This window comes from Methylobacterium sp. J-068 (genome assembly GCF_022829445.1).
Classification (GTDB): Bacteria; Pseudomonadota; Alphaproteobacteria; order Rhizobiales; family Beijerinckiaceae; genus Methylobacterium.
The window spans coordinates 54,506-108,089 of the sequence record NZ_JAKSXY010000109.1; the positions used below are offsets into that span (position 1 = coordinate 54,506).

A 53,584-nucleotide genomic window follows, 5' to 3' on the forward strand; every position below is an offset into this window, starting at 1 on the left:
TCGCGAGCCAGGGCCAGGGACCGGGCCACCGCGACGCGGGCTCCTTCGTCTATGCCTGCGAGGGCGTGCGCTGGGTCGTCGAGGCGGGCGGTTCGGGTCAGGTCGAGACCGGGGCGGCGCGCCACCACCTGCTCTCGGAGGCCGGGCACAACGTGGCCGTGCCCGACCAGCGGGGGGCGGCGGGCGGCCCGGCCGCGTATCTCGGGGCGACCCGTCTGATCGGCGCGAGCGTCCACCGCCTCGCCACGCAGGTGCACGGGCCGGACATCGCGCACCGACGGGTCTTCCTCGTGCTCGACGATCTCTCGGGCCTCGCCGTGCTCGACCGCTTCGCCGTGGAATCCGGGCCGGTCGGCTTCGAGGGCACGGTCCACCTCTCGCCCGAGATCCTGCTGGCGCTCGCCGGCCCGCGCCGGGCGATGGCGCAGTCGGGCCGCGCGCGCCTCTCGCTCTCGCCGGTGACGGTGAGCGGACGCAGCGCCGGGCTGACGATCCAGAACGGCTGCAACGCCCATCCGGGCGGCCTGCGGGGCTTCGTCTGCGCCCCGGCGGGCGGCCTCCAGCCGACGAACGCGCTGCGCTACGCCTTCGCGAGCACGGGCGCGGGAAGCGTCGTCTGCGGCGGCCTCGCCCTCGCGGCCGATGCGGATGCCGACCGGCGGCTGACCGCCCTGCTGGCCGAGGATGCGCTCGCGCGGCTGCTGGCCGAGGCCTGACATCCGTCGCCGCTTGATCGAAGCGGAGACGGTATCAGGTCCCCCGCCTTCAGGAGCGCACCTCGCGCTTGGCGACGAAGTTGAACTCTTCCACCAGCACGTCCTTCACTACGTCCGAGCCGAGGCGGACGTTGACCTGTTTGCGGATCTCGGCGAGGCGCTGGGTGACGTTGTAGCGGGACAGGCGTTTGAAATCGATCGCCGGGTCCGTGTAGATCTGTCGGAAGGTCTCGTCGACCACGAAGGCGTTCGGTGGCACCGAGAGCGTGTGCATCAGCCGCGCATCGGCGGTGAAGACCAGCACGGCGACGATGTAGCCCTGCACCTTTCCGTCGACGACCACCGGAACGTTGATGGGCGGCAGCTTCTGGTATTGCAGACCTTCGAGGTAGGGCTCCTCCTTCTTGGCGAACAGCCCCGCACCCCAGGTCACCGCGCCGTAGCAGGACAGGATGGTGAGGCCGCAGATCCACAGGCCGGTGATCAGGATGCGCATGGCGGCTCGTGATCCTCAGCGTCGGACATGGCCGGAATAGGTCCCGTCGGATTCCGCCTCGCGGATCGAATCCGCCACGATCCCCGAAATTTCCTCGACGGCGCGCAGGTGCAGGCCGACGACGTCCTGGTTGCGCTCCAGGACGCCGCGCAGGCGCAGGAGCTGGTCGAGCACCGGCGCCTCGAGCTGGCGCGGGTCGAGGTCGCGGGTCAGGCGGGTGAGTTCGAGCAGGCTCTGGCTCTTGCGCCGGTTCACCGCCTCCTGATCGACCGGGCGATGGGCGAGCAGCGCCTCCGTCTCCGCCGCCACGGTGGCTTCGAGCCGCTTCAGGGATGCGATCAGCATGGGGCGCCCTCAGGTTTCGGAGGTCTTGGTGGCCGGGGCGACGCTCGCCGCCGGCGGGTGCAGCGGACGCGCCGCCTCCAGCATCTTCGCGATGCCGAGCCCGCCGGCCTTGGCCACCTGGGTGCCGACCTGATCGGCCAGCATCGATTTCCAGATGCCGCCGGCATTGCCCTTGCCGAACACGGCGTTGGATTTGGAGGGCATCATCGTCTCGACGAACTGACGCAGCACGAAGGCCTCGAACTGCTTGTAGGGGTCGCCCGCCTTGCCGGCGCCCGAGACCGCGTTGTCGGATTGCATCGCCGTGAGGGTTCCGCGCGCGTCGAGCGGCATGTGCACGGACGCGCCGGCCATGCGGTAGGCGTCCCCGAACGCCGCCGGATCGGCGCCCGGCGCCGACAGCTTGGCGGCGGCCTCCTGCGCGCGCGCCGGATCGGCGGCGCGGGCCACGTCGAGGACGATGTCGGTGGGGGGCGAGATGCTCATGGCAAGCGCTTCGGACGAGTTCGAGAGGCCGAGTGTCGGGCAGGCTTAGTGTCTCTCACGAAACTCCCGCTGCGGCGCCGTGCCCTCGGTGAGGACCGACGGTGGTCGGGAGTTTTGTGAGGCACTCTTAGCGGGCGTGGCTTTCGGGAGGCTTGCGTCGTCCCCGGGCCGGTCAGTCCTGCCTCGTCCCGGCCCGCGCGACCATGAGGTCGAGCTGTTCCAGCATGTCGGCCTGCTCGCGCTCGTGGGCGCGCAGTCTCACGAGGCCCTCCGCCTGGCGCTCGGCCCGCTTCTCGGCGAGGCCGCGCGCCTGCACCGTCGCCGTCTGCCGGACGGCGGTGGCGGCGAGCTCGGTGGCCTCGCCGGCGAGAGCCCGCAGGCGGCGCGCGGCGGCATCGAGGAACAGGCCGTGCATGGTCTCGCCGGCCAAGGTCGCCAGCATGGCGGCCCGGTCGGTCTCGACCTTGGCGGCCTTGGCGCGCGTGTCGGCGAGGTCGCGCTCGGCCAGATTCCGCATCTGCTCCTGGACCTTGAGCAGGCGCTGCGCGCGCATGAGCCGGAGGCGCGTCGTCATCGGCTCAGCCCCGGCGCAGGTAGTCGAAATAGCCCATGACGAACTGCATCATGAACTCGTTGGTGATGGCGTAGAGCAGGAGCAGCCCCCCCGCCATGATGAACGGCGTGGCGATGAAGTAGACCGGGATCTGCGGCACGAGCTTGTTGATGAAGCCCGCGGCGAGGTTCACCGCCACCGCGTAGACGAGGAAGGGCGAGGTGATGCGCAGGCCCAGCACGAAGGCGGTCGTGACCTGATCGACGATGCGCACCAGGGCGGCCTGCGAGCCGATGCCCTCGCCGGGCGGGATGCGCGCGTAGGAATCGATCAGCCCGCGGAACAGCTCCCAGTGCAGGTCGGCGGCGAACAGCAGGGCGGCGGCCGCCATCATGATCATCGCCTCGACGGCGGGCACGGGGTCCATGCCCTCGGCCACCGAACCCGGCATGCCCCCGAAGCCCACCATGGTGACGGCGGCGTTCACCACCGTCTCCAGCACCACGTAGAAGATGCGGCCGAGGAAGCCGAGGACGAGGCCGGTCAGGCTCTCGGTGACGATCCAGCGCAGCATCGACCCGGGACTTTCAGCCGCGAGCTTGCCCTGGAACAGGGGCAGCAGCAGCGGGGTGAGCGCCAGCGAGACGGCGAGCGAGATCAGGAGGCGGACCTGGGCGGGCACGCGCGGGCTGGAAAAGCCCGGCACCACGAGAAGGCAGGCACCGACCCGGCAGAAGATCAGGAAGACGCCCAGGAAGCTGTCCGGGCCCAGGAGATTCGCGGCCGCCAGCACGGCTACGAGATCGTGCCGAGGGAGCGGATCTCGACGCCCCGCGCGATCTCGAGATGCGAGAGCACGGCCAGCGTCGGGTAGAGCCGCTCGATGATCATGCGCACGTAGGGGCGCGCGTCCGGCGCGGTGACGAGGGCGAAGGCGCGGGTCTCGCGCATCTGCTTGCGGATCGCCTCCGAGGCTTCCGTGCCGAACTGCTCCACGAGGCGCGGGTCGATGTCGAACTCGATGACCTCGCCCTTGCCGTCGCGCTTCAGGCTCTGGTGGAACGACAGGTCCCAGGCGCTCCCCAAACGCAACACCGCGAGCACGCCGTTTTCGGCGAGATCCCCGCAGATCTGCTGGGCGATGCGCATGCGGACATGCTCGGCGATCTGCTCGGCCCGGCGCGCATGCGGGGTGATCTCGGCCACCGCCTCCAGGATGAGGTGCAGGTTGCGGATCGAGACCCGCTCGGAGAGCAGGAGCTTCAGCACCGCCTGCAACCCCGAATAGGAGATCTGCGAGGGACAGATCTCGTCGAGCAGGCGCTTGTACTCGGGGTCGAGCCGGTCGAGCAGGTTGCGCATGTCCTTGTAGGACAGGAGGGTGGGCAGGTTGTTGCGGATCACCTCCGAGAGGTGGGTCAGCAGCACGGAGGACCCGTCGATGGGCTCGAAGCCGCCGCGCCGGACCTCGCCCGCATAGGCGTCGAGCACCCAGCGCGCCTTCATGCCGAAGGCCGGCTCGCGCACCTCGTCGCTCGGCACGTCCGGCACGGGGCCGTCGCCGACCACCACGAGGAGTTCGCCGGGGCGCAGTTCCTGGGTCGCCACCACGGTGCCGTGGATGAGGATCTGGTAGCATTTCGGCGGCACGGCGAGGCTGTCCGTGAGCTTGATGTCGGGCACCACGAATCCGTACTGGCGCGCGAACTTGCGGCGCATCTTGGCGACCCGGTGCGACAGTTCCGACTGGGCGCCCTGGAGCTGCGCCGAGACCTGACGCCCGAGGCAGAGCTCGATCTCCGGCGTCTTCAGCGACTCCTTGACGGATTCGCGCACCGCGACCTGCTTCTTCTCCTCGTCGGCGATCGCCTTGGCATCCACGATCGCCTTCTGCGCGGCGAGCTTCCTGGGAATCGCGTAGGCGGTGAAGGCCATCAGCCCGGAGAGCACCATGAAGGGCACGAAGGGCAGGCCCGGCACCAGGGCGAACATGAACATCAGGGCCGAGGCGACCCAGAGGGCGCGAGGATAGGCGCCGAGCTGCCCCATCACCGCCTGCTCGGCCGTGCCGCGCGTGCCGCCCTTCGAGACCAGGAGGCCGGCGGCGAGGGAGACGATCAGCGCCGGGATCTGCGAGACGAGGCCGTCCCCCACCGAGAGCTTGGTGAACACGTCGGCCGCTTGGCCGAGCGGCATGCCGTGGCGGGTGGTGCCGATGATGATGCCGCCGAAGACGTTGACGGCGATGGTGATGAGCGAGGCGATGGCCTCGCCGCGCACGAATTTCGAGGCGCCGTCCATGGAGCCGAAGAAGGCGCTCTCCTCCTCCAGCTCGCGGCGGCGGTGCTGGGCCTCCTTGTCGTCGATCAGACCCGCGTTGAGATCGGCGTCGATCGCCATCTGCTTGCCGGGGATCGCGTCGAGGGTGAAGCGCGCGCCCACCTCGGCGATGCGGGTGGCGCCCTTGGTGATGACGAGGAAGTTCACCGTGATCAGGATCAGGAAGACCACGATGCCGATGACGAAGTCGCCGCTCATCACGAATTGCGAGAAGCCCTGGATGACGTGCCCGGCCGCCGCCACGCCGTGCTGGCCGTTGGCCAGGATCAACCGGGTGGTGGCGATGCCGAGCGCGAGGCGCAGCAGCGTCGCGATGAGGAGCACGGTGGGAAAGGCCGAGAATTCGAGCGGCTTCTTGATCCAGAGCGCCACCATCAGGATCAGCACCGACAGGGCGATCGAGAAGGCGAGCCCGACATCGAGCAGGATCGCCGGCACGGGCAGGAACAGGATCGCCAGGATGGCGACGATGCCCGCCGCGAACCCGATGTCCCGCTGGGACCGACGCTCTAGGACGATCGTATCGCTTGCCGCCATGGCGGATGCTCAACCCCCGTGAATCAACGGGGGCTTGTCGCGCCTCAAGCTTGCGCGAGGGTCGCGTGGACGCGGCGAGGCGCACGCCGCCGGCTGACCGGCGCGACAGCGAAAAACGGGACGCATGGGCAATCGAGCGGGACAGGAGAGCAAGACCGCGCGCTTGTCCCGACTCGACCGGTTCCGTAAAAACCGCGTCGTCCACGATCCGATACGAACGAAGCGATCCTTCGTCGAGGCCCCGATGTCCGAGTTTCGCCTGCAGATCCGCTCGGCGCGGGCCATGATCTGGCGGGCGCCGGACGCGCTCGAGACCCGCCTGCTCGCCGAGGCCATACAGATCGCCGACCGTCTCGCCGGTGCCTGCCGCCGCACCGCCGCATCCAGCCGGGACGCGACCCGGAACTGGGTGGTCGAAATCTTGGACGAGTCGAACGGAGTCTTCTACCGGTTCCCCGTCTCCGGGTCCTGAACCGGCTCCATCCACGCGCCTCTTCGCGCGAGGCCTCGACTCCGTGCATCGAGAAGCGCCACCTCGGCGTTACCAGGACGTTTTCGTCGTCTCGATTCTCCCATCCTCACGATTCGAAGGTACCCGCGTTCCCATGCTCGATGCTCCCATGCCCGATCTCCGCATCGCCCTCCTCGCCCTCGGCGCGCTCCTCGTTCCGGCGGCCGCGAGCGCCGAGCCCACGCCGATCCGCGAACTCCTCAAACTGTCCTGCACCGGCGACTACCTGGAGCATTGCAGCATGCACCCCCCCGGCGGCCCGGAGGTCGAGGCCTGCTTCAAGGCCAATATCCGGAAGCTCTCGCCGCCCTGTGCCCAGGCCATCAATGCCTACCGGCGCCAGAAGAAGTCCGGACAGCACACCTCGTCGGCGCGCTGAGCCCGCCGGGCAGGGTCCCGCTCAGAATCCCGTGACGATGCGGCCGTAGGTGGCCTCGGCGAAGGTATAGATCTGCGCTCCGATGAACGAACTGGTGACGAGGAGCACCAGCAGGATCACCACGATCTTCGGCACGAAGGTGAGCGTCACCTCCTGGATCTGGGTCAGCGCCTGGAGCAGCGCCACGGCGATGCCGACCAGCATGGCGGCGCCGATGGCGGGACCGGCCGCGACGATCACGGTCCAGATCGCGGCGCGCACGAGTTCGAGGGCATCGACCTCGTTCATCCGGGAAGCAGCCTTGTCCTGAGGGTTGCGCGTCGGGGCCGTCTCACCAAAGCCGCCCGTCACTGCGACAGCGAAATGCCCTCGGTGAGCAGCACGTCCTGGCCGCTGGTGAGGCGGGCGAGCGCGCCCTCGCTGGTGATCTTCACCGACTGGACCTCGCCGGAGGTGGTGCCGTCGGCGGACGTGATGGTGCGGCCGATGATCTGGTCGGCCTGGGAGAGGAAGCTCGAGGACAGCAGGGAATCGAGCTTGGTGTTGGTCTTCGTCGCCTGCTCCACCTGCGAGAAGGTGGCGAGCTCGCTGACATAGGCGGTGGAATCCATCGGCTTCGTCGGGTCCTGGTTCTTCAGCTGCGTCATCAGCAGCGTGAGGAACGTGTCCGCGTTCATCGAGGCGGCGATGCCCGTCGCGGTCTTGGTCGCGGCGGCGGTGGTGGCGGTCTGGGACGTGGCCGTGCTGGTGACGCTGGCGACGCTCATCGGCGGGCCTCCTCGTGTGATGGCGCTGGGGCCGGTTGGATCGGGGATGTCCGGCTCTCGGAGGCGGGAATCGGCGCGGCCTCGCCCGCCGGCGCGGCGAGAAGCGCGGCCTCGGTCCGGTAGAGGCCCCGAATCAGTTTGAGGGCCTCGATCAGGCGGCCCGCCTCGACGAGCTGCCCGGCCTCCGCGACCCCGTCTCGGATCGCCGGGTCGGCGACGGCGGCGAGGATGCCGTCCCGCAGGGTGCGGAAGAGGTCGCGGGCGCGCTCCGCGTTGGCGGGCTCGATCAGGATCGTCTGGGCCGCGAAGTAGAGCTGGCGCAGGGGCGTCGTCGCGGCCTCGGCCTGCAGGACGTGGGTCTCGAGCAGGAAGCTGGCATCGTTCAGAAGCTCGAGGGAGACCTTCCGGTCGACGCGCAGGACCGCGCCATTCATGTAGACGCGCTCGCCGGCGCGCAGGGACAGGCGCAGCGGTCGGCTCACCGCAGGCCGTCCCGGATGGAGCTGTTGACCGCGATCAGGGCGGAGAGGTCCCGCTCCGGCGCCGCGATCACCGCATTGGCCTCGTGCATGCTCCAGAGGCCGATCGAGACGAGATCGGAGCGCAGGTCCGGCGGCAGGGCGTTCTCCTCGCTCTGGAGGTCGTCGATCAGCACGCCCCACAGGCTCTGGAGGAAGCCGGCCGCCGTGGCGCGGTCGGTCTGCTCGGCGTCCGGCCGGTCGGCGATGCGCAGGAGGTCGATCGCCCGGTCGAAGGCCGCGCGCTCGCGCTCGCGCCCGATGGCGGGGGCCTCCTCCAGGATTTCGGCGTAGGAGAACTGGTACATGTGGGTCCTGTCCCGTGTATCCGCGGCCCGCCGCGCCGAGGGCGCCGGTCCGGGCCGATGGGGCCGCGGGAGCCTGCCCCGGAGGGGCTCCCGCGGCCGGGTTCTTGGATGGCGGCGCCGTCAGAGATAGGAGACCAGGCTCAGCTGGCGCAGCTGGGCGGTCAGCGCGTAGGAGATCTGGACCTGGGTCGAGAGGCGGTCGACGCGGGTCTTGGCCTCGGCCGTGTCCACCCCCTCCATCTGCCCGACCTGACTGGTGAGCAGGGTCTTCTGCGCGTCCAACCGGGTGTTGGCGCTGGTGATCGCGGCCTGCGAGCGGCCGAGATCGGCCTGGAGCGTGACGAGCCCCTTGCTCGCCTCGCCCAGGAGGGTCGCGACCCGCTCGGTGACGACGGTCTGGGCCGCCGCCGAGAGGTTCGCGGTCCCGAGGTCGGAGGCCATGACGTAGGCCATGGCGAGCTTGCGCAGGGCCGGCGCGTTGGCGCTGGCGGAGGTCTGCACGGTCTCGCTCAGGGAAATCCGGCTGGTCAGCGGCGCGCTGCCCGCATCGGACCAGTTGGCGTCCCAGGCGCTGTCGTCGAACAGGCTCGCGAAGCTCCCGTCGAGGAAGCTCGACATGTCGCCGGCCGAGATCGCGCTGGCGCCGGCGCTGTCCTGCGAGACCCCGAAGGCGCCGAGGAAGGCGGCATCGGTCGCGGCCTTGGCCGCCGAGGCCGGCGTGGTCGCATAGGCCTTCATCGGCGCGTTCGCCGTGTTGGTGCCGCCGAACACGAACTGGCCCGCCGCCGAGGTGTTGAGAAGGCCGGTGAGCGAGGCGAGCTGGGCCGCCGCCATGTCCTTCAGCACGCCGGCCCGCTTGTCCTCGGGGACGCCGGTGAGGGATTTCAGGGTGGTGTCCGCCGTGTCCTGCATCTGCTTGAGGGCGGCCTGGGTCGTGCTCAGGCGCAAGGTGGCGGTGTCGTTGCTGTCGCGCAGGGCGGCGAGTTCGGCCGTCTTCTGCCGCAGGTCCACGGCGAGCCCGGTGCGGCTGCCGAGCGCCAGCCCGACATCCGCGTAGCGGCCGGTGACGAGCTCCTGGTTGGCCGTCGCGATGTCGGCCTGCATGCGGGCGACCCCCGTGCGCGGCGTGTTCCAGAAACTCAGGGTGGAAAGGGCGTTGGTCCTCATGACGTCTATCGCACCGCGTCCATCAGGGTTTTCAGGAGGTCGTTGACCACCGTCAGCAGCTTGGCCGAGGCGGTGTAGGACCGTTCGAGCTCGAGGGTCGTCGCGGTCTCGTCGTCGGTGTTGACGCCGGTGGCGTTCGAGTAGGCGTCCGACGCCCGGGCGAGGAGCGTGGACTGGTAGGTGGATTCCGTGGTCGCGGCCTGGCGCTTGGCCGAGAGCCAGCTCGTCGAGGCCGTGGCGAAGTCCTGCAGGTTCGTGCGGCTCGCCAGATCGGAGGACGGGTCGAAGGGTCGGTCCGCCGCCAGGGCCGAGGCCAGGGCGCGAAGGCGATCGGGGAATGCCGTGTTGGTGGTGGGCGACGGGTTCGCCCGGTACGCCGTGCCGGCGATCCCGCCGTCGCGCAGGAGGCTCGCGTCACCGCCCTGCTGCGGATCGACGGAGGCGTTGACCCGGATCTTGGCCGCCAGCCCGCCCTGCGCCGAGGTAGTGCCGTTCGGAACCGGGGCGCCCGTGCCGGCCGTGAACAGGCCCGCCGCCCGGATCGTGTTGCCGAGGGTGTCGGTCCCGGTCTCCGCGAAGGCGTCGATGAGGCCGTTGGCGATGCCGTCGAGCTGGGATTCGTAGCGGACCGCGACCCCGTCGCGCAGTTCCGAGAGGCCCGCGATCCGGCCCGAGCGCACCGGCATCGGCGAATCCGCGCCGGTCACCGGCACGCCGTCGACCATCACGGAGGCGCCCGTCGTTCCGGCCGTGAAGGCGCCGGTGGGCGCGAAGGTGACGCGCCGGGCGGTGCGCTCGAACAGGGGAACGCCGCTGTCGGTGTAGATCGCGACGTCGTTGCCCGAGCGGACCACGGTGGAGATCCCGATCTCCTGCGACAGGCCGGCGAGGATGCGGTCGCGGTCGTCGAGGGCGTCGGTGACGTCGGCGCCCGCGCCCGTGCCGCTGGTGACGATGCGGTTGGCGGCCTCGAATTGCGACAGGAGGTCGTTGATCCGCGAGACCGAGTCGGCGAGGCCGGCATCCGCCTGGGTGCGGACGGTCTGAACGGTGGTCGCCCCGGCATTCAGGCTGGAGGCCAGTTCGCGCGCCCGGTCCACCGCGGTGCGCGCGAGGGCCGCGTCGTCGGGCTTGTTGGCCGCCAGTTGCAGGGCCGCGTTGAGGGCGCCGAGCCGGGCGGCCGGCGAGGTGTCGTCGCTGGTGTCACCGATGGTGCCCTGCAGGGTCGTGAGGCCGTCGAGCACCGCCTCGCTCGCCGCCACCGAGGAGGTCCCGGCGAGCTTGCGGTCGAACAGGGCCGTGTCGGTGGCCCGCTGGATCGAGACCGCGCTGCCGCCGCCGGCCGCCACGAGGTTGGCGATCTTGCGGGTGTAGAACGGATCGCTCGCGCCGGCGGTGTTGCGCGCCGCGATCGCGATCTGCGTCGAGGTTGCGAGCAGGGAGGTGCGGGCTGAGTTGAGGGCGAGGCCGAGGCCCATCGGGTGTGTCCTGGAGAGCGAGCGTGCGAGGGGCGCGGCCCGCCGTCCCTCTCGGGACGACGGGAAGGAACGGGGGACCCGCGCGGAGGCGCGGCGGCCCCTAGCGCTTCAGGTTCATCAGGGTTTCGAGCAGTTCGTTGCCGGTCATGAACACCTTCGAATTGGCGGTGTAGACGGTCTGCGACTCGATCATCGTGGTCAGTTCGGAGCTGACATCGACGTTGGAGGCCTCCAGGGCGCTGGATTTCAGCGTGCCGAAGCTGCCCGAGCCGGAGAAGCCGATCTGGATGTCGCCGGACTCGATGTTGGTGCGGAAGACGTTTCCGGCCCGCGGATCGAGGTTGTCCGGGCTCTTCACGTCGGCGAGCGGCACCTTGAAGGCGGCGAGCCGGGTGCCGTCCGCATAGGTGGCGTAGACGGTCCCGTCCGCACTGAACTCGGTGCCGGTGACCGACGAGGGCGCCTTGCCGTTGGCCGAACCCTTGATGTCGTAGCTTCCGGCGAGCTGGGTCGCGCCGCTCATGTCGAGGGTGAACGCCTCGCCGCCCGGAATCGTGAAGCTCGCCCGGGCGCCCGCCGCGGCGGTGCTCGGGATCTTGCCGTTGGCGTCGAAGGCGAGGGTCAGGGCCGGGCTGGTCAGGGCGGTGCCGTCGGGCGCGTAGACGCTGGCGCTCCAGGTGTTCTCGGGGACGACCGGAGCGACCGTGGAGGCCGGAACCTTGCCGAGATAGACGTCGAGGGTGACGCTGTTGCCGAGCTTGTCGAAGGTGACGATGGAGGTCTTCTTCGAAAAGTTGGTCGGCGAGAGGGTCCCGGTCAGGTCGGCGGTGTCGGCGGACAGGTTGCCCGCGATGGTGCCCGTGGTCGAGGGCGTGGCGCGCATGCTGAGGCCGGCCATGTTGACCGGCACCATGCCGTCCGTGCCGTTCACGGTGGGGCTCGCCTCGCCGTTCAGGACGTCGAAGCCCATCAGCGTGAAGCCGCCCGAATTGACGAGGTTGCCCGTCTGACCGTCGACGACGAAGTTGCCGGCGCGGGTCAGGAGCGACGCCTTGTTCTCGTCCTGCACGATGAAGAAGCCGTTGCCCTGGATGGCAAGGTCCGTCTTGGAGGTGGTGGAGTTGATCGAGCCGCGCTCGCTGATGGCGCGGCGGATCGTGGTCTCCACGGCGCCGGAATTGTAGGCGTTGTCGGTGTTGTTATCGAGGAGCAGCGACGAGAACTCGGCCGAGTTGCGCTTGTAGCCGGTGGTGCTGGAATTCTGCACGTTCTCGGCAACGGTGGAGATGCGGTTGGACTGCGCGTTCATACCGGAGACGCCGGTGCGCAGGACGCTGATGAGACTCATGAGGTCACCTCGAGGGGATGGTTCGCGGCGCGGCGCGAGCGTTTGGCGGAGACTAAAGGAAGGCAGGCTTGCGCGGGGCTTGGGCCGGCGCGACGCGGAGCGTGGAACGAGGGAGCGGGGCGCGGTCGCATCGTCGCCGCCTCACGTCCGCAGGGATTGGGCGAGTTCCAGGAACGCGTCCTGGCTCGCCGCCATGCCGGGCTCCTGGCGCAGGGCCTCGTAGATGCGCGGCACGAGCAGGATGGCCTGGTCGAGCTCGGCATCCTCGCCGGCGCGGTAACCGCCCATCAGCCGCAGGTCGCGGGTCTCCTCGAACCGCGCCATCATGGCCTTGAGACGGCGCACGAGTTCGCGCTGCTCGGGCGTCCAGACCTCGGTGGCGAGGCGCGAGATCGAGCCGAGGAGATGGACCGCCGGGTAGCGGCCCTGCTCGGCGATGGCCCGGTCGAGGACCACGTGGCCGTCGAGGGTGCCGCGAATGGCATCCGCCACGGGGTCGTTGTGGTCGTCGCCGTCGACGAGCACCGAGAACACGCCCGTGATGCTGCCCGCGCCGTCGAGGCCGGGGCCGGCGCGCTCCAGCAGGCGCGGCAGGTCGGAGAACACGCTCGGCGGATAGCCCCGCGCCACGGCCGGTTCGCCGGCCGCGAGCGCCACGTCGCGGGCCGCATGGGCGTAGCGGGTGACGGAATCGACGATGAGCAGGACGGATTCGCCGGAATCCCGGAAGGATTCCGCGATGGCCAGCGCCAGCTTCGGCGCCTGGCGCCGCATCATCGGGCTCTCGTCGCCGGTGGAGACGACGACGACCGCGCGCGACAGGCTCGGCGCCATCGCGCCCTCAAGGAATTCGCGGACCTCGCGCCCGCGCTCGCCCACCAGCGCGACCACGACGCTGTCGAAGCCGGTGGCGCCGGCGAGCATGGCGAGCAGGGTCGACTTGCCGACGCCCGAGCCCGCGAAGATGCCGATGCGCTGGCCGAGGCAGAGGGGCGTGAACAGGTCGAGGGCGCGTACCCCGGTGCGCAGGGGCTTCGTCACCCGCGCCCGCGCCATGGCGGGCGGCGGCGCGGCGTCGAGCGGCACGGCGCGGGGGCCCGGGCGCAGGTCGCCGAGCCCGTCGATGGGGCGGCCCAGCGCATCGATCACCCGGCCCTTCCAGCTCGGGTCGGGTCGCAGGGTCGGGTCGCCGAGGCGATAGGCGCGCGTGCCGATCCCGGCCTCGATCCGGGTGTCGAACGGCTTCAGCGTCACGCCGGCGGCATCCACGCGCACGACCTCGGCGACCTGCTCGCGGCCATGGGCCCAGAACCCCATGCGGTCGCCCAGCGTCATGAAGGGCGAGACGCCGGCCACACGGGCGGCGCTGGCGGTGACCTCCTGGATCGGGCCGCCGACGCGCACCAGGGGCAGGGCCTCGCGGCCCGTCGCCAGGGCCGCGCCGAGGCGGTCGAGGGCGTCCGTCATCGGCTCAGCCCTGCGGGCTCAGGGAGCGGATCGCCCCGGAAAAGGATTGCTCGGTCTCGGCGCTCAGGCTCGCGGCGCTCTCGAAGGCGCGCTGGATGTTGATGAGCTTCGTCATCTCCAGGACCGGATTGACGTTTGCACCCTCGACGTAGCCCTGGACCACGCCGGTCCGGGTGAAATCCTGCACGGGGGTGGCCGGAAGGCTGGTGGTGACGCCGTTCGGCTCGGCCCGGGTGAGCGTGCTCTTCGGGTCGAGGGTGAAGAGACCGATGGCGCCGACCTGGTTGATTCCCTGCGCGACGCTGCCGTCGCGCCCGATGGTCGGCGGACCGGCCTGCGGGTCGAGCAGGATCGGGGCGCCGCCGGGGTCGAGCATCGGCTGGCCGGTGAGGCTGCGCAGCTGGCCCAGGGCGTCCATCTTCATGCGGCCGTCACGGGTGTAGACGGGGCCGTTGGCGCCGCGCACGGCGAACCAGGCATCGCCCTGCACCGCCACGTCGAGGGGCGCGTCGGTCTTGATCGTGGGGCCGGCGCGCTGCGAGATGTAGGTGTCGCCCGACGAGGCGAAGGCGACGGCGCCCTTCGACGCCTGCGCGATGAGCGCGGTGAATCGGGTGTCCTCCGCGCGGTAGCCGCTGGTGGAGAGGTTGGCGACGTTGTTGGCGACCGCGTTCAGGCGCTTTTCCATGGCGACCTGCGCCGAGAGCGCCACGTAGAGTGCGTTCTGCATCGCGCCTCAGCTCCCCGACCGGATGCGCTGGAGGCTGAGCAGCAGGCTGGCGTCGAGTCCCTGCGAGGTCGAATCCGTGAACAGGCTGAGCACCGGCGCCGACGTCGCGTTGTTCTGCGCGTCCCAGATCGCCGTGAAGCGCTGCACGAAGCGCTCCAGCTTGTCCGGATCCTTGAAGCTCGCGAAGTCGACGCGCGCGTCGATGGTGGCCGCCTGCCGGGCGATGCCGTCCGAGGAGGCGACGTCGGGCAGGCCCAGCACCGTCTTGACGACCTGTGACAGGGCCTCGTCGGCCAGCACGCCGTAGCCCGTGGTGACCGTGGGCGCCACGCGCGAGAAGTACAGGGCGAGGCGCACACCGGTGTCGTCGCTGCCGGCGTCGGTCTCCAGGCTCTGGCGCAGGTAGGCGCTGGGGGTGTCGTCCGTGGCGGCGGCCAGCGTCGTCGTGCTTTCGCCGTAGGTGTCGAAGTCGAAGGCCTTGGCGAAGGTGACGTAGCGCTCGTCGGCGAGGCGGTTGGCGAAGGCCGTGGAATCGGTCACGCCCTCGGTGAGGACCTTGCGCATGAAGGCCTTGGCGTAGGTCATGTCCTCCAGGCCGTAGGCCTTCATCGCGTAGGCGTAGAGACGCTGGTCGCCGAGGAAGTCGTCGATGGATTTCACGTCGCCGATCTTGGCCTTGTAGTAGGCCGTCTCGCGCGCGACGTCCGGCTGCGCGGCCTTGCGGGCGAGGGAGGCGGTGAGGTCCCGGGCGATCAGCCTGTAGCTGGTGAGGGTGCTCGTCATCGCCGGACGCGGCCGCTCGTGAGGCGCTGGAGCATGGCCGGGTCCCTTCGGCTCGGGGGGAAAGCACGCCCGCGCGGCGCGGGCCGGCGCGGATCTAGCGGGAGAGGCTTGCGGCAGGCTGGCGCCCGGTTCGTCACCGGACGGGATCGGGGCCGGGTCACAGGGGGGTCGGTCCGATGATGGTCTCGGACGTGATCACCACCCAGCCCGCGCCGGTCGCACGGATGGAGAGGATGCGGCCGGCCCCCGGCAGGACGGCGCCGGGCACCACCTGACGCAGGCCCTCGGGCCCTTCCAGGAGCGCGGCCCCGCCGCTGACGCGGCGCAGGACGTAGCCGCGCGCCTTGGGCGCCGGCTCAGCCCGCTCGGGCGCCGCGGGCCGCGCGACGGGATCGGGCAGCGAGCCCGTGGTGGTCGGATCGAGGTCGAGGGCGGCCTCCCGCACCGGGACGGCGTTCCGCTTCCAGGCGAAGCCGCCGCCAAGGGCCGGCAGGAAGGGCTGGACCGAATAGGTGTTCGAGGCGCCAGTGATGGAATAGGCGGCGAAACTTCCCGAGACCAGCGCCAGACCCAGGCACAGGCCGATGGCCACGCGCTCGAGGGCGGCGGCACGGGCGCGGCGCAGGAATTCGGCGCCGGTGGAGGGCCGGAGATAGCCGGGACGGGGCGCGGGCAGAGGCGAGGCCGGGCGTCGATGGAGGAACGTGTTCATGGCCATCGCATGAGAGAGCCGGCAGAGGCGTGGATTCCTCTCAGGTTATGGTTACCGAAGCGTTAAGGACGCCCTCGATCGACACCGCCGGGGCGCACTGGTAAGCCTTCCGGCCTCGCGGGACACGGACGGACGACCATGGCGGATTGGCAGGAGGCGGTCTCTCGCGGAGAGCGGCCGTCGCGGACGCCCTCGCCGAAGCGCCATCGCGTCATGCAGCAGGGCCGCATCGTCCTCGGACCCGAAAGCCTGCTGCCCTGCATCGTGCGCGACCTCTCCCCGCTCGGCGCGAGCCTGCGCCTGCCGCGCCCGAGGCCGCTTCCGGAGCGGTTCGACCTCATCATCGCCGGCCACGAGATCCGCACCCTCCCCGTCTCCTTGCGCTGGCAGCGTGCCGACTTCGTCGGCGTGACCTTCGTCGCCGAGGCCTGATCCGGAAGCCGGGCCGCATCGCGCCGGCCCACGCGGCGCATTCGGATACAGGGCGCGCGGCGCGCTCTTAAGCTCCTGCTAAGCCGGACCGGGCATAGTGGCTTCATCGGAACGCGACTGTCCCAGATCGGAACGGAAGCCCCTCGATGCGAACGCAGTGGATAGGTTTCGTGGACCTATAGACATGATGTCGTCCCACTGGTCCGGTGAAAATCCGGGATGTAACAAGCAGTATCTTGGTTTTACTCGATAAAGCCTTCGCGCCCTAGCGGCATGCTGCGCGGCCACACACACGAATTCCTTGCAATTCCTGTCAACCGGACATCTTCGCAATGACCAGCCTGCTGACCAACAACGCCGCGATGACGGCGCTGACGACCCTCAAGAGCATCAACACGCAGCTCGATGCGACCAGCAACCGCGTCTCGACCGGCCAGCGGGTCTCCAGCGCCTCGGACAACGCCGCCTACTGGTCGATCGCCACCACGGTCCGCACCGACAACGCCTCGCTCTCCGCCGTGAAGGATTCGCTGGGTCTCGGCTCGTCGGCCGTCGACACCACCTATAACGGCCTCACCAGCATCATCACCGACCTGCAGAACATGCGCGCCAAGCTGCAGACCGCCCTGCAGCCCGGCGTCGACCGCGCCAAGGTCCAGACCGAGATCTCGGCCATCCAGAGCAAGATGAAGGCGACGGCCGACTCGTCGGTGTCGAGCGGCCAGAACTGGCTGTCGGTGGATTCCTCGACCTCGAACACCGCCTACCAGGCCACGCAGAGCGTCATCGCCGGCTTCTCGCGCTCCACCGCCGGTGCGATCAGCTACTCGAAGATCAACGTCGACGTCGCCGGCATCAAGCTCTACGACATCAACTCCACCAGCGTGAACACCCCCGCGACGGCCGCCCAGGTCACCGGCACCACGTCGCTGACCGGCACGACCGGCTTCGGCTCGGGCACCGGCACCGCCAACTTCTCGGGCACCAACGAAGTCGCGATCAAGCTGACGCTCTCCGGCGGCAACGACACGATCGTCCTGAACTCCTCGACCCTGAAATCAGCCGCCAAGGACCTGACCAAGGTCACGACCGACGAACTGCTGACGGCCATCAACAACCAGATCGCCGCCTCTTCGACCCTGACCGGCAAGGTCAGCGCCTCCCTCGACACCACTGGCCGCCTGACCTTCGGCACCATCGGCGCCTCCGGCACCGGCTCCGCCGCGACCCTGAAGGTCGAGAACGGAACCGTCTCCACGGGCAACACGCTGATCGATGTCGGCTTCGGCACCGGCACGGCCACCACCGACGCCCGCTCCGCCGCCGGTACGAACGCCGGCACCTCCAACGCCAAGGGCATCCTGGACACGGTGGGCTCGACCACCTACTCGATCAACACGATCGACATCTCCACCCTCACCGGCACCGCCGGCGACACCACCCTGGCGAACCTGATCACGCAGGTCGACAAGGCGATCGCCAGCGTCACCAACGCCGGCACCAAGCTCGGCGCCAACAAGACCCAGATCGACGGCCAGAAGACCTTCGTCGACACCCTGATGAAGGCCAACGACCGCACCATCGGCATCCTGGTGGACGCCGACGTGGAAGAAGAGTCGACCAAGCTCAAGGCGCTCCAGACCCAGCAGCAGCTGGCCGTCCAGGCGCTCAGCATCGCCAACGGCGCCAGCGCGAACGTGCTCTCACTCTTCCGCTAAGTTCGACCGTCGCCTCCGGCCCAACACCGGAGGCGACCGACGCAAAGAAGGCCACGCCTCCGCGAGGGGGCGTGGCCTTTCTGGGTTTCGGGGCCTCTTACGGCGCGCGCGGGCTTGCGCGCGGCTCCGCTCAGCCGACGAAGGTGTAGCCGGCGAGGCGCTTGGCCTCGATCGGGTCGTAGCCGAGGCGCAGGCGCAGCTTCTTGCGCAGCTTGCTGATGTGGCCCTCGACCACGCTCTCCTCCACGTCGCTGCCGTGATCGGCATAGACCGCGTTGAAGATCTGCGCCCGGCTGAGCTGGCGCCCGCGCTGCTGGGCGAAGAATTCGAGGATGCGGCGCTCGCGGCGCGGGAGGATCAGGCTGACCCCGTCGATCTCGGGGTCACGGCCGTCGGCGAACACCTTGAGGCGGCCGCTGCGGTCCTGGGCGGCGGGCGCCTGGGCCTCGCCCCGGATGCCGCGCCGACGGATCGCCTCGGCGCGGGCCAAGATCTCACGGACATGGACCGGGCGGCGCACGACGTCGTCGATGCCGGCGGTGAAGAGGTCGAGGGTCTGCTCGAGGGAGCGGGTCTCGTTGAGGGCGATGATGGGGGCCTGGGACAGGCTGCGGATCGCGGCGGTGCGGGTCGCGCGGTCCGCGCATTCTCCGAGCACGATGCCCTTGAGGGCGTCGGCCGGCTTGGCCGCGAGCCAGGCCAGGAACTCCTCGGCCTTCAGGCTGCGCGCCGGAACGTCCTGCGCGTTGAAACCCGCCACGTATTCCGCAGCAACCGACGGCCTCTCATCGACAACGATGTACATTCCAGCGCCCCGCCGAAAACGAATTCTTTCGCAACACCGTCAGGCGATCACCTCGGAAACAGAACGACTTCGTCGTTCGCTCTTTGCTTCCTGGTTTTGCTTGATGATTATTTCGCAGCGACGTCTCTTGATGGGACTTTATAGCTGCCGTCTGCCGACTTGCGTTAGAAACATTTCTTTAAGGAAATGGTTAATTTTGGATTAAGGCGTTCGGCATCCTGTGATCCGGGGCCCGTTTCCAGCCCTGCCGCACGGCGATTCCGCTCCGGCGACGGCGGGTGTTGCAATCGCGTCACGGCCCCGGCACCCGCTCCGGCATCGTCGTCGAGACGCGCGAATCCTTAACGGACGCGCGCATCACGGACGGTTCCGCGTCTCCGCACGCCTCCCCTGTCCCGCGGACGGGACGCATCCTGGTCCGATCGATCGAGGTGGCGGATTCCGGAAGCACGGCCGGATCGCCGCGTCCGCCCCGGATCAGGACCCTACCCCGAGACGCCGCGCGTCGGGGTCGGGTTCAGCGTCTCGGACAGGAGTTCGACCTGGCCGACGAGGCGGCGCAGGCCCTCGCTGTGCGGCGCGGCCGGCATGGGCAGCGGGGTGCGAACGGGCGGCGGGGCCTCCTCGCCGCCGAGGCTGGCCAGGGTCTCGGTGATCCAGGCGCTCCAGGCCGCGAGGGCCTCCGGTTCCCCCGTCTCGGCGGCGTAGCGCAGGGCCGTGAGCCGGGCCGAGATCCGGCGCAGGGCGGCATCGGCCACCATCGCGGTCTCCACCTGCGGATGACGCCCGGCGCGCGGCTGCTGCAGGGCCCGGGCGAGCGCCGCCTCGAGGTCGTTCAGGGCGAGGCCGGCGGCACGGGCGCCCTGCGCGCGGGCGCCCGAGGCCTCGCTCTCCGGCCCCGAGCAGAGCACGGCGCGGGCGAAGGCGGCATGGGCCCGCACCGCCTTGCGCAGTTCCAGCCGCACCTGATCGGGCTCCCAGATCGGCCAGAGTACGAGGGCGCTGGCCACCGCGATGACGCCGCCCAGGAGGGTGAACAGCGCGCGCATGCCCGCGACCTCCCAGGAGCCGTGGCCGGGCTCCACCACTTCGACGAGGAGCACGACCAGGGGCGTCAGGCAGGCGATGAAGACGCCGTAGCTGACCTGACGCGCGGCGAAGCCGATCACGCTCAAGGGAAACACGAGGGCGGCGAGGACCAGCGGCGTGGTGACGAGGCCGGCGAGGCCCGCGCCGATCAGGCCGCCCAGCACCGTGCCGCCGATCCGCTCCAGCGCGCGCTGCCAGGTGGCGGCGTAGAAGGGCTGCATGGTCAGCACCACCGTGATGGTGAGCCAGTGCGCGAAGGGACCGGACCAGACCAGGGTCGCCCACAGGGCGGGCGCCGCCACCACGGTGGCCCGGACGGCGTGGCGCAGGTTGGCCGAGGCGAGGGTGAAGTTGGTGGTGAGCGGCCCCAGCAGGCGCGTGCCGAGCGGCAGGCTCGCCCGCCCGAGCAGGGCGCCGCCGGGCCGGTAGCCGTCCGGCGTCGAGAGCTTGGCGCCGATCCGCACGCGGTCGAGGATGCGCGTGGCGAGGTCGCGCAGGTTGCGGTCGTGGTCGAGGCGCCGCGCGCCACGCGCGATGGCCCGCTCCAGGCGCGCGAGATCGATCACGGAATCGTCGCGGATCGCGCGGGCGATCACACCGAGGAGCGGGCGCAGCCGCCGCAGGAACCGGCGCGCCATGCGGCGGCGGCGCGGGTCCGGCTCGCCCTCGATCAGGTCGGACAGGGCGATCAGGGCCGCGAAGATCTGCTCGGCGGCCTCCAGGCGGATCAGGGCCTGGGCCGTCCGATCGGAGATGCGCTCGCGGCTGCGGGCGAGGTCGACGATGACGGTGCGGGCCTGCTCGATCGCCTCGCGCACGCTGCGCCGATGGGCCCGGGCGTGCCGGTCGAAGGCCTGGAGATCGAAGGTCTGCCGGTCGAAGATCTGGCGGTTGCCGCCTTGCGCGGAAGCCTTCGTCTCGGGCTTCTCCGGCCAGGTGAGGGAGGCGAGATCCTCGAGGTCGTCGCAGAGGCGGGCGAGGCGGCGCCAGACCTCGGCGACCGCGCGATGGGTCGGGCGATAGGGGTGCAGGCGCCAGAGGAGCAGGGCCAGCAGCGTCGCCCACAGGCCGCCGGCCGTGAAGACGAGCCCGGCCGCCAGCGCCTGATCCGGACCGAGGGGCCGATCGAGCGCGAAGCAGAGGACGAGGACCAGCACGTTGCCGGCGGCCTGCGCCTGCACGCCCCAGACCCGCGCATAGGTGCAGGCGAAGATGGCGATGCCCGCGAGCGGCACCACGCGAAGCGACCCGAGCGGCTGCATCAGGCCGAACAGCCCCCAGAACACCCCGCCGAGGAGCGAGAAGAGCGTGAGGACGAGGAGGCGGGAGCGCATCGGCCCGCCGGCATCGGCGAAGCAGGCGAGGTTCGCGGCCAGCGCCACGGTGAGGAGCGGCGGCCAGGACACCCATTCGTGCAGCAGGATGACGAGGCCGAAGGCCAGGGCCGCGCGCACGCCGTCGACGAGGCTCAGGCCGCGCGGATCCAGGCCGATGGGCAGGCGCGTGAGGTCGAGCCCCGGCTGGGTCAGCGTGCCCCGGCCGCGCAGGAACGCGGCCGCGCGGATTCGCCGGCGCGCAACCGAAGCCGGGGCGGGCCGTCCCTCGACGGCCTCGTGCGGCGCAGGCTCGTTGGATGACGGCGTGGTGGGCAAGGGCAGGCTCCACGGAGGACGCGACGGCCTCCGCACCCGCGATCTAGTCCCGCGGGCCGCTTCCGGGAACCGCCGGGGACGTCACGGGAGCTCTGCATTCCAGGAGCGCGTCCCGCGGAAGCCGGCACGCGCCCGAGGGCGTCAGAACTTGCCGCCGAGACCGACGCTGCCGCCCTGGCCCATCGTCGGCTCGATGCCGCCCGAGCTCGACCGCCGCGTGGTGTCGCCCTCGAGATCCTCGCGGCGGATGCGACGCTCCTCGTTCGCGGCCGCGCGGGTCTGGCCGCCGGCGCTCTTGGGAAGGTCGAGGCGCCGCGTCGGCGTGGTCTGGGGCGCGGCGCCGTCGGCGTCCGCGCGGGCGACACGTCCGGGTCCCGGAGCCGTGCCGCGCATGGAGGGCGGCAGGCCGACCTCGGTCTCGGGCATCACGCCGCCACCGCCGCCGAGCGCCTGGCAACCTCCGAGCGCGGCGGCGACGAGCGCCACGGCGCAGGCTTTGGACGGAAGGGACATCGGGTTCTGGTCCTCGGAAAACAGCGGCGCCCGCGCCAGGGCGCCCTACGCATCTCTTTGCCTCTCTACGACGCGGTTTTGGCGAAAACCAGACGGGCCGCCATTCACGAAAGCATTGCGGCCACGCTTGCGCTGGTGCCAAAGTGCCGCCGAAGGAACGGGTCCGACCGGTGGTCGGTCCATTTCTTGCCCAATCCGTCCTCGGTCCGCTGGTCGCGCTGGGCTCTCGTCGTCCGGTCCCGGCCGACGAGAGCCGGGCCCCCTCGGTCCGCCCCCTCGCCCAACCCTTCTTTCACCCATCCACAACTTCGCCTTGGTCCCCGCGCAATGAGGCCGGCGCCGCCCTCGGGCGGAACCCGCCGCTCCAGCCGCCATTGTGTGGAACCGGCGAGACGCATCACTCGGGGAACGCGCGTGTTCAGAATTGTCCGGATGATCGCCACTGCGACGATCACCCTGTGGGCCGCAGCCGCGGCCGCCGAAGGCCCGGCGACGCCGGGTAAGGAGCCGGCGGCCGGCGCCGGCGACGTCACGACGGGCTCGCCCGCCAGCGGCGCCCCCCCGGCGGCGCCGGCCTCCGCGCCGCCGCCCGCCACCGCGCCCGTCCAGGGCCCGGGAACGGCGAGCCAGCCGGCGCCCGCCGGAACCACGGGAACGCCCGCCACCGTGCTCGACACGCAGGATTACGAGGGCGTGCTCGGCAAGGCCGTGCGCAGTTCCACCGGCGAGGACATGGGCCGGATCATCGACATCATCCTCGACAAGGATGGCCGGCCGCGTGCCGCGATCATCGATTTCGGGGGCTTCCTCGGGGTCGGCTCGCGCAAGATCGCGGTGGATTGGCGCGCCATGCGCTTCACCTCGGACGGCAAGCCGAGCCGGCTGGTACTTCAGCTGAGCCGCAACCAGGTCCGGGTGTCGCCCGAGTACAAGCCCGGCGACCCGATCGTGGTCCTCGGCCCGGCGAGCCCGGCAGCCCCCGGCGAGGGCGAGCAGGCCGCCGCCCCCGTGCAGGGACCGGCCGTGCCCGCGCAAGGCGCGCCCCCGCAGGCGGCGGCGCCGGCAGCGGCCGCACCCGCCGCACCGACCTCAAACCCCGCTCCGGCCCCGGCGCCGAATCCCGCCCCGGCCTCGAGCCCGGCGCCCGCTCCGAGTTCGGCACCGGTCGCGCAGCCAGAGAAGACGCCGGACAAGCCGGCCGAGAGGTCGCCGGATCGATGACGGCACCGCTTCCGAAGAATCGCCGGGCGCTCAAGCCCCGCGATGTGCCGCGTCCGGATTACCGGCCGCGTCCGCTCCCCCGTCGCGACGCCCTCACGGACGACGCCCAGGGCGCGACGGCAGCGGAGGCTCCGGGCGACATGAAGCTTATTTCACGCCGGAGCACCCGGGGCCTCGACGGCTTCGCGTTCTTCGTGGCGAACCTGCAGACCGGCTTCGGCCCGTTCCTGGCGGTGTATTTCACGCAGGCCAAGTGGACGCAGTCGGATATCGGCTTCGCGCTCACCGTGGGCAGCCTCGTCAGCCTGCTCGGCCAGGTGCCGGGCGGCGCCTTCGTGGACGCGGTGCGCTCCCGGCGCTTCGCCGCCGGCTTCTCGGTGGTGGCCATTGCGCTCAGCGCCTTCGCGCTCGCCATGTGGCCGAACTTCCTCGTGGTGCTGCTGGCCATGGCGGCGCATTCCGCCGCGAGCTGCATCCTCACGCCCGCCATCGCGGCGATCAGCATCGCCCTCGTGGGGCACGCGCGGGCGGGTGAGCGGCTGGGACGCAATGCCAGCTTCTCGGCGCTGGGCAACGCGGTCGCCGCCGCCGGAATGGGGGCCTGCGGCTACTACGTCTCCAACGACGCGGTGTTCTACCTGACCGCCGCCCTGATGGTGCCGACGCTGATCGCGCTGTCCCGGATCCGCGCCGACGAGATCGACGGCCCGCCCCGCGCCAAACCTTCGGCGGACAGGGCTCCCGACGACAAGCCGGCGCCGCGCGGCGAGAGCGGCCTGCGCGGACTGCTCACCAACCGGGCGCTCCTGTGCTTCGGCGCCTGCATGACCCTGTTCTTCCTCGCCAACGCCGCGATGCTGCCGCTGGTGGGCAGCATGCTCACTCTGCGCGCGAGCGAGACCGCGACGGCGCTGATCGCCGCCTGCATCGTCGTTCCCCAGGTCGTCCTCGCGCTCTCGGCCCCGGCCGTGGGACGCGCGGCCGAGCGCTGGGGTCGGCGCCCCCTGCTCCTCCTCGGCTTCGCCGCCCTGCCGATCCGGGGGCTGCTCTTCGCCTATGTCGACAGTCCCGAACTCCTGGTCGCGATCCAGGTCTTCGACGGGGTGTCGGCGGCGGTCTTCGGCGTCATGGTGCCCCTCGTGGTCTCGGACGCCACCCGGAAGTCGGGGCACTTCAACCTCGCCCTCGGCGCCGTCGGCACCGCGATGGGCATCGGGGCGGCCCTCTCCACCTCGCTGGCCGGAATCATGGCCGACCGGCTCGGCAGCCACACGGCGTTCCTCGGCCTCGCCATCGTGGGATTCGCCGCCTTCGCGCTCGTCGCCCTGATCATGCCGGAAACCCGGCCCGCGGAGCCCCGCCCCGAGGCGTGAGATTCGGGGCGCGGATGCCCCCGGGCGACGGCGGCGCGGCACCGAAATCGCTTGCCGCTCAACCTGCGTTCAGGTTCGGCGGCAATAATGCGCGTACCTCTGTCCGACACCGCAACGCTTGGCCCCGCTTCGCGTTGCGATCCAGGGGCAACAAGATCGCGTGCATGACACACGCGGGAAACCAGGGTCCGCGAGGACGCTTTACAGAGGTACGTTCATCCTTCGCCGGATGAACGCTCGAAGTCGGGACGGTCACCGAGATGGAAGACCTCTGCGTTTATGCCGATCGGCCCTTCGCCTTCGTGGGCCGGTACCTGCGCCGGCGCGCGCTGCCGCACGTCGTGATCCTGTGCGCGGTCCTGGGCGCCGTCGGTTTCTCCGTGAGCACCGACTACGCCCTGAAGGGGGTGGTCGACGCCCTGAGCAAGGGTCCGCAGGCCGGCCTGATCTGGGGCGCGCTCGCCGTCCTCATCGCCTTCATCGCCGCCGACAACATGCTCTGGCGCGTGGCGAGCCTCGTCGGCTCCTTCACCTTCGTGGGCGTGACCGGCGACATCCGCCGCGACCTCTTCCGCCACATGACGGGGCACTCGCCCTCGTTCTTCGCCGACCGCCAGCCCGGCACCCTGGCCTCGCGCATCACCGCGACCTCGAACGCGATCTTCACGGTCGAGAACATGTTCGTGTTCAACGTGATGCCGCCCTGCGTCGCGGCCTTCGGCTCGATCCTCTACATCGGCACCGTCAACCTCACCATGGCGCTGGTGCTGGCCGGCATCTTCGCCGCCGTGGTGGTGCTGATGTTCAAGATGGCGGCGGCCGGCAAGCCGCTCCACCACGACTTCGCCGCCAAGGCGGCCTCCGTCGACGGCGAGATGGTCGACCTCGTCGGCAACATGCCGCTGGTGCGCGCCTTCTCGGCCTTCAAGCGCGAGTACACCCGCTTCGACGGCACGATCGGGCAGGAGATGCGCTCACGCCGCTCCTCGCTGCTCTATCTCGAGAAGCTGCGCATCGTACACGCCATCCTCACCGTGCTGGCGGTGCTCGGCCTGCTCTACTGGGCCATCACCATGTGGGAGGCCGGACAGGCGACCAACGGACAGGTCGTCCTCGTCTGCACCCTCGGCATCCGCATCCTGGCCGCGACCCGCGACCTCGCGGTCGCCCTGGTGGACGCGACCCAGCACACCGCCCGCCTCTCGGAGGCTCTCCACACCCTGCTCCAGCCGCACGACCTCATCGACCATCCGGAGGCCGTGCCGCTCTCCGGCACGGGCGCCGAGATCACCTTCGACCACGTCGCCTTCTCGTATCCGGACGGGCGCGGGGTGTTCACCGACTTCGACCTCGTGCTCCGGCCCGGACAGCGCGTCGGCCTCGTGGGCAAGTCGGGCGGCGGCAAGTCGACCCTGTTTTCCCTGTTGCAGCGCTTCTACGACGCGCAAGGGGGCCGCATCCTGATCAACGGCCAGGACATCCAGCGCGTGACCCAGGAATCCCTGCGCGAGGCCATCACGGTGGTGCCACAGGACGTCTCGATGTTCCACCGGACGCTGCGCGAGAACATCCGCTACGGCCGGCCGGACGCGTCGGACGAGGATGTCTGGAAGGCCGCGGCGGCGGCCCATTGCACGGACTTCATCGAGGCGCTGCCGGAAGGGTTCGACACCATCGTGGGCGACCGGGGCGTGAAGCTGTCCGGCGGCCAGCGCCAGCGCATCGCCATCGCGCGCGCCATCCTCAAGGACTCGCCGATCCTGCTCCTCGACGAGGCGACCTCGGCCCTCGACGCCGAATCCGAGGAGGCGATCCGCCACGCGCTCGCCAACCTGATGAAGGGCCGCACCGTCATCGCCATCGCGCACCGGCTCTCGACCCTCAAGGATTTCGACCGGATCGTGGTGCTGGAAGGCGGCCGCATCATCCAGGACGGTGCGCCGGACAAGCTCACGCATCTCGACGGGTTCTACCGCGAGCTGATGAAGAAGGAATCGATGTCGATGGCGCTCGCCGCCGCCTGAGGCAGGTGCCGTACTCTTTCCCCTTGTGGGGAAGAGTCGGAGGTGGGGGTGGCGGCGCCAGCCGCCGCAGCTAGAGGACGCCCCCACGCCTGACCTCTCCCCACAGGTGGAGAGAGGTGGTCCCAGCGCCGCTCAGTTGTGCGACTGGATGAAGTTGCGCACCAGCGGGTAGGTCTGGCTCTCCCACTTCCGGCCGGAGAACACCCCGTAATGGCCGACGCCGGCCTGGAGGTGGTGGCTCTTCATGTGGTGCGGCAGGCCGGTGCAGAGGTCGTGCGCCGCCATGGTCTGGCCGACCGCGCAGATGTCATCGCGCTCGCCCTCGACCGTCATCAGCGCCGTCCTGCGGATGGCGCGCATGTCGATGGGATTGCCGCGATAGGTCAGTTCGTTCTTGGCCAGGGTATAGTCCTGGAACACGGTCTTGACCGTTTCGATGTAGAATTCCGCCGCGAGATCGAGCACGGCGAAATACTCGTCGTAGAACCCCTCGATCTGACGGGCCTTCTCGGTCTCGCCGTTGGCCAGGTGCCAGAACAGGTCGGCATGGCCCTGGATGTGCCGCTTGGCGTTCATCGAGACGAAGGCCGAGACCTGCATGAAGCCAGGATAGACCCGCCGCCCCGCGCCCTTGTGGCGGTCCGGCACGGTGGCGATCAGGTGCTTCTCGAACCACGCGATCGGCTTCGAGGTGGCGAGGTGGTTCACGGAGGTCGGGCTGATGCGGCAATCCACCGGGCCGGCCATCAGCGTCATGCTGCGCGGGTGCGCCACGTCCTTCGACTGGGCCATGACGGCGGCGGCGGCGAGGGCCTGCACGGCCGGCTGGCAGACGGCGACGAGGTGGGCCCCCTCCCCCATCGCTCCGAGGAACTGCACGAGGTGGTCGACGTAATCGTCGAAGCCGAAGGCCCCGGCGCTCAGCGGCACGTCGCGGGCATTGTGCCAATCCGTGATGTAGACGTCGTGGTCGGGCAGCAGGGTCCGGACCGTGCCGCGCAGCAGGGTCGCGAAATGGCCCGACAGGGGCGCGACGACGAGGACGCGCGGCTGCTCGGTCTCGATGTCCTTCTTGAAGCGCAGCAGGGTGCCGAAGGGGGTCGCGAAGGCGGCCTCCTCGGTGACCGGCACCTCGCGGTTGCCCACGGTCACGCTGTCGATGCCGTAGGCGGGGCGGGTGAAGGTGAGGCCGGCCCGCATCATCATGCGGGCGCCCGCGGACCACCAGCTCAAGGGTTCCTTGTAGCCGGCGTCGGTCCAGGGGGAGACGGCATCGTGCACGAGCCGGCCCCAGGCGCGGGTCTGCTCGGCCAGGTCCGACTGGGCATCGAAAGCACGATAGAGCATGCAGCCCGAACTCCTACGCGAACGGTCAAATCGAAAAACGTCCGCGATGGACGGGTGCGCCGGCCATGAGGCCGGCGACGGGGCGTCAGGCTGAGCCAGGCGGCTCTCCGACGCAACGGGCCCGAGGTGTGATATCCTGCGGCTGTTGTGCGTATACATCACCGGAGAAGGAACAGGCTCCGAAACGGGATGAAACGGGACGGTGCATTCGCCGGGGCTCGGAAGCGGGACACGTCAACCGCGTTGCGTCGAGAAAGCTCCCGTCCGGCGATGGCGGCGCGATCGCGGATCGGAATCTCTCCTGTGTGATTGCGGTCGCGGCGGCATGAGTCTTGGATCGCGGACCGGCGGCCTGGATCCTGAGTCGGCGTCGTGGATCGCCCATATCTCGCTCGGATCGCCCGTGTCTCGCTCGCTCAAACGTGAAGACCATCAGGGGGATGAACATGCCTGCGGCAACGCTGACCATCTCAAGTCGCAACTACTCGTCCTGGTCGCTGCGCGGCTGGCTGGTCTGCCGGATGGCGGGGCTCGATTTCGAGACGGAGCTGCTCTCGGGAAACGACGCCTCGACCCGCGCGGAGTTGCTGCACCTCTCTCCCTCCTTCCTCGTGCCCCGCCTCGTCCACGGCGAGATCATCGTCTGGGACACGCTGGCCATCGCGCAGTACCTCAACGAGATCCGCCCCGAGGCCGGCTTCCTGCCGCGCGACGCCGTCGCCCGCGCCCATTGCCGCTCGATCTCGGGGGAGATGCATGGCGGCTTCATCAACCTGCGCTCGGCCCTGCCGATGAACCTCAAGGCGCGCCACACGAACTTCAAGATCTTCAACGGCGCGCGCGGCGACATCGACCGGGTCATCACCATCGTGGACGAGTGCCTGTCGCGCTACGACGGCCCGTTCCTGTTCGGCGAGACGCCGAGCCTCGCCGACGCGATGTTCGCCCCCGTCTGCACGCGCTTCCGCACCTACGACGTCGCGCTCTCGCGCAGGACCGCGCTCTACCGCGACACCATCCTGGCCTGGCCGCTGATGGAGGCGTGGACGGCGGAAGCCGCGCGGGAGCCCGACGAGATCGAGGAACTCGACATGGAGTTCTAGACCCGATGACCGTGCCGCCGTCCCGTGGGCTTTAATCCGCGCGGCGGCGTGCGAGGCGACACGTCACTCCGGCAAGACGATCCCTATATCACTCTTATCGCAACAGAGACGAAGCCAACACAAGTCTTCGTCCTCGACAGGAGTGAGTTAACTTCGATGAAAACCCGTCTTGCCGCCCTCTTTGCCGCGACTGTTCTTGCCGTCGCGGCTCCGGCCACCGGAAGCTTCGCGTTCGACCGCGTGAGCCCGGCCTTCGGCGACATTCCGGCTTCCCGCTACGACGATCTGACGACGGGCTCCATCCGGTCCTACGACGTGCCCTCCACCAGCCCCTGCCGTGCCAGCTCGGCCAGCGAGGGCAATGCGAACCAGCAGAACTTCCCCGTCCAGCAATACGGCCAGACCTCGGGCGGCCCGCGCTGCTAACCCTTCCGTCCGCCTGAGAGCGCCGGTCGCTCCTCCGAGACACGAGAGCCCGGACCCCGCGAGGTTCGGGCTTCTCGCCGTCGTCAGGCCGCCCGGTCCCCGGTCATTCGGCCGCCACCCGGTGGCCGGCGTCGAGCACGGCGCTCGCCGGCGGCACCGTTGCGGCAAGGGTGCGCGGGAGCTCGATCCGCGCGGTCAGCCCGCGCGGCGCGCGATTGCGCAGGGTGAACCGGCCCTCGTGCGATTCCACGATCGCGAGCACGATGGAGAGGCCGAGGCCGAAGCCGCTCGCGGTATCGAGGTTTCGCGCCCGGTCGCCGCGCACGAAGGGTTGCAGCATCGCGTCGCGCTCGGAATCCGGGATGCCCGGCCCGTCGTCGCTCACGTCCACGGCGACGCCCTGCTCGGTCTGCGTCACCGAGAGGCGGGCCGAACCGCCGTACTTCACCGCGTTGTCGACGAGGTTCACGATCGCGCGCTGCAACTCGTCGGGGCGGGCCTGAACCAAGAGGTGGCGCGTCTCGGCGACACGGACATCGGCGCCGATATCGGCGAACTCGTCCGCAACGGTCTGAACCACCGAGGCCAGATCGACCAGGGTCTTGGCGGACCCATCCGGCGTCTGTCCGTCGCGCACGAAGGAGAGGGCCGCCTCGACGAGGCCGTTCATCTGGTCGAGGTCGCGCAGGGTCATGGTTCGGGCGTGGTCGTCCTCGATGAATTCGGCCCGCAGGCGCAGGCGGGTGATCGGGGTGCGCAGGTCGTGGCTGATCGCGGCCAGCATCTGCGTGCGGTCGTCGACGAGGCGGCGCACGCGGGCGCGCATCCGGTCGAGGGCCCGCGAGAGCGTGACCACCTCGCGCGGGCCGTTCTCGGGCAGGTCCACGAGGTTCATCCGGGTCCCGAACACGTCCGCGGCCTCCGCCAGCCGCGCCAGGGGCGCCGTCAGCGCCCGCGTCGCCCAGAGCGAGATCAGCGACACCGCCACCGCCAGGAACACGAAGGTGAAGATGATGGCGCCCTGGCGCATGGGCGGCCGGTCGTCGTCCGGCACCAGGGCCGAGAGGCGCGCGCCGCCGGGCGTCTCGATCCCGACGCGCACCCCCGAGGAGGCGTCGGCCGGGCGATGCGCCGCCCAGAGGTCGACGAGGGTCAGGTGGCGCCCGAAACCATCGCGCAGGCGCTGGACCATCGAATGGTCGCCGATTCGGTCGCGGACCGCGTCCTCCGAACTCGGGACATCCGGATTCTCGCCGTTCCAGGGCTCGATCTTCAGGGTCGGCAGCATCCGGGCGGCATTCGCCAGGAGGGCGGGACGGTCCGCCGGGCTCGCGCCGTCGAGGAGGCGCGTGACGGTGGCGAGGCGGGTCGCGGCGACGCCCGGATGGTCGTCGGGCCGCCACGGCTCGCGCAGGGTGAAGAAGGCGAGCGTCGCCATGGCGTGGGCGAGCACCACCGCGGCGACGATGAGGAGGGCGATCTGCCCGGCGACGCTGGAGGGCACCAGGGCGCGCAGGCGGTTCCGGCGGGCCTTCATGCGCGCGTCACCTCCGGCGTGAACAGATAACCGCCCGAGCGGATGGTGCGGATGATCTCGGGGTTGCGCGGATCCTGCTCGATCTTCTGACGGATGCGGCTGATCAGGACGTCGATGCTGCGCTCGAACGGACCGGCGGCCCGCCCCTGCGTCAGGTCGAGGAGCTGGTCGCGCGAGAGCACCCGGCCCGGCCGCAGGCAGAGGGCGTGCAGGAGGTCGAACTCCGCCCCCGTGATGGCGATCCGCGCCTCCTCGGGGCTGAGGAGCTGGCGCAGGGACACGTCGAGGGTCCAGCCCAGGAAGTGCAGGCGGCGCACGCCCTCGTCCGGTTCGGTCTCGGCCCCGGCACCGCGCCGCAGGATCGCGCGGATGCGGGCCAGGAGTTCGCGCGGGTTGAACGGCTTGCCGAGGTAATCGTCGGCTCCGATCTCGAGCCCGATGATCCGGTCGATCTCCTCGGCCTTGGCGGTGAGCATCAGGATCGGGATGCGGGACTGCGCGCGCAGGCGCCGGCACAGGCTGAGCCCGTCCTCGCCCGGCAGCATCAGGTCGAGCACCACGAGGTCCACCCGCGCATCCGCCAGGACCCGGTCCATCGCGACGCCGTCGCCCGCGAGGCTGACGCGGCACTCGTTGGCCCGCAGGTAGCGCGCGACCAGCGCGCTGATCTCGCGGTCATCCTCCACCAGGAGGATGTGGGGATGGATGGTCGTGGTCTGCGTCATGGTCCCGAGCATCGCGGCTCCCTCCGCGGCCGGGTTTGGGCCCGGGCCTGGCGCGGATCTGTCAAGCCGCGATTATGCGCCCCGGCGCGGAGCCGATACACTAGGAATTTGTAAACGCCTGTTTCGCCCCGCTCGGGGCGGAAACCGCCGGAAACCGTCCTCGGCGGCGCATCGGACCGCGCGCATGGATTGCCGGGGAACGCGCCGATTCCTATGTCGATGCGGCAGGCGCCGATCCCGTGACCTCACGAACGGATGGCGGCCTGACGCTTCGGGAGACGACGATGCAAGGCTCGAACCGGCTGTTCGACGATTTCGCCCGCCTGATGACCGACGCCGCCGGAGCCGCGCAAGGGGTGCGCCGCGAGGCGGAGACCGTGGTCAAGGGCCAGATCGAGCGGCTGATCCGCGACATGGACATCGCCTCCCGCGAGGAACTCGACGTGCTGCGTGATCTCGTCACGGCTCTGCGCAGCCAGAACGACGCCCTGGCGAGCCGCGTCGCCGCGCTGGAAGCCCGGCTGGGCACGGAGCCGGCGGCCGGCGCCAGCGAAGCCGTCTGATTTGCGAGCGATTCGCGGGCGTCGGGAGCGGCCGCGCTTGTGCACAGGAAGGAACGGTGGACCGTCGCTTTCCTGTTCACCGGGTTCCAGACGCGCTTTGAAACCCGAGTCCGGCGCGGTCTATAGTGGGTCATGACCTGATTCGCCCTCGACCCGAGCCGCCCTGGACCGAACAGAATCGCTGCCCGCCGCACCCGGCCTCCGGTCTGCTTGGGCAATTCCGGAACAAGGCGTTCCCGGTCGTCCGACCGACGTTCACAACGACTTCGCCGATCTCTCGCAGATCGACAAAACGGACCGCCATGACCCAACTCCACATCGAAGACCACGACCGGCACGAGCATCCCCTCGACATCGTCGAGCGCCTCGCGTCGCTGCGCGACTGGATCTTCGACCGGGCCGAGACCGACGAGATGTCGGTCTCCGTCGCCGGACGCTGGGCCGATTACCACGTGGCCTTCACCTGGATCGAGGACGTGGAGGCGCTGCACGTCGCCTCCGCCTTCGACCTCAAGGTGCCCGACCGCCGCCGCACCGAGATCCTGACCCTGGTCTCCCTCGTGAACGAGCAATTGTGGGTCGGTCATTTCGACCTGTGGTCGACCGACAACGTGGTGATGTTCCGCCACTCGCTGCTGCTGACCGGGGGCGCCGCCCCGACCCAGGGCCAGTGCACCATGATGCTCAAATCGGCGGTGGATGCCTGCGAGCGCTACTATCAGGCGTTCCAGTTCGTGCTCTGGGCCGGCAAATCCGCCCGCGAAGCCCTGGACGCCGTCCTGTTCGAGACCGAAGGCGAGGCGTGACCCACTCCGCCCTCCCCGCCTCCCTCACCCTCGTGGGTGCCGGCAAGATGGGGGGCGCCCTGCTCTCCGGCTGGCTCGCGGGCGGCCTCGACCCGAAGCGCACCACGATCATCGACCCGCAGGCCTCGCCCGAGATACGGGCGCTCTGCGCCGAGCGCGGCCTCACGCTGAATCCGGCGGCTCCGCCGGTCGCCGAGGCCCTCGTGCTGGCGATGAAGCCGCAGGGGCTGGAGGGCGCGGCCGCGGGGCTCGCCCCCCTGATCGGGCCGCGGACCCTGGTGGTCTCGATCCTCGCCGGCAAGACCATCGCGAACCTGCGCGATCGCCTGCCCGGCGCCCACGCCATCGTGCGGGCGATGCCGAACCTGCCCGCCAGCATCGGGCGGGGCGCGACCGGGGCGGTGGCGAGCCCGGATGTGACGCCGGCGCAGCGGGCGCAGGGCCACGCGCTGCTGGCCAGCGTCGGGCTCGTGGAATGGCTCGATGAGGAGGGCCTGATCGACGCACTCACCGCCGTGTCGGGCTCGGGTCCGGCCTACGTCTTCCTTCTCGCGGAGGTGATGGCGCAGGCGGGCGTGGCGGCCGGCCTGCCGCCCGAGATGGCCGCGCGGCTCGCGCGCGGCACGGTCTCGGGCGCGGCCGCGCTCCTCGACGCCGACCCGCGCGAGGCCGGAGCCTTGCGCCAGGACGTGACCTCGCCGGGCGGAACCACCGCCGAGGCCCTCGCCGTGCTGATGCGAAGCGGCGGCCTGCCGGACCTGATGCGCGAGGCGGTCGAGGCGGCCAAGCGCCGGGCCGGCGAACTCGCGGGCTGACCCCGCACCTAACCGAGCCTGTCTCCCGACCCTACATGGAGGGCAGATTGGACGAGGATCGACCGACCATGGCCAAACGCCCCGGCACCACCGAGACCGAGACCCCACATCCGAACACCCTCCCGGCGCCGGCCGCGCCGAAGGTCTCGCCGCGCGAGGCTGCCGTCGAGGCCCTGATGCGGCTCGCCGCCGAGCAGCCCTGGAACGACATCGAAATCGGAGACATCGCCCGCGAGGCGGGCGTGAGCCTCGCGGAATTCCGTGACCTCTTCCCCTCGAAGGGTGCGGTGCTGGGCGGCCTGTCGCGCATCATCGACCGCACGGTGCTGGAGGGCGACAATGCCGACCTCGCCGACGAGCCGACCCGCGAACGCCTGTTAGACGTCCTGATGCGCCGGCTCGACGCGATGACGCCCTACAAGGATGCCTTGCGCCGGATCTCGTACGCCCTGCGCGGCGATCCTCTGTCGATGCTCGCCCTCAACGGCGTCGCGCTGAACTCCCACCGCTACATGCTGGCGGCCGCCGGCATCAACACCGAGGGACCGCTCGGCCGCCTCAAGCTCCAGGGCGTGGTGATCGCCTTCGCCCGCACCGTGGAGGTCTGGCTCGACGACGACGATCCGGCCCTGGCCCGCACCATGGCGCGCCTCGACAAGGAGATCCGCAACGGCGAGCGCTTCATGGAGCGCGCGGACGACGCGCGCCGCCTCACCGCCCCGTTCCGGGCCCTCGGCCGCTCGCTTCTCGAGCGCGGCGGCCGCTCGCGCCGGGAACGCCACGCGGAGGATGCCCACGACGAGGACGGGGGCGATCGGCGGGGTGGAGATCCGGCGGCGGCCGTCTGAGCGAAGCCCGAATCCGCCATCCCGAAGGGATCGACCGGATTTGGCATGCGAGACCCCGGCTCATCCGCGCTCCGGGTGTTGCGCGAACCGCGACGTCGGCAACGGTCGGGTCCGCGTGGTTTTTCGGTTCGGTCGACCGTGCATCGCTCGAAGCAGTCCGTCCCCCCCGGACGGGGCCTGGTCGAGCCTTACCCGGCCGGCGGCCGAGGCCGCCCCGGCTCGGGCCGCCCCGGCTCGACGATGACGTTGGGCGGCGTCGCCCCGGCCCCGCCGAGGACGTCCTGCAGGGCATGGGCGCGGGTCCGGCCGGCGCGGCGGCGCGTCTCCGGGACGATGCCCCATTCGCGGGCCACGTCCGCGACGGCGGCGCGGGCGATCAGGCCGTGCTCGGCGGCGTGCTCCGCCATGGCGAGGCTGTCGGCCGCCAGCACGAGGCTGCTGCCGGCCGCCTCCACCGCCTCGGCGAGCCGCGCGATCTCGCGGAGCCGGCCCGCATCGTGCGAGACGTTGCGGATGTAGACCGCCGCCACCCGGCCGAGATGCGCGGCGACGATCTGGCCGTAGACCTCGGGATCGTGCTGGCCGCTGTCGCCGATGAGGACGAAGGGCAGGTCGTGGTAGAGCGCCAGCATGCGCTCGATCAGTTCGCGCTTGTGCTCCTCCGCCTTGCGCGGCAGCGGGCTCTTCCACGACAGGCCCCATTCGCGCAGGAACATCACCGGCCCGACGGGAATCCGGTGCATCGCGAAGAATTCGCTCAGCATGTCGTAGAGCCCCCAGGGCGCCCGCGAGACGTAGAGCATGGGATTGCCCTCCGCCCCGCACGGGCCCGCGTAGAGGGCGCGGTACAGGGCGGCGGCGCCCGGAAAGGCCACCCGGTTCTCGGCATCTTCCACGAACAGGCGCCAGAGCATCTTGACCTTGTTGGCGACGCCCGTGCGCATGATCGTGTCGTCGATGTCGCTGATGACGACGCGGCGGCAGCTCGCCGCGGGAATGAACACCTGTCCCAGGGCCCGGACAGGCTCGGGACCGGCGAGATCGAGTTCCATCGCCTGCCAGGAGGCCTCGGGCGGCGCGGGCAGGCGCGGATGCAGGTGGACGCGGAAATAGCCGTCACGGTCCGTGACCACCGTTTCCTCGCAACCGAAGAATCGCGCGGTCAGCACCGCGCCCGCCACCGACCGGCGGGTGATCCGCCGCCGGATGTCGCGCAGTTCGGCCGCCCAGCCCCCGTCGCGCGCCGCCGCGCCGCGCTGCGACTGGCGGAACACCCGCCCGATCAGGAAGACCTCGTCGCGCGACCCGTAGCCGCGATAGGTCTCCACCACCGTGCCGGCCTTGCCCTGGGAGCGCCGGACGGGCTTCGCCAGGAGGCGCAGCGCCCGTAAGGCGCCCTTGGCGAGACGTGCGGGGGCGAGGCGCGCGGGCCCGCGCGGGCCCGTCATGGGAATCCGCCCGTCATGATCCCATCGTCATCGGTATCGCCCCAGCCTCCGCATCGCGGACTCAATGCTCGACGCCGGCGAAGGTTCGGCCGGTCGAGACGCCGGAGCACGCGGCTGTGGACCGGGCGTGCCACGCGGTCGCGCGAAGGGAACTCCCCCTCCCCGCCCAGGTTCACGCCGGCACCCTGCGTTTCGGGGTGTCCATCGCGTCGAGCACCCATGCACCTCCCCACCGACGACAGCGGCCATCCGCTGGCCCTCGCCTTCCAGGATTTCGTTCGCAGCCAGCCCTTCCCCTGCGTGGGCGCGAAATCCGCCCTGTCGAAGGGGCAGATGAAGATCGTGGTGGCCCGCAGCGTCGCCTCGAACTGGGACGATCCGCGCCTCTACCCGGCGCTCCTCGCCTTCATCTGCCGCTACCGCGCCAAGCCCGACCTGTTCCAGAGCTTCGCGGTGGTGTTCGCGGGCCCGACCGCGATCGACGAGGAGTCCTTCGAGGGCCATCTCTGGGAGCGCCTGCAATCCCTGTCGGACAAGGACGCGTTCCTGGGGCAGCGCTACGACACACGCGTGGAGCCCGACCCGGACGATCCGCACTTCTCGCTCTCCTTCGGCGGCGAGGCCTTCTTCGTCGTGGGCATGCATCCGGGGGCGAGCCGCCCGGCCCGGCGCTTCTCCCACCCGGTCCTGGTGTTCAACCTGCGCGCCCAGTTCGAGCAGCTGCGCGTCGAGGGACGCTACGAGAAGCTGCGATCCGCGATCCTCTCCCGCGACGAGGCGCTGGCCGGATCGATCAACCCCATGCTGGCCCGGCACGGCGACGCCTCGGAGGCGCGCCAGTACAGCGGCCGGGCCGTGGACGCGGACTGGGTCTGCCCCTTCCGGGGCCGTGCCACGGAGAACCAGGATGCCGCCTGAGCCCGAGACGCACGAGATCGCGCCGCGCTCCGGTGTCGCCTTCACCCTCGACAAGGGCGAGCGCCTCACCGTGATCGACCCGCGTGGCGAGCAGGTGGCCGACCTTCTCGCCTTCGTGCGCGGCGATCTCGACGAGGTGATCTCGTCCGGCCGGACCCTGGACTATGCCGGCCGGATCTACCTCACCACCGGCGACCCGATCTATTCCAACCGCTCGAACGTGCTCCTGCGCATCGTCGAGGACACGGTGGGCCGGCACGACTTCCTCCTCACCCCCTGCTCGGCCGACACCTTCCGGATCATCTACGGCGACACGCATCCGCACCGGGGCTGCTTCGGCAACCTCGCGGCGGCGCTCGCGCCCTACGGCGTCGCGCCGGACCGGATTCCCGTGGCCTTCAACGTCTTCATGAACGTCACGGTCGATGGCGGGACCGGCGAACTGAAGGTGGAGCCGCCGCTGAGCCGGGCCGGCGACCACGTCACCTTCGAGGCAGAACAGGACCTCGTGATCGGACTGACCGCCTGCTCGGCCCTGCAATCCAACAACAACAGCTTCAAGCCGATCCGCTACCGCATCGCGCCGGCCCGCGCCTGAGGCGGGTGCCACGGCAGGCCGCACCCGTGCTATGGGCGGCGCCCGGAAGCCCCGGCGCCCCCATCGGGACAGCGCCGCCCGAACAGGTCGAAGCGAGCCCCATGCGAACCATCGTCTATGCCGACGGCGGATGCGACCCGAATCCCGGCCCCGGCGGCTGGGGCGTGGTGATCGAGGCCGAGAGCGGCCGGATCGAACTCTGCGGCGGCGACCGCGCCACCACCAACAACCGCATGGAGCTGACGGCGGCGATCAACGGCCTGCGCCACTTCCCCGAGGGCGCGCAGATCGAGATGCGCTGCGACAGCCAGTACGTCATCAAGTCGGTGACCGAGTGGATGCGCGGCTGGAAGGCCAAGGGCTGGCGCACCGCCACGGGCCCCGTGAAGAACGTCGAGCTGATGCAGGAGCTCGACGGCCTCGCCGCGCGCCGCGACGTGCGCTGGACCTGGGTACGGGGCCACACCGGCGAGGTCGGCAACGAGCGCGCCGACCGGCTCGCGGCCCAGGGGCGGCGGGAGGCCCTCGGCCTGACCCCGCGCGCCGAAGGGGGGCCCGCGCCCCTGACCGGGCAGATTCCCTTGACCGGGACAGCCGCACTCCGCGCGGCCGCCTCGCCGGCGGCCCTCGCGACCGCACCCGCCACGGCCGAGCCGGCACCGCCGCGCACGAGTTCGATCCCCCTCGATCTTGGCCTCGGCCTGGAGGTCTCGCGGGCCGCCAAGGCGTCCGGCCTGACGCCGCAGGCCTATGTGGAGCGGGCGGTGCGCCTCGCCCTCGACCTCGGCCCCGAGGGATTCGAGCGCGCGCGCGCGGAGGTCCGGGGGGCCAAGGGCGCCGGCGTCGATCCGTGAGCCACGCGGGCGAGGCGATCGGCCCTCCCCTCGCCGCCGGCTTCTTCGCCCGGCCGGCGCCCCGGGTCGCCGCCGAGCTCATCGGCTGCGACCTTCGGGTGCTGGGGATCGGCGGGACCATCGTCGAGACGGAGGCCTACGACGCCACCGATCCGGCCTCGCACAGCGTCAACGGGCCGACCCGGCGCAATGCCAGCATGTTCGGGCCGCCCGCCCACGCCTACGTCTACCGCTCCTACGGGCTGCACTGGTGCCTGAACTTCGTGTGCGAGCCCGGCAGCGCCGTGCTGATCCGGGCGCTGGAGCCGCGCCACGGCCTGGGGCCGATGGCGGAGCGACGCGGCACCGTGGCGCCGCGCCTGCTCTGCGCCGGCCCCGGCCGCCTCTGCCAGGCGCTCGGCATCACCGCTGCCCTCGACGGCGCCGCCCTCGACGCAAGTCCCTTCGCTCTGACGGGGCCGGAGACCGTCCCCGGCCGGATCGCCGACCGCCGCATCGGCATCTCGCGCGGGGTCGAGACGCCCTGGCGCTTCCTCCTCGCCGGCTCGCGCCATGTCAGCCGCCCGCCGTCACGCCACGCGACGGCGGCCGGCTGAGGGAACCGGTTCTCGCGGACCTTGAAGAAGGCGTTCCGACGCCGCCTCCGGGGCCCGCGTTCGAGCGCACCGACAAAGCGCCGTCGGGCAGCCGTGATGCCGCGTCGGACGGGTGGAAGCCGGCCCGAGGCGCGCAAGCGGCCGAAAAAAACCCGCCACGGCATCAGAGCCGGGCGGGTGTTCAGGTCATCGAGCTTGGGTCGCCGGGTCAACGGGTTCGCGGCAGGCGGGTTCCGTGACGTGCCTCCGATCCTGGCTTCGTGCCCGCCGGTGAACCCCGGAACGGGTCCGCCGGTTTGGTCCAGGCATGACGCCGGTCGCGCCGCGCCGGCGCGAGGAGGACGACGATGCCCGCCACCGATGACCGGACCCACCACTACGCCGCCGAGCGCGACCGCCTGATCCGGGAACTCGAAGCCCTCGACAGCCAGCCTCATCCCGAGGGCCGGCAGTTCGAGGATGGCTTCGCGCTGCGCGACACCGAGGCGAGCACCATGGAGGGCCTGCGCCTGCGGATCCAGGAACTCACCGGCCTGATCGAGCAGATCGAGACCGGAAACGCCTGATCCTGTCGCCGCCTGATCGAAGCGGGGACAGGATCGCTCAGCCCGCGCGGCGCCTGAGCGAAGCTCCAATCCGCCATTCCGAAGGGAGCAAGCGGAGTTGGGATGAGCGGCATCCCGCTCCCGCGCGCCGCCGTTCCGAAGGCCCCACCGGGACCGGCGGGGACCGACGACGAAAGGGAGCCCGCACCGGCGCGAGCCGAGCGGGCCGAGGAGGTCCGAAACCTTGGAGGCCTCGAGGGTAGCCGGCGGGTCCCTGCCCCACATCCCCCGTTCGGGGGGCACGCGCATCGCCCGGGCTTCGTAATCAAACCGTCATGGATGAACCCTAGCGGGAGCCCGGTGCGGCGATTGGGCAACATCCACGCCGATCCTGCGGCAGCCGATTCAAACCCCTTTGTCACAGTTATAGCATCGTCTATATCGACACGATGAGCGGGAGGGGCAGCATGACACCACGGCATCGTTTCGGGCGCGCCCCTCGCGCGCGGCGTCCGTCCGCCGCCCGCCTTCTGGTCACGGTGGCGGGGCTCTCCGGTGTCACCGGCGCCTCGGCGGCCGACCTGAGCGTCCCGAAGCCGGCCAGTCCGGCGCCGGCCTTCGTGGATTGGTCGGGCGGCTATCTCGGCATCCAGGGCAGCGGCGGCAATTCCTACGGCGCCTTCAACTTTCGCGACACCACCATCGGCAACCGCGCGGTGCCGGCGTTCAAGACCGGCGACGCCACCGGGCGGGCGGATCTCGGGCGCAACGCGACCACGGCGGTCGGTGGTCTGTTCGGCGGCTACAACTGGCAGACGGGCCCCTGGCTCTACGGCATCGAGGCCGATCTGTCCGCCGCCAACCTCAAGCGTTCGGTCTCGTCGAGCGCGCCCGGCTTCGGCTACGCGGACAGTGATCCGGCCTTCGGGCTGATCCGGGTCAAGACCGACGTCTACGGCACCCTGCGCGGCCGCCTCGGCTACGCCTTCGACCGGGCGCTGGTCTATGCGAGCTTCGGTCTCGCCGGCGCCAATGCCCGCGTGCTGGCGACCTATCCGGATCTCGACGCCGGCGGCGCCGCCACCGCGCGGCGCGACCTCTCCTATCTCGGCTTCACCCTCGGGGCCGGCGTGCAATTCGCCGTGAGCGAGCACATCGCGCTCGGGATCGACTATCGCTACGTCGATCTCGGCGGCAGCGGCCGCTTCGATCTCGGCGCGGTGCCGGGCGTTGGCGGCGGCCCGGTCTCGACGCAGGCCGGCTTCACCTCGCACCAGATGATGGCGCGCCTGTCCTGGCATCCGGGCGGGCTGGTGCTGCCGCCGGAGGCCGAGGATGCGGGCGGCAACGATCTCGACCAGCGCTTCTCGCTGCACGGCCAGACCACCTTCGTGGCGCAGGGCGTGCCGGGCTTCCGCGCGCCCTATACCGGGCCGGCGAGCCTGATCGGCCATCAGGTCCAGTCGACCACCACCGCCACCGCCTTCCTGGGGCTCAAGCTCCTGGAGGGCACGGAACTCTACTACAATCCGGAATTCTCGCAGGGCTTCGGCCTGAGCCGGACGCTGGGCGTCGCCGGCTTCGTCAACGGCGAGGCGCAGAAGGCGGGCGCGCCCTTCCCGAAGCTGCGCTCCAACCGCTACTTCGTGCGCCAGACCTTCGGCCTCGGCGGCGAGACCGAGGACGTGCCCGACGGCCCCAACCAGGTCGCAACCCGGCGCGACATCGAGCGGATCACCGTGGTGGCGGGCAAGTTCGCGCTGGGCGACTACTTCGACGGCAACGTCTACGCCCACGATCCCCGCGTCGACTTCATGAACTGGGGCATCTGGGCCTCGGGCGCCTACGATTTTCCCGCCAACCTGCCCGGCTTCACGCAAGGCGTGATGGTCGAGTACAACCGCGCCGAATTCGCGATCCGGGCGGCCTACACCCAAGTGCCGAAGGAGCCGTCGAGCGACGTCCTCGACCCGCGCGTGTTCCGCCGGGCCGGCACCACGATCGAATTCGAGGAGCGCCACGTGCTCCCCGTCCTCGAACAGCCCGGCAAGCTGCGGATCGGCTTCTTCACCAATGTCGGCAACACCGCCGATTTTCGCGAGGTCGTGGGCCTGACGCAGGCGGGCGTGTTCGGCGACATCAACGACGCGGCCGCCGCCACCCGCGCGGCCCGGCGCAAGACCGGCTTCTACCTCAACCTCGAACAGGCGGTGACGCCCGACCTCGGGGTGTTCGCCCGGGTCAGCGCCAATGACGGCCGCGCCGAGAGCCTGTCCTTCACCGATATCGACCGGTCCGTCTCGGGCGGCGTCTCGCTGAAGGGCACCGCCTGGGGCCGTCCGAGCGACACGGTGGGCCTCGGCACGTCGATGAACGGCATCTCGCAGAGCCACCGCGCCTTCTTCGCCAATGGCGGCATCGGGCTGCTCATCGGCGACGGCCGGCTGAACTACGCGCCCGAACGCGCCTTCGAGACCTATTACGCCTTGGCCCTCAACAAGACGCTGACGGTGTCCTTCAACTACCAGCACGTCGTGAACCCGGCCTACAACAAGGATCGCGGGCCGGCGGACTTCTTCGGCACGCGCATCCACGCCGACTTCTGACAGTCGGTCTCAGCAAGGTCCGGGATGAGGATCGTGCGCTATCGGGCCGACACCTCGCAGCGATGGCCGTCGCGCCCGACGGCCGAGGGCACCGGCACGAACCGCCCGCCCGAGGCCCTGCATTCGGCCGCGCGCGCATCCATCGCCCACTTGTCGGCGAGCGCCAGGCTCAGCGGCACCACCGTCACCACCAGCAGCAGGGCCACGATCGCGCCGATCGCCCAACCGACTCCGCGCGGCGGGTCCGGCAGCCGGTCGCGCTCCACCGGAAGGGGCGCGAGGAATGCCAGGGCCGTCAGCCCGAGAAGATGAACCGCACTCATGGGTCCGCCCGTCCTTGTCCAGGACGGAAGGTTAGCGGACCCGCCGCCTCCGGCGAGGCGACGATACGAAGCAGCACGCCCGAGAGTCAGAGCGCGGGTTCGGTGCCGAGATACGCCGCGATGTTGCGCCGGATGCGGTCCAGGGGCAGCTCGGAGGGGTCGGGCGGCACGAAGCGTTCCCCCGTGATCGTCTCGTAGGCCCGGATATAGATGGACGCCGTCTCCAGAACGACCTCGGCGGGAATCTCGGGAATCGGATCGCGGTAGGGATCGCAGCGGGCCACCACCCAGTTGCGCACGAAATCCTTGTCGAAGCTCTCGGGCGCCTCACCGGCGGCGAAGCGCGCGTCGTAGCTCTCGGCGAACCAGTAGCGGCTGCTGTCGGGGGTGTGGATCTCGTCGGCGAGCACGATGCGTCCGTCCGCATCGGTGCCGAACTCGTACTTGGTGTCGGCGAGGATGAGGCCGCGCGCCTCGGCCACCGCCTGCCCGCGCGCGAACAGCGCCAGGGCGGCCTCGGAGACGATGCGCCACTGCTCCGGCGTGAGCAGGCCCTGCTCCAGGATGTCGGCCTCGGTGAGCGGGGCATCGTGCCCGCCGTCGAAGGCCTTCGTGGTCGGCGTGAGGATCGCGCGCGCGAGGCGCTGGTTGGGGCGCATCCCGTCGGGGAAGTCGTGCCCGTACATCGTCCGCTCGCCGGCCCTGTAGCGGGTCAGGATCGAGGTCGAGGTCGTGCCGGCAAGGTAGCCCCGCACCACGATCTCGACGGGCAGGATGGCGAGCCGGCGTCCCACGACCACGTTCGGATCGGGATAGGCGAGGACGTGATTGGGGCAGAGGTCGGCGGTGCGCTCGAACCAGAACCGGGCCGTCTGCGTCAGGACCTGTCCCTTGAAGGGAATGGCGGCCAGCGCGACGTCGAAGGCGCTGATCCGGTCCGAGGTGATGAGGATGCGCCGGCCGTCCGGAAGGTCGTAATTGTCCCGCACCTTGCCGCGATAATGGTCGGGCAGTTCGGGCAGCGTGGCGTCGCGCAGAACCTGATGCGCGTGGCGGGCAAGATCGGCGATATCCATCCGGGGCGCTCCATGCGGCTCAAGGGGGACGACAGGACTGCCCGCCTTGTGCGCGCACGGCGCTTCGAATTCCAGCCCGCCGCCTCAAAGGCCGCCTCAAAGGTCGAGGGGCGCGGTCCGGAATCCACCGTTGCGGACATGCGCCGGAAGATGGGTGGCATCGCGAAAACCGGCCTCGCGCGCCATCGTATCCAAAGCATTGCCCGCGTCGTTCGCAGGGCCGACCCAGAGGATCGCTCCGGTCGAACGCTGCCTGATCTGGAAAAGCTTCATCTGTAGGCTCCGGTCCATGCTGAGAGGATAATCCGGCTGCGATCTCTTCCGTTCCCGGTGCCTCGTGGATGCGCAGGTCACGGGAAGGCACGTTCCGGCAGGGGGCACGCGAACACGGAACGACGGCAACGGCGGTTCCACGGGGCGCGCGCTCGCGCATGTCCAAGAGGCGGGCGCTCGCGCATGCCGGCGACGAGGCGCCCGCCATTGCCGGACACCGATCGTCCGCCAAGTATGGGGGATGGCCAGCGATCATCCGCACGATACAAGCGCGTTCACCGAGGAGCCCCTCGGACCGATCCTGAACGATGCGACCCGCCTTCGCCTGGGGCGGCAGCTGCAGGCGCTCTACGAGCCGATCATCGACGAGCCGCTCGATCCCCGCCTGGCCGAACTGCTTCAGCAGCTGGACAGCGACCGCAAACCTTGAGCGCCGGCCGGCATCGGATGGGGCAGGACGTGGCCTGCCCGAGAGCCCGGCACCAAAAAACCGCCGCGGCCGGAGCCGGGCGGGGGGAAGGTTCGGCCTCCAAGCTTCAGGAGGTCTTCAATAGACGGTTCGGCGGGCACACTTCATCCCGCGTTCCGGCGCATCGTTTCGGACACCCTATCCTGTCCGAAATTCCGGCGGAGCGGCACGCGAACGAACCTCTGGCGCTTCCAGCCGTTGGTCCCCGTGCCGCATCGTGAGAATCACCGCATGAGTCAGCCCCCTTCCCCCGTCTCGGCGGAGCCGAAAGGCGTCACCTTCCGGGGGCGTGGCTTCGCGCGTCTGCGTGGCACGAAGCTCTCACTGCTGATCTGTCCGCACTGCTCGCAACGCAATGCGCCGCAGGTGGCGGACAAGGGCTACTGCCACTGGTGTACCTACGAGCCCTCGCGCGACGACATCGAGCCGGCCTCCTGAACCTTACGCGTGCGGAGCCCGTCGCATCTCAGCGCCGTCCGAGTGGTCGCTTCGCCTACAGCCACCGCTCGTCGAGATCCGTGGCATTGCGCTCCGCCACCGGCTGCGTCTCGTCGCCCTCCGCAAAGATCACCACGTCACCGGGCGCGACGTCGCGGGTCGCGTAGAAGTCCCAGCGGCGGTGGATGACACGCGGCCCACCGAAGATCCGGAAGGCATGGCAGTAGCGATCGTCCCGGAAGCCGACGTAATGCACGCAGCGCGGAGGCACGGACTCGATCGCGTCGGATGCGGCCTTACCGTCCGCCCGGTCCGCCATTGGCGCTCCCGTTCGGAAAAGCCTGCTCGGGCCGGCTCGCATTGCCCCCGGCGGCCGAATTCGTGGTCACCGTATCCGCCCCGGTGGCGCCGTAGGAGATGACGACGTCACCGCTGTTGCCCGTCGTGTTGGGCTGGTTCTGCACGATGACGCCCCGACGGCCCTCATAGGGAAACACGCCCTGGGCAATGGCCGGCAACGTCACCAGCATTGCGAGTGCGCTCAGGCTCACCAGGATCGCTCGGCTCTTCATCGCGCTCTTCCAGATTTCGAGACCGGGACACAGATCCCGAGACGGCAGGACATGGCATGAACCCCGGCGTTCGACGCCTGTTCCTGCGACGAAAGATCCGGCTCGGTCCCAAGGGTTTACGGCCGAAAGACCGAAGCGCTCCACCGTCAGGCCTCGAGCGCCGGATCGCTCGAGCCTGCCCTATTTTGCATGCCCCTGATTGCAAACGTGAATATTTCGCTAATGTCATGCTTGCATCGCATATCGCACTTGCACACAAACCGATTGCTGCACTGCACCACAGGGGTCAATCTCGGGTCAGACCACGACCGAACCCGAGAGTAACCCATGAGCACCCCGTCCACCGCCGCCATCGACCTGTCGGCCGCCGAGACCTCCGCCCCTCCGGCCCGCGGCTGGTTCGCGCACATGATCCAGGTCTGGCTGGAGCACCATGCGCGCGTCTTCGAGATGGGCGTCGAGCCGCTCTAACCGAGCCGCCTCGGCACGATCCGTTCGAACCTCTTCGAGGCCGGCGCCCCAGGGCGCCGGCCCTTTTTTCGATCCCTGTCCAACCCGCGAAGCGGCCCGGTATCCGTCCCCGACCCCCTACTGGGCCAGCCCGACCTGCACGAGGTTGTCGCTGTAGGTCGGCGAGTGCCCCATGCCGCCGTAGATCGAGGAACTGATGACGTTCACCGCTCCGCCCCGATTGAGCGAGTGCCAGTAGCCGAGCGAGGCCACCACCATGCCGGGCGGCACGTCGTCCGTGACCCGGGCCTGTCCGTGGAAGGCGCCCCGGTCGTTGAACACCTTCACCAGCGCGCCCTCGATGATCTCCCGCGTCACGGCATCCGTTGGGTTGATCAGGATGGCCTGCTCACCCTGCGACCGGATCTTGTGCGCCTCGTTGGCGTATTGTGAGTTCAGGAAGCCGTGGCTCTTCGGCGAGACGATGTTGAGGGGATAGCGCCGGGCCTGGTCCGGGTTGGTCTCGGGACGCTCGTTGGCCGGCACGTAGCCGGGGAGCGGATCGAGGGCCTCGCCGCCCTGCTTGTGCGCGTACATCTGCCGGAAGGGCGGCGCGACGAAGTTGCCGTTGTCGACGGCGCTCTGCGAGAAGAACTCGCACTTGCCCGACGGCGTCGGGAAGTTGCCCTTGGCATGCGGGGTCCGGGTCTCGGGCTCGCCGATGTTCAGGCGATAATAGCCGTGCTCGCGGAAGTAGGCCATGTCGATGCCGCCGAGCTTGGGGCTGTCCCAGTCGAGGTACCATTCCATGAGCTCCGTCTCGCTCATCGAGAATTGCGGCTCCTGGAATCCGAAGGTCTTGGCGAGGCGTCGGAACAGCTCGGCGTTGGACACCGCCTCGCCGGGCGGCTCGATGGCCTTCTGGTTCAGCGTGAAGAAGAAGTGCCCCCACGAGAACATCATGTCGTCGTGCTCGGCCGCCATGGTGGCGGGGAGCAGGATGTCGGCGTAGCGCGCGGTATCGGTGACGAAGTGCTCGCTGACGACCGTGAACAGGTCCTCGCGGGCGAGCCCGCGCTTGATCTTCTCGGTCTCGGTCGAATTCGAGACCGGGTTGGCGTTGTAGACCATCAGCGCATGGATGCCGGGCTCGATGTCGGTCTCTCCGGTCAGGATCTCTCCGAGCTTGAGCACGTTCAGGGCCCGCGTGCCCTCCGGGATCAGGTCGGGCCGGCAGATCCGGTCGAAGTGGATCGGGAATTCCCAGAGCGGCATCTGGTAGACGCCGCCGCCCGGGTCCTTCCAGGAGCCCGTGAGCGCCGGCAGGGAGAAGATCGCCCGGAGCGCCTGGGCGCCGCCCGCGCTGCGCTCGACGGCGATGCCGGGACGCAGCGCGGCGTTGCGGGTCGTGGCGTATTCGCGCGCCAACCGGCGGATGTCGGCGGCGGGGATGCCGCAGATCGTCTCGGCGTAATCCGGCGTGAAGGACGCGGCGCGCGCCTTCAGCGGTTCGAAGCCGACCGTGTGCTCGGCGATGTAATCCGCATCCGTCAGGCCCTCGGCGATGATGACGTTGATCATCGCCATAGCCAGTGCGCCGTCGGTGCCGGGCCTCGGCATCAGGTGCCAGTCGGCCTCCTTGGCGGTGCGGGAGCGGTAGGGGTCGATGACCACGACCTTGGCGCCGTTCCGCTGCGCCTCCTTCACCACGTGCCAATGGTGGATGTTGGTGGAGACCGAGTTGCAGCCCCAGATGACGATGTACTTCGACTGGGCGAAGCTCATCGGATCGGTGCCGTTGGTCGGGCCGACGGTCAGGAGCCAGGCGGTGCAGGAGCCCGATCCGCAGAAGGTCTTCTCGGCCACCGTGGCGCCCAGCCGGTTGAAGAACGCGTCGCCGACCGTGAGGCCCTGCACGACGCCCTCGTTGCCGAGGTAGTTGTAAGGCAGGATCGCCTCGGCCCCGTGCGTCTCGACGATACCGGTGAAGCGCCGGTGGATCTCCGCCAGGGCCTCGTCCCAGGTGATGCGCGCGAACTGGCCGCTGCCCTTCGGCCCGGAGCGCCGCATCGGGTAGAGCACCCGGTCCGGATTGTAGTGGTGCTTGTCGAAATCCTTGACCTTGGCGCAGAGCGCGCCCCGGGTCATCGGGTGGTCCGGATTGCCCCGGACGTTCGTGAGCTTGCCCGCCTCGACCGTGTAGATCATCGAGCAGGTGTCGGGGCAGTCATGCGGGCAGGCCCCGAGCCGGGTCGTCGCATCGTCGAGCATTTCGTTCTCCCTTGATTGAAACCGGTTCTTTTCTTGTTCTTGTTTCGGATGCGGGCGCGACCGGAGGGTGCCCTGGAATCGGGCGCGGCAGTGCGGCCAGCCCAGGGCGTGGGCGGCCACGAACGCGGCCGAGCCGATGCGTCTCCGCGCGGTTCCGGGCCCCGGACAGCGTCGCGCGGGGCGCTTCGTGGACGGGCAGGCACCCGCGCCGGAACCGGCCGTGGACAATCGCGCCCATCCTGCGTCGCATCGAGGCCCTCCGGCACAACCACGGGCGTGGCTACGGCCTCGAAGGCCAAGTCGAAGGGCTCGGCCAGCGTGCCGTTCGCCTGTGCGCGCGCGGACAAGCGGTGGAGGATCGCACCTTCGGTCCGATCGGAGACCGCGTGGAACAGAGCATCCAACGGCGTGGCGTCCTCCTGAACCTTGTGGTTCATGATGCATGCCCTTGGAACGATTGCAAAGTGGCCCGGCCCGGGCGTGGATCATTCGAGCCGGGCAACCGACCGATGCTCTTCGATGGAACGCGCGTGTAGGTTTTTATACCTGTCTTATAAAAGACAGATAATATGTTTACACGTCGCATCGCGCTTGGTATCGAAGTGCGGTCGTCGTCGGTCCCGCGCGATCGAACGGCACGGCCAAGGTCTGCGATTGCCGCGAGGCATCCCGGCGGCCCTGGTGGAAAGGACCCGCATCGGTCGCCAGCCGAAGCGGAGATCCAGTGAAAAGCGGCGCCAGACCGCTCAGTCTCAAGAATGACCGCCGCTTCACGCGTGGCTTAAGGGAGGATGTTATGAGCTTGGTGACAGGCTTGCCATCGGACTTCGCTGAGCCCTTGCTCGAAGTCGATGGGGTGACCCTTCAGTACAAGACGCCGCATCACCTCATCACGGCGACCTACAAGGTCGACTTCAAGGTCTTCCCGAGCGACCGTTTCGTCCTGCTGGGACCATCGGGCTGCGGCAAGTCCACCCTGCTGAAGGCGGTCGGCGGCTACATGGCCCCAACCGAGGGCGAGATCCGGCTCAAGAACCGCACCGTCACGGGTCCCGGCCCGGACCGGATGATGGTGTTCCAGGAATTCGACCAGCTTCTGCCCTGGAAGACCGTGCGCCAGAACGTGGTCTTCGCCCTCGAGGCGTCGGGGCGCCTGTCGGGCTCCGCCGCCGACGAGCGGGCGATGCACTACATCGACAAGGTCAACCTCAGCGCCTTCGCCGACAGCTATCCCCACATGCTCTCGGGCGGCATGAAGCAGCGCGTGGCCATCGCGCGCGGCATGGCGATGGAACCCGACATCCTGCTCATGGACGAGCCCTTCGCGGCCCTCGACGCCCTGACGCGCCGGCGCATGCAGGACGAACTCCTGGCCCTGTGGGAGGAGACGCGCTTCACGGTCCTGTTCGTCACCCACTCGATCCCCGAGGCCATCAAGATCGGCTCGCGCATCCTGCTGCTCTCGCCTCATCCGGGCGAGGTCAAGGCCGAACTCAACACGGCCGGATCACCGCAGGACATCATGCTGCTGGAGCAGCGCATCCATCAGATGCTGTTTTCCGAAGAGATCAAGGAGGCGGAGAATGTCTAGGACCGCGAAAGCGCTGTTGTCCCCCGTCATGCTCCGTCCCGCCCGTCCCGAGATCGTCCGCGAGGGCAGCGGCCGCTACGGCGGCGCCATCGTCGAGAAGCCGCTCTCGACGGCCGAGCGCCTGTACAACCACGGCTGGCTTCGCAAGCTCGCGATCCTGGCGGTGCTGGCCCTGATCTGGGAAGCCTACGGGCGCTTCCTCGACAACGACCTCCTGTTCCCGACCTTCACCGCCACCGTGACGGCCTTCGCCCACGGGGTCGCGGACGGGACGCTGGTGATGCGGGCCTGGGGCTCGATCAAGGTCCTGCTGATCGGCTACGCCCTCGGCATCCTGCTGGCGACCCTGCTCACCGGCATCGCCATCGGCTCGCGCATCGGCACCGACTTCCTCGAGACGATGACGTCGATGTTCAATCCCCTGCCGGCGATCGCCCTGCTGCCCCTGGCGCTGATCTGGTTCGGCCTGGGCAACGGCAGCCTGATCTTCGTGCTGGTCCATTCGGTGACCTGGGCCATCGCCCTGAACACCCATTCGGGCTTCCTCTCGGTCAGCCGGACCCTGAAGATGGTCGGCCGCAATTATGGCCTGCGCGGCAGCCGGCTCATCACCAAGATCCTGATCCCGGCGGCCTTCCCGAGCATCCTGACGGGCCTGAAGGTCGGCTGGGCCTTCGCTTGGCGGACGCTCATCGCGGCGGAACTCGTCTTCGGCGTCAGCTCGGGGTCGGGGGGGCTGGGCTGGTTCATCTTCGAGAACAAGAACATGCTCGACATCCCCAACGTCTTCGCCGGCCTGCTCACGGTGATCCTCATCGGCCTGTGCGTCGAGAACCTCATCTTCCAGACCATCGAGCGCCACACCCTGCAGCGCTGGGGCATGCAGGCGTAATCAGTCGAGGTCGGAGCGGTAGCGCAGCGCGGCCGTCCAGCTCTGCCGGTACTCGATCGGGGCGCCCGCCAGGGACACCGCGACGCGGCGCACGAGGAGCAGGGGCGCCGCCGGCGGACAGCCGAGGGCGGCCGCGATGGCGGCACTCGCGCGATCCGTCGCGATCTCGTCGCGGGCGCGCGCCACCGTGTGGCCGCAGCGCGCCTGATAGAGCACGTAGATCTCCTCCAGCATCTCGCGGCCCGGCTCCGGCGCGAGCCGCGCGAACAGGTCCGCGGGCAGCGCGATGCGCTCGTAGACCATCGGTACGCCGTCCTCGCTGCGGGTGCGCAGCAGGACCAGCACCTTCGCGCCCGCCCCGAGACCGAGCCGGGCCCGATCCTGCGCGTCGGCCCGCGCCACCCCGGCCGCGAGGACGTGGGCCACGGGGCGGAACGGCCGACCGTCGCCGTGGACGAAGCGCAGGAACCGGAAGCGGGAGCGATCGCTCGAATGCGGCACCACCTGCGTGCCGCGCCCGTGCTGGCGTTCCAGCAGGCCCTGCCCGACGAGGTCCTCCATCGCCTTGCGGATCGTTCCGATGGAGATGCCGAGATCGGTCGCGAGTTGCGGCTCGCTCGGCAGGTAGGTGCCCGGCTTCCAGGTCCCGTCCACGATCCGGCGCAACATGAGGTCGCGCGCCTGCAGGTAGAGCGGGCGGCTCGCCAGCGGCTCGCTCGGGACCGGAGGCTCGGGTGCTGTCCGCATCGGGTCCGACATCGGTAACTCATATATATGACATATGACCGTTGACAGCGGTCGTTCCGAGCGTATCGTGACCCGGGTCACCGAACCAGAAGAATTCGGGCCGACGCGGAGGACGACGACATGGTGCTGGGCCGTCTCATTCGGCGATGCGGAGTCGCGCGGCGCTGCGGGGTCGCGGCCCTGGTCTCGGCGAGCCTCCTGGCCGGTTCGGGGGCCGCCTGGGCGGAGGCCTCCGTGGTGCGCCTCGCCAAGCAGTTCGGCATCTCCTACCTGCCCCTCACCGTGATGGAGGAGGAGCGGCTCCTCGAGAAGCACGCGCGGCAGCAGGGGCTGGACCTCAAGACCGAGTGGCTGCGCTTCACCGGCGGCTCCGGCATGAACGAGGCCCTCCTCTCCGGGAACCTGGATTTCGCCGCCGGCGGCGTCGGCCCGATGCTGACGATCTGGGGCCGCACCCGGGGCAACCTGATGGTCAAGGGCGTGGCGGCCCTCAACGCGATGCCGCTCTGGCTGGTGACCGTGAACCCGGCGGTGAAATCCATCAAGGACTTCACCGACAAGGACAAGATCGCCCTGCCCACGGTGAAGAGTTCGATCCAGGCGATCACCCTGCAGATGGCGGCCGAGAAGGCCTTCGGGCCCGGTCAGCAGGGCAAGCTCGATCCGCTCACGGTCTCGATGGGCCACCCCGACGCGCAGACGGCGATGCTCGGCGGCCGCTCCGAGATCACGGCGCATTTCGGCTCACCGCCCTTCCAGGAAATGGAGCTGAAGGATTCCCGCGCCCGCAAGGTGCTCGACAGCTACGACGTGCTGGGGGGCCCGCACACCTTCAACCTGGTCTGGGCGAGCAACCGCTTCGTCTCCGCCAACCCGAAGATCGTGGCCGCCTTCCGGGGCGCCCTCGAGGAGAGCCTGGCGCTGATCAAGGCGGAGCCCAACCGGGTCGCGGCCCTGTGGATCAAGGCTGAGAACGCCCGGCTGAGCGAGGCCGAAGCGGTGGAGATCATCCGGGCGCCGCAGACCCAGTGGACCAGCGCGCCCCTGAACATGCTCACCTATCTCGATTACATGAACCGCGCCGGCCTCGTCGGCGCCAAGGCCACCGATCAGGGCGAGCTGTTCTTCCCCGGCGCCGCCGCCAAGGCGGAGCGATAGAGGCATGAACGCCCCGGTTCCGAACGCCGCGCCCAGGGATCCGACCGTCGAACCCGCGGCCGGCGCGATGCTGACGGTCCGCATCCGCCGGGACGACGGGTTCCAGACCTTCACCCTGGCGCGGCGGCCCGCCCAGACCATCCTCGACGTGGTCACCGCGATCCAGCGCGAGCAGGACCCGACGCTGGCCTACCGCTTCGCCTGCCGGGTCGGCATGTGCGGCTCCTGCGCCATGATGGTGAACGGGCGCCCGCGCTGGACCTGCCGGACGCGGGTCGCGGCGGTGGCGGAGGGCGACGCCCTCACCCTCGAACCCCTGCGCAACCTGCCGGTGGTCAAGGATCTGGCCGTCGACATGGAGCCGTTCTTCACCAAGTGGACGGCCGCGCACGGCGCCTTCGAGCCCGGCGAGACGCCGCTCGGGGACTTCGCCGTGGTGGCACCGGATTCCCCCGAGCGCCGCGCCGTGGATGCGGGCATCGAGTGCATCAATTGCGGGGTCTGCTACGCCGCCTGCGATGTGGTCTCGTGGAACCCGGACTATCTCGGCCCCGCCGCCCTCAACCGGGCCTGGACCCTGATCAACGATGTCCGCGACCAGGGCCGGGAGGCCCGCCTCGACGCCGTCTCGGGGGATGCCGGCTGCCAGTCCTGCCACACCCACATGAGCTGCACGGAGCATTGCCCGAAGGCGCTGGCGCCGACCTTCGCCATCGCGGGCCTCAAGCGCGAGACCGCGCGGACCGCGCTGCGGCGGTTCGGCGCCCGGCATTTCCGGAGGTCGGCATGAGCCCGCTCCTCTACGTCGCCCAGCGCGGCACCGCGGTGATCCTCGCCGTCGCGGTGGCGGTCCATCTCGGCACGATCCTGTACGCCGTGCGCGGCGGCCTCACCGCCGGGGAGATCCTCGGCCGCACCCAGGGCAACCTCGCCTTCCTGCTGTTCTACGGGACCTTCGTCGTCGCGGCGGCGATCCATGCCCCCATCGGCCTGCGCAGCATCCTGCGCGAGTGGACGCCCTGGCGCGGACGCTCCCTCGACGGCGCGATGCTCGGCGTCGCGGCGCTCCTCGTCGTCCTCGGGCTGCGCGCCGCCCTCGCGGTCTACGTCGCATGAGCGCC

General features: G+C 70.1%; 60 protein-coding genes (2 of these 60 cut by a window edge). 30 read left to right on the forward strand and 30 right to left on the reverse strand.

The genetic code is table 11. From position 1 onward, the window contains the following. On the forward strand, nt 1-716 hold the final stretch of the coding sequence (locus MKK54_RS18835; protein WP_244013019.1) for a heparinase II/III family protein. It extends 2,014 nt beyond the left edge of the window; the window shows 716 of its 2,730 coding nt (coding positions 2,015-2,730); the start codon falls outside the window, past its left edge; it ends in the stop codon at nt 714-716. 49 nt (nt 717-765) lie between these two features. Here the strand turns inward: MKK54_RS18835 and MKK54_RS18840 are convergent, their stop codons facing one another. The 6 genes from MKK54_RS18840 to flhA all read right to left on the reverse strand — a co-directional run bounded on the left by MKK54_RS18840 (nt 766) and on the right by flhA (nt 5,473). Beyond that, nucleotides 766-1,212, reverse strand: a complete 447-nt coding sequence (locus MKK54_RS18840) for a hypothetical protein (RefSeq protein ID WP_244013021.1) — start codon at nt 1,210-1,212, stop codon at nt 766-768. A gap of 15 nt (nt 1,213-1,227) precedes the next feature. Then, nucleotides 1,228-1,557 carry a flagellar protein FlgN gene (locus tag MKK54_RS18845; protein ID WP_244013023.1) on the reverse strand — a complete coding sequence of 110 codons (330 nt, stop codon included), beginning with the start codon at nt 1,555-1,557 and terminating at the stop codon, nt 1,228-1,230. Between the two features lie 9 nt (nt 1,558-1,566). Continuing rightward, entirely contained in the window at nt 1,567-2,043 is a 477-nt protein-coding gene (locus tag MKK54_RS18850) for a rod-binding protein (RefSeq protein ID WP_244013025.1), read from the reverse strand. Nucleotides 2,044-2,215: 172 nt separating this feature from the next. After that, nucleotides 2,216-2,617, reverse strand: a complete 402-nt coding sequence (locus MKK54_RS18855) for a hypothetical protein (protein ID WP_244013027.1) — start codon at nt 2,615-2,617, stop codon at nt 2,216-2,218. Between the two features lie 4 nt (nt 2,618-2,621). Next, on the reverse strand, nt 2,622-3,389 hold the full coding sequence (gene fliR / locus MKK54_RS18860) for a flagellar biosynthesis protein FliR (RefSeq protein WP_244013029.1): 768 nt from the start codon (nt 3,387-3,389) through the stop codon (nt 2,622-2,624). A 2-nt stretch (nt 3,390-3,391) separates the two neighbouring features. After that, nucleotides 3,392-5,473: a flagellar biosynthesis protein FlhA gene (flhA, locus tag MKK54_RS18865; protein WP_244013031.1), complete on the reverse strand. Its 2,082-nt coding sequence runs from the start codon at nt 5,471-5,473 to the stop codon at nt 3,392-3,394. A gap of 244 nt (nt 5,474-5,717) precedes the next feature. Here flhA and MKK54_RS18870 point away from each other — a divergent pair, with 244 nt between their 5' ends. Together MKK54_RS18870 and MKK54_RS18875 are read left to right on the forward strand one after the other, a co-directional pair. Beyond that, on the forward strand, nt 5,718-5,945 hold the full coding sequence (locus MKK54_RS18870) for a hypothetical protein (RefSeq protein ID WP_244013034.1): 228 nt from the start codon (nt 5,718-5,720) through the stop codon (nt 5,943-5,945). Nucleotides 5,946-6,093: 148 nt separating this feature from the next. Further along, on the forward strand, nt 6,094-6,363 hold the full coding sequence (locus MKK54_RS18875; RefSeq protein ID WP_244013037.1) for a hypothetical protein: 270 nt from the start codon (nt 6,094-6,096) through the stop codon (nt 6,361-6,363). 21 nt (nt 6,364-6,384) lie between these two features. Here MKK54_RS18875 and MKK54_RS18880 read toward each other — a convergent pair whose 3' ends face one another. The 11 genes from MKK54_RS18880 to MKK54_RS18930 form a co-directional block, all read right to left on the reverse strand. Then, entirely contained in the window at nt 6,385-6,651 is a 267-nt protein-coding gene (locus MKK54_RS18880) for a flagellar biosynthetic protein FliQ (RefSeq protein WP_238279917.1), read from the reverse strand. A gap of 59 nt (nt 6,652-6,710) precedes the next feature. Continuing rightward, nucleotides 6,711-7,130 carry a flagellar hook assembly protein FlgD gene (gene flgD, locus MKK54_RS18885; protein ID WP_244013039.1) on the reverse strand — a complete coding sequence of 140 codons (420 nt, stop codon included), beginning with the start codon at nt 7,128-7,130 and terminating at the stop codon, nt 6,711-6,713. Then, entirely contained in the window at nt 7,127-7,564 is a 438-nt protein-coding gene (locus tag MKK54_RS18890; protein WP_244013245.1) for a flagellar biosynthesis repressor FlbT, read from the reverse strand. Before MKK54_RS18890 ends, flgD begins: the two co-directional genes overlap by 4 nt. 44 nt (nt 7,565-7,608) lie before the next feature. Next, on the reverse strand, nt 7,609-7,956 hold the full coding sequence (flaF, locus tag MKK54_RS18895) for a flagellar biosynthesis regulator FlaF (RefSeq protein WP_244013041.1): 348 nt from the start codon (nt 7,954-7,956) through the stop codon (nt 7,609-7,611). Between the two features lie 120 nt (nt 7,957-8,076). Beyond that, the gene (locus MKK54_RS18900) at nt 8,077-9,123 is read right to left on the reverse strand and encodes a flagellar hook-associated family protein (RefSeq protein WP_244013043.1); all 1,047 of its coding nucleotides are present in this window, start codon (nt 9,121-9,123) and stop codon (nt 8,077-8,079) included. Nucleotides 9,124-9,128: 5 nt separating this feature from the next. Continuing rightward, the gene (gene flgK, locus MKK54_RS18905) at nt 9,129-10,601 is read right to left on the reverse strand and encodes a flagellar hook-associated protein FlgK (protein ID WP_244013045.1); all 1,473 of its coding nucleotides are present in this window, start codon (nt 10,599-10,601) and stop codon (nt 9,129-9,131) included. Between the two features lie 100 nt (nt 10,602-10,701). Beyond that, a complete protein-coding gene (locus MKK54_RS18910) occupies nt 10,702-11,949 on the reverse strand; it encodes a flagellar hook protein FlgE (RefSeq protein WP_244013047.1) in 1,248 nt (415 codons plus the stop codon). 141 nt (nt 11,950-12,090) lie between these two features. Next, a complete protein-coding gene (gene fliI, locus MKK54_RS18915) occupies nt 12,091-13,416 on the reverse strand; it encodes a flagellar protein export ATPase FliI (protein ID WP_244013049.1) in 1,326 nt (441 codons plus the stop codon). Nucleotides 13,417-13,420: 4 nt separating this feature from the next. Further along, on the reverse strand, nt 13,421-14,146 hold the full coding sequence (flgF, locus tag MKK54_RS18920) for a flagellar basal-body rod protein FlgF (protein ID WP_244013052.1): 726 nt from the start codon (nt 14,144-14,146) through the stop codon (nt 13,421-13,423). A gap of 6 nt (nt 14,147-14,152) precedes the next feature. Then, the gene (locus MKK54_RS18925) at nt 14,153-14,929 is read right to left on the reverse strand and encodes a DUF1217 domain-containing protein (protein WP_244013054.1); all 777 of its coding nucleotides are present in this window, start codon (nt 14,927-14,929) and stop codon (nt 14,153-14,155) included. 157 nt (nt 14,930-15,086) lie between these two features. Further along, nucleotides 15,087-15,641 carry a hypothetical protein gene (locus tag MKK54_RS18930; protein ID WP_244013056.1) on the reverse strand — a complete coding sequence of 185 codons (555 nt, stop codon included), beginning with the start codon at nt 15,639-15,641 and terminating at the stop codon, nt 15,087-15,089. 138 nt (nt 15,642-15,779) lie between these two features. On the opposite strand from MKK54_RS18930, the gene MKK54_RS18935 reads away from it, so the two are divergent. After that, nucleotides 15,780-16,073, forward strand: a complete 294-nt coding sequence (locus MKK54_RS18935) for a PilZ domain-containing protein (RefSeq protein WP_244013058.1) — start codon at nt 15,780-15,782, stop codon at nt 16,071-16,073. A gap of 332 nt (nt 16,074-16,405) precedes the next feature. Then, nucleotides 16,406-17,791, forward strand: a complete 1,386-nt coding sequence (locus tag MKK54_RS18940) for a flagellin (RefSeq protein ID WP_244013060.1) — start codon at nt 16,406-16,408, stop codon at nt 17,789-17,791. A gap of 130 nt (nt 17,792-17,921) precedes the next feature. On the opposite strand, the gene MKK54_RS18945 is transcribed toward MKK54_RS18940, so the two are convergent. The 3 genes from MKK54_RS18945 to MKK54_RS18955 all read right to left on the reverse strand — a co-directional run bounded on the left by MKK54_RS18945 (nt 17,922) and on the right by MKK54_RS18955 (nt 21,850). After that, nucleotides 17,922-18,596, reverse strand: a complete 675-nt coding sequence (locus MKK54_RS18945; protein WP_244013062.1) for a response regulator transcription factor — start codon at nt 18,594-18,596, stop codon at nt 17,922-17,924. A gap of 485 nt (nt 18,597-19,081) precedes the next feature. Next, complete coding sequence (locus MKK54_RS18950) at nt 19,082-21,337, reverse strand: FUSC family protein (protein WP_313898399.1); 2,256 nt, start codon at nt 21,335-21,337, stop codon at nt 19,082-19,084. Between the two features lie 141 nt (nt 21,338-21,478). Continuing rightward, complete coding sequence (locus MKK54_RS18955; protein WP_244013064.1) at nt 21,479-21,850, reverse strand: hypothetical protein; 372 nt, start codon at nt 21,848-21,850, stop codon at nt 21,479-21,481. A gap of 432 nt (nt 21,851-22,282) precedes the next feature. Here MKK54_RS18955 and MKK54_RS18960 point away from each other — a divergent pair, with 432 nt between their 5' ends. From MKK54_RS18960 to MKK54_RS18970, 3 genes are all read left to right on the forward strand, one after another. Beyond that, the gene (locus MKK54_RS18960; RefSeq protein ID WP_244013066.1) at nt 22,283-23,071 is read left to right on the forward strand and encodes a PRC-barrel domain-containing protein; all 789 of its coding nucleotides are present in this window, start codon (nt 22,283-22,285) and stop codon (nt 23,069-23,071) included. Further along, entirely contained in the window at nt 23,068-24,444 is a 1,377-nt protein-coding gene (locus MKK54_RS18965; RefSeq protein WP_244013069.1) for an MFS transporter, read from the forward strand. The genes MKK54_RS18960 and MKK54_RS18965 overlap by 4 nt, the downstream gene beginning before the upstream one ends. Before the next feature lie 260 nt (nt 24,445-24,704). Beyond that, entirely contained in the window at nt 24,705-26,468 is a 1,764-nt protein-coding gene (locus tag MKK54_RS18970; RefSeq protein ID WP_244013071.1) for an ABC transporter ATP-binding protein, read from the forward strand. Nucleotides 26,469-26,600: 132 nt separating this feature from the next. Here the strand turns inward: MKK54_RS18970 and MKK54_RS18975 are convergent, their stop codons facing one another. Continuing rightward, complete coding sequence (locus MKK54_RS18975) at nt 26,601-27,815, reverse strand: polyhydroxyalkanoate depolymerase (protein WP_244013073.1); 1,215 nt, start codon at nt 27,813-27,815, stop codon at nt 26,601-26,603. A 446-nt stretch (nt 27,816-28,261) separates the two neighbouring features. Between MKK54_RS18975 and MKK54_RS18980 the strand changes: the two genes are divergently transcribed. Continuing rightward, nucleotides 28,262-28,918, forward strand: coding sequence for a glutathione S-transferase family protein (locus tag MKK54_RS18980; protein WP_244013075.1), 657 nt, complete (start codon nt 28,262-28,264; stop codon nt 28,916-28,918). A gap of 156 nt (nt 28,919-29,074) precedes the next feature. Next, nucleotides 29,075-29,344 (forward strand): hypothetical protein, encoded by a 270-nt coding sequence (locus MKK54_RS18985; RefSeq protein WP_244013077.1) that lies wholly within the window; start codon nt 29,075-29,077, stop codon nt 29,342-29,344. 103 nt (nt 29,345-29,447) lie between these two features. Here MKK54_RS18985 and MKK54_RS18990 read toward each other — a convergent pair whose 3' ends face one another. Together MKK54_RS18990 and MKK54_RS18995 are read right to left on the reverse strand one after the other, a co-directional pair. Continuing rightward, entirely contained in the window at nt 29,448-30,881 is a 1,434-nt protein-coding gene (locus MKK54_RS18990; protein ID WP_244013079.1) for an ATP-binding protein, read from the reverse strand. Further along, nucleotides 30,878-31,606 (reverse strand): response regulator, encoded by a 729-nt coding sequence (locus tag MKK54_RS18995; RefSeq protein WP_244013249.1) that lies wholly within the window; start codon nt 31,604-31,606, stop codon nt 30,878-30,880. Before MKK54_RS18995 ends, MKK54_RS18990 begins: the two co-directional genes overlap by 4 nt. 284 nt (nt 31,607-31,890) lie before the next feature. On the opposite strand from MKK54_RS18995, the gene MKK54_RS19000 reads away from it, so the two are divergent. The 4 genes from MKK54_RS19000 (at nt 31,891) to MKK54_RS19015 (ending at nt 34,638) form a co-directional block, all read left to right on the forward strand. Next, nucleotides 31,891-32,169, forward strand: coding sequence for an accessory factor UbiK family protein (locus tag MKK54_RS19000; protein ID WP_244013081.1), 279 nt, complete (start codon nt 31,891-31,893; stop codon nt 32,167-32,169). A gap of 302 nt (nt 32,170-32,471) precedes the next feature. Then, nucleotides 32,472-32,975: a YbjN domain-containing protein gene (locus MKK54_RS19005; protein WP_244013083.1), complete on the forward strand. Its 504-nt coding sequence runs from the start codon at nt 32,472-32,474 to the stop codon at nt 32,973-32,975. Continuing rightward, nucleotides 32,972-33,790, forward strand: a complete 819-nt coding sequence (gene proC / locus MKK54_RS19010) for a pyrroline-5-carboxylate reductase (protein ID WP_313898400.1) — start codon at nt 32,972-32,974, stop codon at nt 33,788-33,790. The genes MKK54_RS19005 and proC overlap by 4 nt, the downstream gene beginning before the upstream one ends. A 68-nt stretch (nt 33,791-33,858) precedes the next feature. Continuing rightward, on the forward strand, nt 33,859-34,638 hold the full coding sequence (locus tag MKK54_RS19015; RefSeq protein ID WP_244013085.1) for a TetR/AcrR family transcriptional regulator: 780 nt from the start codon (nt 33,859-33,861) through the stop codon (nt 34,636-34,638). A 188-nt stretch (nt 34,639-34,826) separates the two neighbouring features. On the opposite strand, the gene MKK54_RS19020 is transcribed toward MKK54_RS19015, so the two are convergent. Beyond that, nucleotides 34,827-36,086, reverse strand: coding sequence for an App1 family protein (locus MKK54_RS19020; RefSeq protein ID WP_244013087.1), 1,260 nt, complete (start codon nt 36,084-36,086; stop codon nt 34,827-34,829). Nucleotides 36,087-36,305: 219 nt separating this feature from the next. Here MKK54_RS19020 and gntA point away from each other — a divergent pair, with 219 nt between their 5' ends. The 6 genes from gntA (at nt 36,306) to MKK54_RS19050 (ending at nt 42,203) form a co-directional block, all read left to right on the forward strand. Then, on the forward strand, nt 36,306-37,004 hold the full coding sequence (gene gntA, locus MKK54_RS19025) for a guanitoxin biosynthesis heme-dependent pre-guanitoxin N-hydroxylase GntA (protein WP_244013089.1): 699 nt from the start codon (nt 36,306-36,308) through the stop codon (nt 37,002-37,004). Then, nucleotides 36,994-37,602: a DUF1989 domain-containing protein gene (locus MKK54_RS19030; RefSeq protein ID WP_244013092.1), complete on the forward strand. Its 609-nt coding sequence runs from the start codon at nt 36,994-36,996 to the stop codon at nt 37,600-37,602. Before gntA ends, MKK54_RS19030 begins: the two co-directional genes overlap by 11 nt. A gap of 101 nt (nt 37,603-37,703) precedes the next feature. Continuing rightward, nucleotides 37,704-38,456 (forward strand): ribonuclease HI, encoded by a 753-nt coding sequence (rnhA, locus tag MKK54_RS19035; protein WP_244013094.1) that lies wholly within the window; start codon nt 37,704-37,706, stop codon nt 38,454-38,456. Next, nucleotides 38,453-39,052, forward strand: a complete 600-nt coding sequence (locus MKK54_RS19040; RefSeq protein WP_244013096.1) for a DNA-3-methyladenine glycosylase — start codon at nt 38,453-38,455, stop codon at nt 39,050-39,052. The genes rnhA and MKK54_RS19040 overlap by 4 nt, the downstream gene beginning before the upstream one ends. 347 nt (nt 39,053-39,399) lie before the next feature. Continuing rightward, entirely contained in the window at nt 39,400-39,618 is a 219-nt protein-coding gene (locus tag MKK54_RS19045) for a hypothetical protein (RefSeq protein WP_244013098.1), read from the forward strand. 446 nt (nt 39,619-40,064) lie between these two features. After that, the gene (locus tag MKK54_RS19050) at nt 40,065-42,203 is read left to right on the forward strand and encodes a carbohydrate porin (RefSeq protein WP_244013100.1); all 2,139 of its coding nucleotides are present in this window, start codon (nt 40,065-40,067) and stop codon (nt 42,201-42,203) included. A gap of 38 nt (nt 42,204-42,241) precedes the next feature. On the opposite strand, the gene MKK54_RS19055 is transcribed toward MKK54_RS19050, so the two are convergent. Beyond that, the gene (locus MKK54_RS19055; protein WP_244013102.1) at nt 42,242-42,526 is read right to left on the reverse strand and encodes a hypothetical protein; all 285 of its coding nucleotides are present in this window, start codon (nt 42,524-42,526) and stop codon (nt 42,242-42,244) included. Nucleotides 42,527-42,612: 86 nt separating this feature from the next. Beyond that, nucleotides 42,613-43,602 (reverse strand): phosphoribosylaminoimidazolesuccinocarboxamide synthase, encoded by a 990-nt coding sequence (locus MKK54_RS19060; protein WP_244013104.1) that lies wholly within the window; start codon nt 43,600-43,602, stop codon nt 42,613-42,615. Here MKK54_RS19060 and MKK54_RS19065 point away from each other — a divergent pair. The 3 genes from MKK54_RS19065 (at nt 43,576) to MKK54_RS19075 (ending at nt 44,782) form a co-directional block, all read left to right on the forward strand. Next, nucleotides 43,576-43,881: a hypothetical protein gene (locus MKK54_RS19065; protein ID WP_244013261.1), complete on the forward strand. Its 306-nt coding sequence runs from the start codon at nt 43,576-43,578 to the stop codon at nt 43,879-43,881. The genes MKK54_RS19060 and MKK54_RS19065 overlap by 27 nt on opposite strands. Nucleotides 43,882-44,116: 235 nt before the next feature. Further along, nucleotides 44,117-44,305, forward strand: a complete 189-nt coding sequence (locus MKK54_RS19070) for a hypothetical protein (RefSeq protein ID WP_244013107.1) — start codon at nt 44,117-44,119, stop codon at nt 44,303-44,305. Nucleotides 44,306-44,575: 270 nt separating this feature from the next. Then, nucleotides 44,576-44,782, forward strand: a complete 207-nt coding sequence (locus MKK54_RS19075; RefSeq protein WP_244013109.1) for a hypothetical protein — start codon at nt 44,576-44,578, stop codon at nt 44,780-44,782. Nucleotides 44,783-44,837: 55 nt separating this feature from the next. On the opposite strand, the gene MKK54_RS19080 is transcribed toward MKK54_RS19075, so the two are convergent. Continuing rightward, nucleotides 44,838-45,053 (reverse strand): hypothetical protein, encoded by a 216-nt coding sequence (locus tag MKK54_RS19080; RefSeq protein WP_244013111.1) that lies wholly within the window; start codon nt 45,051-45,053, stop codon nt 44,838-44,840. 25 nt (nt 45,054-45,078) lie between these two features. Next, nucleotides 45,079-45,354 carry a hypothetical protein gene (locus tag MKK54_RS19085; protein WP_244013113.1) on the reverse strand — a complete coding sequence of 92 codons (276 nt, stop codon included), beginning with the start codon at nt 45,352-45,354 and terminating at the stop codon, nt 45,079-45,081. Between the two features lie 327 nt (nt 45,355-45,681). Here MKK54_RS19085 and MKK54_RS19090 point away from each other — a divergent pair, with 327 nt between their 5' ends. After that, a complete protein-coding gene (locus tag MKK54_RS19090) occupies nt 45,682-45,825 on the forward strand; it encodes a hypothetical protein (RefSeq protein ID WP_244013115.1) in 144 nt (47 codons plus the stop codon). A 117-nt stretch (nt 45,826-45,942) separates the two neighbouring features. Here the strand turns inward: MKK54_RS19090 and MKK54_RS19095 are convergent, their stop codons facing one another. Beyond that, complete coding sequence (locus MKK54_RS19095; protein WP_244013117.1) at nt 45,943-48,075, reverse strand: molybdopterin-dependent oxidoreductase; 2,133 nt, start codon at nt 48,073-48,075, stop codon at nt 45,943-45,945. Nucleotides 48,076-48,871: 796 nt separating this feature from the next. Between MKK54_RS19095 and MKK54_RS19100 the strand changes: the two genes are divergently transcribed. After that, nucleotides 48,872-49,666, forward strand: a complete 795-nt coding sequence (locus tag MKK54_RS19100) for an ABC transporter ATP-binding protein (protein ID WP_244013119.1) — start codon at nt 48,872-48,874, stop codon at nt 49,664-49,666. Nucleotides 49,667-49,694: 28 nt separating this feature from the next. After that, nucleotides 49,695-50,558, forward strand: coding sequence for an ABC transporter permease (locus MKK54_RS19105; protein ID WP_244013121.1), 864 nt, complete (start codon nt 49,695-49,697; stop codon nt 50,556-50,558). Here MKK54_RS19105 and MKK54_RS19110 read toward each other — a convergent pair whose 3' ends face one another. After that, complete coding sequence (locus tag MKK54_RS19110; RefSeq protein WP_244013123.1) at nt 50,559-51,305, reverse strand: GntR family transcriptional regulator; 747 nt, start codon at nt 51,303-51,305, stop codon at nt 50,559-50,561. It lies immediately after the preceding gene. 120 nt (nt 51,306-51,425) lie between these two features. On the opposite strand from MKK54_RS19110, the gene MKK54_RS19115 reads away from it, so the two are divergent. The 4 genes in view from MKK54_RS19115 to MKK54_RS19130 are tightly spaced (at most 4 nt apart) and all read left to right on the forward strand, a layout consistent with a single transcriptional unit that may run on beyond the window. Continuing rightward, a complete protein-coding gene (locus MKK54_RS19115; RefSeq protein WP_244013126.1) occupies nt 51,426-52,463 on the forward strand; it encodes an ABC transporter substrate-binding protein in 1,038 nt (345 codons plus the stop codon). 4 nt (nt 52,464-52,467) lie between these two features. Continuing rightward, nucleotides 52,468-53,253 (forward strand): succinate dehydrogenase/fumarate reductase iron-sulfur subunit, encoded by a 786-nt coding sequence (locus MKK54_RS19120; RefSeq protein ID WP_244013128.1) that lies wholly within the window; start codon nt 52,468-52,470, stop codon nt 53,251-53,253. Continuing rightward, nucleotides 53,250-53,579, forward strand: a complete 330-nt coding sequence (locus MKK54_RS19125) for a succinate dehydrogenase (protein ID WP_244013130.1) — start codon at nt 53,250-53,252, stop codon at nt 53,577-53,579. Before MKK54_RS19120 ends, MKK54_RS19125 begins: the two co-directional genes overlap by 4 nt. Further along, a protein-coding gene (locus tag MKK54_RS19130; RefSeq protein WP_244013132.1) for a succinate dehydrogenase crosses the window boundary here: on the forward strand, nt 53,576-53,584 show its start. Its footprint extends 366 nt past the window's final position; only the first 9 of its 375 coding nucleotides appear in the window; it begins with the start codon at nt 53,576-53,578; the stop codon falls past the right edge of the window. Before MKK54_RS19125 ends, MKK54_RS19130 begins: the two co-directional genes overlap by 4 nt.

Coding starts and splice junctions, on each gene's coding strand:
- MKK54_RS19070 (WP_244013107.1), top strand. CDS start 44,117: ATGGCCAGCGATCATCCGCACGATACAAGCGCGTTCACCGAGGAGCCC.
- MKK54_RS19020 (WP_244013087.1), bottom strand. CDS start 36,086: ATGACGGGCCCGCGCGGGCCCGCGCGCCTCGCCCCCGCACGTCTCGCC.
- MKK54_RS18900 (WP_244013043.1), bottom strand. CDS start 9,123: ATGAGGACCAACGCCCTTTCCACCCTGAGTTTCTGGAACACGCCGCGC.
- MKK54_RS19100 (WP_244013119.1), top strand. CDS start 48,872: ATGAGCTTGGTGACAGGCTTGCCATCGGACTTCGCTGAGCCCTTGCTC.
- MKK54_RS18995 (WP_244013249.1), bottom strand. CDS start 31,606: ATGACGCAGACCACGACCATCCATCCCCACATCCTCCTGGTGGAGGAT.
- MKK54_RS18935 (WP_244013058.1), top strand. CDS start 15,780: ATGGCGGATTGGCAGGAGGCGGTCTCTCGCGGAGAGCGGCCGTCGCGG.
- MKK54_RS18875 (WP_244013037.1), top strand. CDS start 6,094: ATGCCCGATCTCCGCATCGCCCTCCTCGCCCTCGGCGCGCTCCTCGTT.
- MKK54_RS18910 (WP_244013047.1), bottom strand. CDS start 11,949: ATGAGTCTCATCAGCGTCCTGCGCACCGGCGTCTCCGGTATGAACGCG.
- MKK54_RS18925 (WP_244013054.1), bottom strand. CDS start 14,929: ATGACGAGCACCCTCACCAGCTACAGGCTGATCGCCCGGGACCTCACC.
- rnhA (WP_244013094.1), top strand. CDS start 37,704: ATGCGAACCATCGTCTATGCCGACGGCGGATGCGACCCGAATCCCGGC.
- MKK54_RS19090 (WP_244013115.1), top strand. CDS start 45,682: ATGAGCACCCCGTCCACCGCCGCCATCGACCTGTCGGCCGCCGAGACC.
- gntA (WP_244013089.1), top strand. CDS start 36,306: ATGCACCTCCCCACCGACGACAGCGGCCATCCGCTGGCCCTCGCCTTC.
- flgF (WP_244013052.1), bottom strand. CDS start 14,146: ATGCAGAACGCACTCTACGTGGCGCTCTCGGCGCAGGTCGCCATGGAA.
- MKK54_RS18955 (WP_244013064.1), bottom strand. CDS start 21,850: ATGTCCCTTCCGTCCAAAGCCTGCGCCGTGGCGCTCGTCGCCGCCGCG.
- MKK54_RS18990 (WP_244013079.1), bottom strand. CDS start 30,881: ATGAAGGCCCGCCGGAACCGCCTGCGCGCCCTGGTGCCCTCCAGCGTC.
- MKK54_RS19110 (WP_244013123.1), bottom strand. CDS start 51,305: ATGCGGACAGCACCCGAGCCTCCGGTCCCGAGCGAGCCGCTGGCGAGC.
- MKK54_RS18870 (WP_244013034.1), top strand. CDS start 5,718: ATGTCCGAGTTTCGCCTGCAGATCCGCTCGGCGCGGGCCATGATCTGG.
- MKK54_RS18945 (WP_244013062.1), bottom strand. CDS start 18,596: ATGTACATCGTTGTCGATGAGAGGCCGTCGGTTGCTGCGGAATACGTG.
- MKK54_RS19115 (WP_244013126.1), top strand. CDS start 51,426: ATGGTGCTGGGCCGTCTCATTCGGCGATGCGGAGTCGCGCGGCGCTGC.
- MKK54_RS18930 (WP_244013056.1), bottom strand. CDS start 15,641: ATGAACACGTTCCTCCATCGACGCCCGGCCTCGCCTCTGCCCGCGCCC.
- MKK54_RS19030 (WP_244013092.1), top strand. CDS start 36,994: ATGCCGCCTGAGCCCGAGACGCACGAGATCGCGCCGCGCTCCGGTGTC.
- MKK54_RS18980 (WP_244013075.1), top strand. CDS start 28,262: ATGCCTGCGGCAACGCTGACCATCTCAAGTCGCAACTACTCGTCCTGG.
- MKK54_RS19095 (WP_244013117.1), bottom strand. CDS start 48,075: ATGCTCGACGATGCGACGACCCGGCTCGGGGCCTGCCCGCATGACTGC.
- MKK54_RS19055 (WP_244013102.1), bottom strand. CDS start 42,526: ATGAGTGCGGTTCATCTTCTCGGGCTGACGGCCCTGGCATTCCTCGCG.
- MKK54_RS19075 (WP_244013109.1), top strand. CDS start 44,576: ATGAGTCAGCCCCCTTCCCCCGTCTCGGCGGAGCCGAAAGGCGTCACC.
- MKK54_RS19120 (WP_244013128.1), top strand. CDS start 52,468: ATGAACGCCCCGGTTCCGAACGCCGCGCCCAGGGATCCGACCGTCGAA.
- MKK54_RS18845 (WP_244013023.1), bottom strand. CDS start 1,557: ATGCTGATCGCATCCCTGAAGCGGCTCGAAGCCACCGTGGCGGCGGAG.
- MKK54_RS18840 (WP_244013021.1), bottom strand. CDS start 1,212: ATGCGCATCCTGATCACCGGCCTGTGGATCTGCGGCCTCACCATCCTG.
- MKK54_RS19105 (WP_244013121.1), top strand. CDS start 49,695: ATGCTCCGTCCCGCCCGTCCCGAGATCGTCCGCGAGGGCAGCGGCCGC.
- MKK54_RS19085 (WP_244013113.1), bottom strand. CDS start 45,354: ATGAAGAGCCGAGCGATCCTGGTGAGCCTGAGCGCACTCGCAATGCTG.
- MKK54_RS18890 (WP_244013245.1), bottom strand. CDS start 7,564: ATGAATGGCGCGGTCCTGCGCGTCGACCGGAAGGTCTCCCTCGAGCTT.
- flhA (WP_244013031.1), bottom strand. CDS start 5,473: ATGGCGGCAAGCGATACGATCGTCCTAGAGCGTCGGTCCCAGCGGGAC.
- MKK54_RS19045 (WP_244013098.1), top strand. CDS start 39,400: ATGCCCGCCACCGATGACCGGACCCACCACTACGCCGCCGAGCGCGAC.
- flaF (WP_244013041.1), bottom strand. CDS start 7,956: ATGTACCAGTTCTCCTACGCCGAAATCCTGGAGGAGGCCCCCGCCATC.
- MKK54_RS19005 (WP_244013083.1), top strand. CDS start 32,472: ATGACCCAACTCCACATCGAAGACCACGACCGGCACGAGCATCCCCTC.
- flgD (WP_244013039.1), bottom strand. CDS start 7,130: ATGAGCGTCGCCAGCGTCACCAGCACGGCCACGTCCCAGACCGCCACC.
- MKK54_RS18880 (WP_238279917.1), bottom strand. CDS start 6,651: ATGAACGAGGTCGATGCCCTCGAACTCGTGCGCGCCGCGATCTGGACC.
- MKK54_RS18855 (WP_244013027.1), bottom strand. CDS start 2,617: ATGACGACGCGCCTCCGGCTCATGCGCGCGCAGCGCCTGCTCAAGGTC.
- MKK54_RS18965 (WP_244013069.1), top strand. CDS start 23,068: ATGACGGCACCGCTTCCGAAGAATCGCCGGGCGCTCAAGCCCCGCGAT.
- MKK54_RS18985 (WP_244013077.1), top strand. CDS start 29,075: ATGAAAACCCGTCTTGCCGCCCTCTTTGCCGCGACTGTTCTTGCCGTC.
- MKK54_RS18850 (WP_244013025.1), bottom strand. CDS start 2,043: ATGAGCATCTCGCCCCCCACCGACATCGTCCTCGACGTGGCCCGCGCC.
- MKK54_RS18940 (WP_244013060.1), top strand. CDS start 16,406: ATGACCAGCCTGCTGACCAACAACGCCGCGATGACGGCGCTGACGACC.
- fliI (WP_244013049.1), bottom strand. CDS start 13,416: ATGACGGACGCCCTCGACCGCCTCGGCGCGGCCCTGGCGACGGGCCGC.
- MKK54_RS18960 (WP_244013066.1), top strand. CDS start 22,283: ATGATCGCCACTGCGACGATCACCCTGTGGGCCGCAGCCGCGGCCGCC.
- MKK54_RS19015 (WP_244013085.1), top strand. CDS start 33,859: ATGGCCAAACGCCCCGGCACCACCGAGACCGAGACCCCACATCCGAAC.
- flgK (WP_244013045.1), bottom strand. CDS start 10,601: ATGGGCCTCGGCCTCGCCCTCAACTCAGCCCGCACCTCCCTGCTCGCA.
- MKK54_RS19000 (WP_244013081.1), top strand. CDS start 31,891: ATGCAAGGCTCGAACCGGCTGTTCGACGATTTCGCCCGCCTGATGACC.
- MKK54_RS19060 (WP_244013104.1), bottom strand. CDS start 43,602: ATGGATATCGCCGATCTTGCCCGCCACGCGCATCAGGTTCTGCGCGAC.
- MKK54_RS18975 (WP_244013073.1), bottom strand. CDS start 27,815: ATGCTCTATCGTGCTTTCGATGCCCAGTCGGACCTGGCCGAGCAGACC.
- MKK54_RS18970 (WP_244013071.1), top strand. CDS start 24,705: ATGGAAGACCTCTGCGTTTATGCCGATCGGCCCTTCGCCTTCGTGGGC.
- MKK54_RS19050 (WP_244013100.1), top strand. CDS start 40,065: ATGACACCACGGCATCGTTTCGGGCGCGCCCCTCGCGCGCGGCGTCCG.
- MKK54_RS19125 (WP_244013130.1), top strand. CDS start 53,250: ATGAGCCCGCTCCTCTACGTCGCCCAGCGCGGCACCGCGGTGATCCTC.